Origin of the sequence: Corallococcus interemptor (assembly GCF_003668875.1) — a bacterium.
GTDB lineage: Bacteria > Myxococcota > Myxococcia > Myxococcales > Myxococcaceae > Corallococcus > Corallococcus interemptor.
The window spans coordinates 1-49,261 of record NZ_RAWM01000061.1 but is presented as its reverse complement, the minus strand read 5'-3'; the positions used below and the strand labels follow the sequence as shown (position 1 = coordinate 49,261).

At 70.2% G+C, this 49,261-nt stretch carries 42 protein-coding genes and 2 pseudogenes; 26 read left to right on the top strand and 18 right to left on the bottom strand.

From position 1 onward, the window contains the following. The 4 genes and pseudogenes from D7X96_RS41025 to ligA form a co-directional block, all read right to left on the bottom strand. Window positions 1-826: pseudogene (locus D7X96_RS41025) on the bottom strand (Rne/Rng family ribonuclease); the annotation flags it as partial. Window positions 827-1,400: 574 nt separating this feature from the next. Continuing rightward, a complete protein-coding gene (locus D7X96_RS21750) occupies window positions 1,401-1,844 on the bottom strand; it encodes a DUF3052 family protein (RefSeq protein ID WP_014398919.1) in 444 nt (147 codons plus the stop codon). Beyond that, window positions 1,841-2,131: an acylphosphatase gene (locus D7X96_RS21745; protein WP_120548812.1), complete on the bottom strand. Its 291-nt coding sequence runs from the start codon at window positions 2,129-2,131 to the stop codon at window positions 1,841-1,843. The genes D7X96_RS21750 and D7X96_RS21745 overlap by 4 nt, the downstream gene beginning before the upstream one ends. A 10-nt stretch (window positions 2,132-2,141) precedes the next feature. Then, window positions 2,142-4,166, bottom strand: coding sequence for an NAD-dependent DNA ligase LigA (gene ligA / locus D7X96_RS21740; RefSeq protein ID WP_121770609.1), 2,025 nt, complete (start codon window positions 4,164-4,166; stop codon window positions 2,142-2,144). Window positions 4,167-4,661: 495 nt separating this feature from the next. Between ligA and rho the strand changes: the two genes are divergently transcribed. Then, complete coding sequence (gene rho / locus D7X96_RS21735; RefSeq protein ID WP_120548810.1) at window positions 4,662-6,275, top strand: transcription termination factor Rho; 1,614 nt, start codon at window positions 4,662-4,664, stop codon at window positions 6,273-6,275. A gap of 26 nt (window positions 6,276-6,301) precedes the next feature. Beyond that, a complete protein-coding gene (locus D7X96_RS21730) occupies window positions 6,302-6,622 on the top strand; it encodes a hypothetical protein (RefSeq protein WP_120548809.1) in 321 nt (106 codons plus the stop codon). A gap of 21 nt (window positions 6,623-6,643) precedes the next feature. Here the strand turns inward: D7X96_RS21730 and D7X96_RS21725 are convergent, their stop codons facing one another. The 5 genes from D7X96_RS21725 to D7X96_RS21705 all read right to left on the bottom strand — a co-directional run bounded on the left by D7X96_RS21725 (window position 6,644) and on the right by D7X96_RS21705 (window position 12,800). Then, window positions 6,644-9,205 carry an ATP-binding protein gene (locus D7X96_RS21725; protein ID WP_121770608.1) on the bottom strand — a complete coding sequence of 854 codons (2,562 nt, stop codon included), beginning with the start codon at window positions 9,203-9,205 and terminating at the stop codon, window positions 6,644-6,646. 119 nt (window positions 9,206-9,324) lie between these two features. Then, window positions 9,325-10,542, bottom strand: coding sequence for an AI-2E family transporter (locus D7X96_RS21720; RefSeq protein WP_121770607.1), 1,218 nt, complete (start codon window positions 10,540-10,542; stop codon window positions 9,325-9,327). Window positions 10,543-10,664: 122 nt separating this feature from the next. Next, on the bottom strand, window positions 10,665-11,126 hold the full coding sequence (locus tag D7X96_RS21715) for a hypothetical protein (RefSeq protein ID WP_121725681.1): 462 nt from the start codon (window positions 11,124-11,126) through the stop codon (window positions 10,665-10,667). Between the two features lie 3 nt (window positions 11,127-11,129). Continuing rightward, the gene (locus D7X96_RS21710; RefSeq protein WP_121770606.1) at window positions 11,130-11,963 is read right to left on the bottom strand and encodes an esterase/lipase family protein; all 834 of its coding nucleotides are present in this window, start codon (window positions 11,961-11,963) and stop codon (window positions 11,130-11,132) included. 78 nt (window positions 11,964-12,041) lie between these two features. Further along, window positions 12,042-12,800: a glutamine amidotransferase gene (locus tag D7X96_RS21705; RefSeq protein WP_208647353.1), complete on the bottom strand. Its 759-nt coding sequence runs from the start codon at window positions 12,798-12,800 to the stop codon at window positions 12,042-12,044. Between the two features lie 88 nt (window positions 12,801-12,888). On the opposite strand from D7X96_RS21705, the gene D7X96_RS21700 reads away from it, so the two are divergent. The 4 genes from D7X96_RS21700 (at window position 12,889) to D7X96_RS21685 (ending at window position 17,686) form a co-directional block, all read left to right on the top strand. Further along, window positions 12,889-14,376, top strand: a complete 1,488-nt coding sequence (locus D7X96_RS21700; protein WP_120548804.1) for an aldehyde dehydrogenase family protein — start codon at window positions 12,889-12,891, stop codon at window positions 14,374-14,376. 63 nt (window positions 14,377-14,439) lie between these two features. Continuing rightward, a complete protein-coding gene (locus tag D7X96_RS21695; RefSeq protein ID WP_208647352.1) occupies window positions 14,440-15,903 on the top strand; it encodes a glutamine synthetase family protein in 1,464 nt (487 codons plus the stop codon). A 20-nt stretch (window positions 15,904-15,923) separates the two neighbouring features. Then, window positions 15,924-17,108: an iron-containing alcohol dehydrogenase gene (locus tag D7X96_RS21690; protein ID WP_120548803.1), complete on the top strand. Its 1,185-nt coding sequence runs from the start codon at window positions 15,924-15,926 to the stop codon at window positions 17,106-17,108. A 158-nt stretch (window positions 17,109-17,266) separates the two neighbouring features. Then, complete coding sequence (locus D7X96_RS21685) at window positions 17,267-17,686, top strand: ATP-dependent DNA helicase (protein WP_120548802.1); 420 nt, start codon at window positions 17,267-17,269, stop codon at window positions 17,684-17,686. 77 nt (window positions 17,687-17,763) lie between these two features. On the opposite strand, the gene D7X96_RS21680 is transcribed toward D7X96_RS21685, so the two are convergent. Beyond that, entirely contained in the window at window positions 17,764-18,270 is a 507-nt protein-coding gene (locus D7X96_RS21680; protein ID WP_233609546.1) for a hypothetical protein, read from the bottom strand. Window positions 18,271-18,418: 148 nt separating this feature from the next. Here D7X96_RS21680 and D7X96_RS21675 point away from each other — a divergent pair, with 148 nt between their 5' ends. After that, window positions 18,419-18,832: an ATP-dependent DNA helicase gene (locus tag D7X96_RS21675; protein ID WP_121770605.1), complete on the top strand. Its 414-nt coding sequence runs from the start codon at window positions 18,419-18,421 to the stop codon at window positions 18,830-18,832. Between the two features lie 81 nt (window positions 18,833-18,913). Here D7X96_RS21675 and D7X96_RS21670 read toward each other — a convergent pair whose 3' ends face one another. From D7X96_RS21670 to D7X96_RS21640, 7 genes are all read right to left on the bottom strand, one after another. Next, window positions 18,914-19,480, bottom strand: coding sequence for a hypothetical protein (locus tag D7X96_RS21670; protein WP_120548800.1), 567 nt, complete (start codon window positions 19,478-19,480; stop codon window positions 18,914-18,916). A 152-nt stretch (window positions 19,481-19,632) separates the two neighbouring features. Then, complete coding sequence (locus D7X96_RS21665; protein ID WP_199746848.1) at window positions 19,633-21,483, bottom strand: ArnT family glycosyltransferase; 1,851 nt, start codon at window positions 21,481-21,483, stop codon at window positions 19,633-19,635. Beyond that, window positions 21,480-22,430: a hypothetical protein gene (locus D7X96_RS21660; RefSeq protein WP_121770604.1), complete on the bottom strand. Its 951-nt coding sequence runs from the start codon at window positions 22,428-22,430 to the stop codon at window positions 21,480-21,482. Before D7X96_RS21660 ends, D7X96_RS21665 begins: the two co-directional genes overlap by 4 nt. After that, the gene (locus tag D7X96_RS21655) at window positions 22,417-22,929 is read right to left on the bottom strand and encodes a zinc metalloprotease (RefSeq protein ID WP_120548798.1); all 513 of its coding nucleotides are present in this window, start codon (window positions 22,927-22,929) and stop codon (window positions 22,417-22,419) included. The genes D7X96_RS21660 and D7X96_RS21655 overlap by 14 nt, the downstream gene beginning before the upstream one ends. 94 nt (window positions 22,930-23,023) lie before the next feature. After that, on the bottom strand, window positions 23,024-23,986 hold the full coding sequence (locus D7X96_RS21650; RefSeq protein WP_120548797.1) for a CarD family transcriptional regulator: 963 nt from the start codon (window positions 23,984-23,986) through the stop codon (window positions 23,024-23,026). A 78-nt stretch (window positions 23,987-24,064) separates the two neighbouring features. Beyond that, a complete protein-coding gene (locus D7X96_RS21645; RefSeq protein WP_120548796.1) occupies window positions 24,065-24,280 on the bottom strand; it encodes a hypothetical protein in 216 nt (71 codons plus the stop codon). A gap of 88 nt (window positions 24,281-24,368) precedes the next feature. After that, window positions 24,369-26,591: a serine/threonine-protein kinase gene (locus D7X96_RS21640; RefSeq protein WP_121770603.1), complete on the bottom strand. Its 2,223-nt coding sequence runs from the start codon at window positions 26,589-26,591 to the stop codon at window positions 24,369-24,371. Window positions 26,592-26,825: 234 nt separating this feature from the next. Between D7X96_RS21640 and D7X96_RS21635 the strand changes: the two genes are divergently transcribed. Next, window positions 26,826-27,503 (top strand): hypothetical protein, encoded by a 678-nt coding sequence (locus D7X96_RS21635; RefSeq protein WP_306449835.1) that lies wholly within the window; start codon window positions 26,826-26,828, stop codon window positions 27,501-27,503. A 171-nt stretch (window positions 27,504-27,674) separates the two neighbouring features. Then, the gene (locus D7X96_RS21630; RefSeq protein ID WP_120548793.1) at window positions 27,675-29,483 is read left to right on the top strand and encodes an acyl-CoA dehydrogenase FadE; all 1,809 of its coding nucleotides are present in this window, start codon (window positions 27,675-27,677) and stop codon (window positions 29,481-29,483) included. Window positions 29,484-29,520: 37 nt separating this feature from the next. Here the strand turns inward: D7X96_RS21630 and D7X96_RS21625 are convergent, their stop codons facing one another. Continuing rightward, window positions 29,521-30,231 carry a PilZ domain-containing protein gene (locus D7X96_RS21625; RefSeq protein ID WP_120548792.1) on the bottom strand — a complete coding sequence of 237 codons (711 nt, stop codon included), beginning with the start codon at window positions 30,229-30,231 and terminating at the stop codon, window positions 29,521-29,523. A gap of 239 nt (window positions 30,232-30,470) precedes the next feature. Between D7X96_RS21625 and mraZ the strand changes: the two genes are divergently transcribed. The 17 genes and pseudogenes from mraZ to D7X96_RS21540 form a co-directional block, all read left to right on the top strand. Next, window positions 30,471-30,923 (top strand): division/cell wall cluster transcriptional repressor MraZ, encoded by a 453-nt coding sequence (gene mraZ / locus D7X96_RS21620; protein WP_120548791.1) that lies wholly within the window; start codon window positions 30,471-30,473, stop codon window positions 30,921-30,923. Window positions 30,924-30,973: 50 nt separating this feature from the next. After that, window positions 30,974-31,357: an STAS domain-containing protein gene (locus D7X96_RS21615; RefSeq protein ID WP_120548814.1), complete on the top strand. Its 384-nt coding sequence runs from the start codon at window positions 30,974-30,976 to the stop codon at window positions 31,355-31,357. A gap of 25 nt (window positions 31,358-31,382) precedes the next feature. After that, window positions 31,383-32,288, top strand: coding sequence for a 16S rRNA (cytosine(1402)-N(4))-methyltransferase RsmH (rsmH, locus tag D7X96_RS21610; protein ID WP_120548790.1), 906 nt, complete (start codon window positions 31,383-31,385; stop codon window positions 32,286-32,288). Continuing rightward, window positions 32,285-32,677, top strand: a complete 393-nt coding sequence (ftsL, locus tag D7X96_RS21605) for a cell division protein FtsL (RefSeq protein WP_120548789.1) — start codon at window positions 32,285-32,287, stop codon at window positions 32,675-32,677. The genes rsmH and ftsL overlap by 4 nt, the downstream gene beginning before the upstream one ends. Beyond that, window positions 32,674-34,695, top strand: coding sequence for a PASTA domain-containing penicillin-binding protein (locus D7X96_RS21600; protein WP_120548788.1), 2,022 nt, complete (start codon window positions 32,674-32,676; stop codon window positions 34,693-34,695). Before ftsL ends, D7X96_RS21600 begins: the two co-directional genes overlap by 4 nt. Window positions 34,696-34,744: 49 nt before the next feature. Continuing rightward, a complete protein-coding gene (locus D7X96_RS21595; RefSeq protein ID WP_120548787.1) occupies window positions 34,745-36,283 on the top strand; it encodes a UDP-N-acetylmuramoyl-L-alanyl-D-glutamate--2,6-diaminopimelate ligase in 1,539 nt (512 codons plus the stop codon). 27 nt (window positions 36,284-36,310) lie between these two features. After that, window positions 36,311-37,711 (top strand): UDP-N-acetylmuramoyl-tripeptide--D-alanyl-D-alanine ligase, encoded by a 1,401-nt coding sequence (locus D7X96_RS21590; RefSeq protein ID WP_121770601.1) that lies wholly within the window; start codon window positions 36,311-36,313, stop codon window positions 37,709-37,711. Continuing rightward, the gene (gene mraY, locus D7X96_RS21585) at window positions 37,711-38,889 is read left to right on the top strand and encodes a phospho-N-acetylmuramoyl-pentapeptide-transferase (RefSeq protein WP_120548785.1); all 1,179 of its coding nucleotides are present in this window, start codon (window positions 37,711-37,713) and stop codon (window positions 38,887-38,889) included. Before D7X96_RS21590 ends, mraY begins: the two co-directional genes overlap by 1 nt. A gap of 33 nt (window positions 38,890-38,922) precedes the next feature. Further along, window positions 38,923-40,293, top strand: a complete 1,371-nt coding sequence (murD, locus tag D7X96_RS21580) for a UDP-N-acetylmuramoyl-L-alanine--D-glutamate ligase (protein WP_121770600.1) — start codon at window positions 38,923-38,925, stop codon at window positions 40,291-40,293. A 5-nt stretch (window positions 40,294-40,298) separates the two neighbouring features. Continuing rightward, a complete protein-coding gene (ftsW, locus tag D7X96_RS21575; protein WP_120548783.1) occupies window positions 40,299-41,462 on the top strand; it encodes a putative lipid II flippase FtsW in 1,164 nt (387 codons plus the stop codon). Beyond that, the gene (gene murG, locus D7X96_RS21570; protein ID WP_121770599.1) at window positions 41,459-42,610 is read left to right on the top strand and encodes an undecaprenyldiphospho-muramoylpentapeptide beta-N-acetylglucosaminyltransferase; all 1,152 of its coding nucleotides are present in this window, start codon (window positions 41,459-41,461) and stop codon (window positions 42,608-42,610) included. The genes ftsW and murG overlap by 4 nt, the downstream gene beginning before the upstream one ends. Next, window positions 42,607-44,031 (top strand): UDP-N-acetylmuramate--L-alanine ligase, encoded by a 1,425-nt coding sequence (gene murC, locus D7X96_RS21565; protein WP_120548781.1) that lies wholly within the window; start codon window positions 42,607-42,609, stop codon window positions 44,029-44,031. The genes murG and murC overlap by 4 nt, the downstream gene beginning before the upstream one ends. Before the next feature lie 3 nt (window positions 44,032-44,034). After that, entirely contained in the window at window positions 44,035-44,967 is a 933-nt protein-coding gene (gene murB, locus D7X96_RS21560; protein WP_121770598.1) for a UDP-N-acetylmuramate dehydrogenase, read from the top strand. Next, complete coding sequence (locus D7X96_RS21555) at window positions 44,964-45,920, top strand: D-alanine--D-alanine ligase (RefSeq protein WP_120548779.1); 957 nt, start codon at window positions 44,964-44,966, stop codon at window positions 45,918-45,920. The genes murB and D7X96_RS21555 overlap by 4 nt, the downstream gene beginning before the upstream one ends. Window positions 45,921-46,054: 134 nt before the next feature. Further along, window positions 46,055-46,912 (top strand): cell division protein FtsQ/DivIB, encoded by an 858-nt coding sequence (locus D7X96_RS21550; protein ID WP_120548778.1) that lies wholly within the window; start codon window positions 46,055-46,057, stop codon window positions 46,910-46,912. Between the two features lie 43 nt (window positions 46,913-46,955). After that, complete coding sequence (gene ftsA, locus D7X96_RS21545; RefSeq protein ID WP_014398878.1) at window positions 46,956-48,191, top strand: cell division protein FtsA; 1,236 nt, start codon at window positions 46,956-46,958, stop codon at window positions 48,189-48,191. Between the two features lie 346 nt (window positions 48,192-48,537). Further along, window positions 48,538-49,261: pseudogene (locus D7X96_RS21540) on the top strand (hypothetical protein); the annotation flags it as partial.

Sequence of the window (49,261 nt, the reverse complement as noted above, 5' to 3'; positions counted from 1 at the left end):
AGAGGTGTATAAGAGACAGGGGGATGAGCTCGCCCAGGGCGGCCGCGTGCGGCGGCGGCTCGGCGGCGCTGCCCTCCGTCGCGGGCGCCACGGCGGACTCCGCCAGGGCGGTGGCGGTGGCGCTCTCCGCGGGCGTCTCCGCCACCAGCGCGGCGGCCTCCACCGGCTGCGCGCCGTTCTCCGTCAGCGGCACCGCCACGGCGGCGGTGGACACCTCGACAGGGGCCTCCTGCGTGGCGCCCTCCGCCGGGGTCTGCGCGATGAGCGCGGGCTCGGCCGGCTCGGAAGCAGCAGGAGCCGCCTCCACCGGGGCCGGGGCGGCCTCCACGGCCGGCTTCACCGCTTCAACAGAGGCTTCAACAGAAGCCTCTGGCGCGGCGGCCTGGCCCTGGACGTCCAGGGCCAGCGCGCCGTCGTGGGCCAGCACCGGCTCCGGCGTGGCCGCGGGGGCCTCCGTGCCGGCGGGCAGGGCGTGCGTGGCGTCCGGGACGACGGCGGCCGCGAGCTCCACGGCGTCGGCCTCGGACTCCGTGGGGACCTCCGGGGCGTCCTCGTGCTCGCCCTCGGTCAGCTCGAACTGCGCCCGGGCGAAGTCCGGGTCGTAGACGACGTCGCTGACATACAGGAAGGCGGCCTTCTCCAACCCGATGTCGACAAAAGCCGCCTGCATGCCCGGGAGCACCCGGACGACGCGGCCCTTGTAGATGTTTCCGACGACGCCCTTGTCCTTCTTACGCTCGAGGTAGAACTCCGCGATATGGCCGCCCTCGACGAGGGCCACCCGGGTCTCCCGACCCGCGGCATTGATGACGAGCACACTGCTCATGGATGAATCCTGGAAGCGCGCGCGGTAGGGGGGACCTCACCGGACGGGAGGCGGCGAGACGCCACACCTCCGAGCACGCTGCGAGGGGAGAGGCGGCCAGCGGCCCTCCGGCGTGTGGACGCCTTCCGGAGGACCCGGAGGGAGAACGCATCACCTGGGTGGGGGCCGAGGACATCGCCGCCTGCTCCTCCGAGTTCATGTCGCCCCGCATTGCGACCGGCACCGTGCCGGGCGGGGCTGCTTCTCTTCACGCGCTCGAGGCTTCCACCACGCCCGTGCTGTCCGCCCCCTCTTCCACACCCGGTCGGTGCCCGTCATGTGGGCCACCTTGGGGGGGCGTCTGGGGGCCCCGGAGCAGCAGGGGCATCCGAAGGAAACCGGAAGCGCAACCCGTCGAAATTCCTGCCTGGGCGTGATGTCCCGCCAACGCGGGGCGTCACACAACTGCCCAGAAACACGGAGAGTTTTCCACGCCCCTCCAGGTGTGTAAAGGCCCGATGCGCCCGTTCATCCACTGTCGGGCAGATGGAGGGCGGCCCGCCCGGCGGGTCGCCGGACGCTCGGAAACGGACGTTCAGGCCTGGGCGGGGGCCTGCTTGCGGCCTTCCGGCTTGTCCAGCTTTCCGCGCGGACGGCGCACCAGCCTGAGGCCCGTCCAGGTCTCGTCGATGATGCAGATCTTGTTGTCCACGAGGCCGATGTCGAGCGCCGCCTGGCGCACGAAGTCCTCCGACAGGCGCGTCTTCACGCCCTCGCCGGCGGGCCAGCAGACCCAGATGCCGCCATTCAGGGTGGTGGCGCGCGACAGCGCGGGCAGCCGCTGCACCAGCTCCGTGGCGTCGGAGGTGAAGAAGAGGATGACGTCCAGCCCCGTCTGGGCCGTGACGAGGAACTCCACCCCGTCCGGCAGCGGGTTGAGCTTCTGCACGAAGCCCCGCGGGGGGTTGATGACGGAAACCTTGGTGCCGGACCGGATGCCCAGCATGGCCGGCAGGGAAGCCAGCGCGTAGGGCGTCATGATGTGCGCTCCACGGTGAAGGTGCGGAATTCGCCAGTGGCCTGACCGTCCGTGCGCGCCACGTCCGTGACGCGCGCCAGGCGGGGACCCGTGTGACACCAGCGGATGAAGTCTTCCAGCGCGCCCGGTTCGCCTTCCACCGTGGCCTCCACGGAGCCGTCGCCCCGGTTGCGCACCCAGCCGGACAGGCCAAGGCGCAGCGCCTCCTGGCGGGCGCTCTCCCGGTAGGAGACGCCCTGGACCGTGCCCTGGATGCGCAGGGTCACCCGGTGGCGCTGCGTGTTCATGCCTCTGGCCTCATGCTCTGACGTCCCCTTCTAGCAGCTTCAGGAACGCCTGCTCATCCAGGATTCTTACGCCCAATTCCTGCGCCTTCTTCAGCTTGGTGCCCGCGTCCTCGCCGGCCACGACGAAATCGGTCTTGCGCGAGACACTTCCGGAGACCTTGCCCCCGCGCCGTTCGATTTCCTCCTTGGCCTGCTCGCGCGCAAGCCGCTCCATGGTGCCGGTCAGCACCACCGTCTTGCCCACGAAGGGGCCGCCCGTGGCGACCGCCGGGGGGGCCGGGCGCACACCCGCGTCCAGCAGGGCCTGGATGGCGGCCTGGTTCTGGGGCTCCTGGAAGAAGGTGTGGATGACCTGCGCCATCACCGGGCCCACGTCCTTCACCCGGCTGATGTCCTCCAGGCTGGCCGTGAAGAGCGACTTCACGTCCGGGAAGGCCTCCGCCAGGGCGCGCGCCGTGGAGTCCCCCACGTGGCGGATGCCCAGCGAATACAGGAAGCGGCGCTGGGTGGTGGCCTTGCTGCCCTCGATGGAGGCCAGCAGGTTGTCCGCGCTCTTCTCCCCCATGCGCTCCAGCTTCAGCAGCGAGTCCCGGGTGAGCGCGAACAGGTCCGCGAACGCCCTCACCTGACCGGCCGTCACCAGCTGCGTGGCCAGCTTGTCCCCCAGGCCTTCGATATCCAGGGCGAGGCGGCTGGCGAAGTGGCGCACCTTCTCCACCAGCTGCGCGGGGCAGGACGCGCCCGTGCAGCGGATGATGGCGCCGTCCTCGTCCTTGGCCGCCACCGCGCCGCACACCGGGCAGTGGGTGGGGAAGGTGAAGGGCTGGGAGTCCTCCGGGCGCTTGGACAGCACCACGGAGACGATCTCCGGAATCACGTCGCCCGCGCGGCGCACGAAGACGGTGTCGCCCTTGCGCACGTTCTTTCGGCGCAGCTCGTCCTCGTTGTGCAGCGTGGCGCGCGACACCGTCACGCCGCCCACCTTCACCGGCTTCAGGTGCGCCACCGGCGTGAGCGCGCCCGTGCGGCCCACCTGGATGCCGATGTCCTCCACCGTGGTGGACTCCTCCTCCGGCGGGAACTTGTAGGCCACGGCCCAGCGCGGGCTCTTGGACACCTGGCCCAGGCGGCGGCGCAGGTCCTCGTCGTCCACCTTCACCACCATGCCGTCCACTTCGAAGGGCAGGGCGTGGCGGCCCTTGAGGGACTCGTCGTAGCGCTGGCGCACCCCTTCCGCCCCTTCCGCGGGCTGGTAGCGGTTGATGGGCAGGCCCAGCGTCTTGAGGTACTCCAGCTTCTGCGTGTGCGTCTTGAAGGCGGGCACGCCCTCGCCGGGCACGCATTCGTAGAGGTAGACGGACAGGGGCCGGGCGGCGGTCTCCCTGGGGTCCAGCTGGCGCAGGCTGCCCGCGGCGGCGTTGCGCGGGTTGGCGAAGAGGGATTCGCCGGCCTCCTCGCGCTTCTCGTTGAGCTTGCGGAAGTCCTCCTTGCGGATGAAGACCTCGCCGCGCACCTCCAGCCGCCTGGGCACCTTCACGCCGTCGTTCGGGAAGAGCTCCAGCGGCAGGCTCTTGATGGTGCGCAGGTTGCCCGTGACGTCCTCGCCCGTGGTGCCGTCGCCGCGGGTGGCGCCCTGCACGAAGCGGCCGTCCTCGAAGCGCAGGGAGATGGCCAGGCCGTCCAGCTTGGGCTCGCACACGTAGCCGACCTGCGTGAGGCCCGTCAGCTTGCGGATGCGCTCGTCGAACTCCACGAGCCCGGCGTCATCGAAGATGTTCGCCAGGGACAGCATCTGCGTGGTGTGCACCACCTGCCCGAAGTCCTCCACCGCCGCGCCGCCCACGCGCTGGGTGGGCGAGTCCGGCGTCACCAGCTGGGGGTACTTCTCCTCCAGCCCCTGGAGCTCCCGCATCAGCGTGTCGTATTGCGCGTCGCTGATCTCCGGCGCGTCCAGCACGTAGTAGCGGTGGTTGTGGTGGGCCAGCTCCTGACGGAGCGCTCGGGCACGGGCTTCGGCTTTCGGGAAGGTGTCCACGGGGTGTGTCCTTACCCCAATTCAGGGGCGCGGCCAGTTGCGCACGCCCCGCGTTGGAGGAGCACCACCATACCGGCACCACCTGACAGGGCCGCCTGCCACCTCGGGAAGGGGAACCCGGGGACGCGTGTTCACGCCAAGGAGGCGCATCCGCCACCCCATTAGGCCCGAATTTCAGCTACATAGCGGATTCCCTGTTGGCAATACCCCCGCCCTCCAGTGCAACCCCCTGAAAAACGGGACAGAGCCAGGCACGGATGCCTTGACAGCTCTGGGGGCGGTCAATAGTTTCCAGCGCGATTCCTGGCGCAGGGGTTCCCCCGGCGCCGACTCTTCCCAACCACAGGCCCACGCGCCCTCCGGTCCGTTCCCAGGACTTGGGTGGTGCTGCCCCCTGGAAGGTGCTTCCGAGCGCCGCGCGGACGGACCGCCGTCCCGCGTACAGCCTGCCCGAGCCTTCGGGCGATTCCCCCCACTTCCCGTCAGCAGAGCGTCATGGCCAAAGCCCGTTCCCCCCGAGAGAAGGTAGTCGAGCCCCAGTTCACCGACGAGAAGCCCCGCCGCAAGCGCGCGGCGGCGAAGGAGGTGGAGAAGCCCGCGCCCAAGTCTCGCCGTGCGCCCGCCCGCCGGGAGGAGGCTCCCGTCGAGGAGGCCGAGGCCCCCGAGGCCGCCGCGGAAGCGCCCCGTCCGGTGCTCACGCCCATCTCCCGTCCGGTGCGCGACGACGAGCTCCAGGAGCTGCGCGGCACGGAGGAGGAGGCGCCCGCCGAGGAGGCCGCTCCGGCCGCCCCGCAGGAGTCCACGGAAGGCCCCGCCATCACGGAGGTCGAGCGTGACGGCGCCCCGATGCAGGTCATCAAGCTCAATGACCTGAAGCGGATGAAGATTGTCGACCTGGCGAAGATGGCCCACGACACGGGCATCGAGGGCTACCAGGGGCTGAAGAAGCAGGACCTCATCTTCGCGCTCTTGGGCGGCATCGCCGACAAGCGCTTCGAGGTCCACGCGGAGGGCGTACTGGAGCTCCTGAGCGACGGCTTCGGCTTCCTGCGCAGCGCGGACAGCGACTACCAGCCGTCGCCGGACGACATCTACGTGTCGCCGTCGCAGGTGCGCCGCTTCAACCTGCGGCCCGGCGATACCGTGACGGGCCCCATCCGCCAGCCCCGCGAGGGCGAGCGCTTCTTCGCGCTGCAGAAGGTGGACAAGGTCAACTTCGCGGACCCCATGTCGGACGCGGCGCGCGAGCGCATCCTGTTCGACAACCTCACGCCGCTCTATCCGACGCGCAAGCTCAAGCTGGAGCACGAGTCGTCGGAGATGACCACGCGCATCATCGACATGTTCTGCCCCATCGGCCTGGGCCAGCGCTGCCTCATCGTGGCGCCTCCGAAGGCCGGCAAGACGGTGCTGCTGCAGAACATCGCGCACGCCATCAGCCGCAACCACCCGGACGTCTACCTCATCGTGCTGCTCGTGGACGAGCGCCCGGAGGAAGTGACGGACATGGAGCGCAGCGTGCGCGGCGAGGTGGTGTCCTCCACCTTCGACGAGCCCGCCACGCGCCACGTGCAGGTGGCGGAGATGGTCATCGACAAGGCCAAGCGCCTGGTCGAGCAGAAGTACGACGTCTGCATCCTGCTGGACTCCATCACCCGTCTGGCGCGCGCCTACAACACGGTGGTGCCCGCGTCCGGAAAGATTCTCTCCGGCGGCGTGGACGCCAACGCGCTCCACAAGCCCAAGCGCTTCTTCGGCGCGGCCCGCAACATCGAAGAGGGCGGCAGCCTCACCATCATCGGCACGGCGCTCATCGACACCGGCAGCCGCATGGACGAAGTGATTTTCGAGGAGTTCAAGGGCACGGGTAACTCCGAAATCGTCCTGGACCGGAAGTTGATGGAGAAGCGCATCTTCCCAACGCTCGACATCAACAAATCCGGCACCCGCAAGGAGGAACTGCTCTTGTCTCAGGCGGACCTGGTGCGCATTACGGCGTTGCGCCAGGTGCTCCACCCGTTCACCCCCATCGACGCGATGGAGTTCGTGCTCAAGCACATGCGTCCGACGGCGGCGAACGCGGAGTTCCTGGGCTCGATGAACCGGTAGTCAGCTTCCGGCCCAAGGAGCCCCACATGCGTCGTACCCGCCTCCCGCGTCTTGTCGCCCGCGCTGTCGCGGGCCTCACCCTGGGGTTCCTGGCCGGGTGCGACCTCGGGGTGGAGGACCTGCCCATCGGAGACACCCCACCGGTGCTCTCCGACCAGGTCTGCTACGACGACTCGGACTGCGTCGCGAACGCGTGCTGTGGTGAGGGCACCGCCATCACCCACCGCGACGTGGGGCCCAGCTGCGCTGGCGTGCGGTGCGACGGGAGCTGTCCTCCCAACAGCGTGGACTGCGGCCGGTGCATCCCCACGTGCCGCAACGCGCGCTGCGCCGCCGCCTGCCAGTAGCAGGCGGCTGCTTCCTCCTCTTCAGCTGGCGAGCCCGCCGGCCATGTCCACCGGCGGCTCCCTCAGGGGCAGCGTCACGCGGAAGGTGGTGCCGCCGCCCGGCGTGTCCTCCACGTCGATGCGGCCCTGGTGCGCTTCCACCACCTGACGCGACACCCAGAGCCCCAGGCCCAGGCCGCCGTAGTTGTGCGTGGACACGGCGCGCTCGAAGCGCTCGAAGATGCGCTCGCGGTCCTCCGGCTTGATGCCGATGCCGTGGTCCACCACGGACAGGCGCACGTATTCGCCATCCGGCCGCAGGGTCACGTCCACCGGCCGGCCCCGGCCGAACTTCAGCGCGTTGGCGACCAGGTTGTGCACCACCTGCGAGATGCGTGACGGGTCGAAGGTGCCCATCACCGGGCCCTTCACGTCCACGGTGAGCGGCGTGCCGTCACGGCGTGCCTCTTCCTCCGCGAAGCGCGTCACCTCCACCAGCAGGTCGCCCAGGTCCACGTCCGTGCGCGTGAGCTTCATCCGGCCGCTGGTGATCTGCGACACGTCCATCAGCACGTCCACCAGCGACGCCAGCCGCCGGATGAACGCCCGGGCCTGCTTCAGACGCTCCAGCGCCTTGGCCGGCGCGTCCCGGCCCAGGCCCCGCTCCACCAGTTCCAGGTGCAGCTGGAAGGCGGCCAGCGGCGTGCGCAGTTCGTGCGCCGCCACGGAGAGGAAGTCGTCGCGGGCGCGCAGCGCCTCGGCCAGGCCTTCCGCGCGGGCGCGCTCGTCGGCCATCTCCCCGCGCATGCGCGCGAGCTTCAGGTTGGACGCGATGCGCGCGAGCAGCTCCCCCGCGGAGAAGGGCTTCACCAGGTAGTCATCCGCGCCGGACGTCAGGCCCTGCACCGTGGCCTCTTCACCGGCCTTCGCGGACAGCAGCAGGATGGGCAGCTCGCGCGTGGTGGGCGCGGCGCGCAGGGCCTTCAGGAGGCCCATGCCGTCCAGCTTCGGCATCATCACGTCGGACAGCACCAGGTCCGGCGGCCGGGCCAGCGCGGCCTCCAGCCCCTTCTGGCCGTCCGTCGCCACCTCCACGTCGTACTCGGGGGAGAGCACGCGCTGGATGTAGTCGCGCATGTCCCGGTTGTCGTCCACCAGCAGGATGCGCGCGCGGGGCGCCGGCGCGTGGCCGTCCGCGGCCACGGGGTACGGGTGGTGCGAGGACTGCGTGCGGTCCTTGGGCTTGGAGGTGCTCCACAGCAGCGCCTCCTCGACGTAGGCGGACGTGGCCTCGCGCGCCGCGGAGCGCGGCCGGGCGTTGGTGCGGATGCGCTCCGGCGGCAGGTGCGCGTGGCCCAGCGGCAGCTCCACGGTGAAGACGCTGCCCTCGCCTTCGGTGCTGCGCGCGGACACGGAGCCGCCGTGCAGCCGCGCGAACTCCTGCACCAGCGCGAGCCCGATGCCACTGCCCTCCATCGTGCGCGAGGGCGAGCCCGGCACGCGGTGGAAGCGCTCGAAGAGGCGGGGCAGCTCGTGCGCGGGGATGCCGGAGCCGGTGTCCTCCACCTCCAGCGACACCCGCTGCCCGTTCTCCCTCAGCCGCAGCGTGACGCCGCCCTGGAGCGTGAACTTGAAGGCGTTGGAGACCAGGTTGAGGACGATCTGCTCCCACAGGTCCGGCGCCACGTAGACGGGCTGGGACAAAGGAGGGCAGTCCACCGTGAGCTTGAGCCCCGCGCGCTCCATGGCGGAGCGGAAGCTGGCCGCCGCGTCCGTCGTCAGCGCGGCCAGGTCCGCGGGCACGAAGCGCTCCTCCTGGGGGCCGGCCTCCAGCTTGGACAGGTCCAAGAGCGCGTTCACCAGCTTGAGCAGGCGCCCGGCGTTGCGGTGCACCCGCTCCATCTCCTTGCGGACCTCGTCCGACAGCGGGCCCGCGCGTCCGGCGAGCAGGTCCTCCGTGGGCCCCAGCATCAGCGTCAGCGGCGTGCGGAACTCGTGGCTGACGTTGGCGAAGAACTCGGACTTGAGCCGGTCCAGCTCGCCCAGTTGCTCGTTCGCCACGCGCAGCTGCTGGTTGGCCTCTTGAATCTGCTGGGCGCGCCGGAAGATTTCGCCCTCCATCTCGTCCGCGCGGGCGCGCAGCTCCGCGTGCTGCCGGCTCTGCTCCTCGTCCAGGTGCTTCAGGCGGATGAAGTCGGTGACGTCCTCCACGCGGTGGATGATGTGGCGGACCGCGCCGTCCTCGCCGAACACCGGGGTGTTCAGCGGGCTCCAGTAGCGCGGCTCGAACCCGCCGCCGGCCTCCTCGGGGCGCGGGATGTCGTACTTCTGGACCGCCATCGCGTCCGGGGCGCCCGTCCTCACCGCGCGCTCCAGCGACGCGCGCAGGTTGGCCACCCCGGTGGCCTGCAGGTCCTGGGGGTTGTCCGGGAAGACGTCGAAGAGGTTGCGGCCCAGGATGTCCTCGCGCCGCGTCCGCGTGGCGCGCAGGTACGCGTCCGTCACCGCGACGATGACGAACTCCGGCGTCAACACCAGGTACGGGTTGGGCGCGGCTTCGAACAGGCTCCGGTAGTCCGGGGTGGGTGAGGGGCTCGGGGGCATCACATCCTCGGAGGCAGAGGCGTGCGTGGAATTAGCCACTCCTTCCGGGGATGGCCAGGGGGGAAGGTGGGCACCCACCCCCTGTTTTCAACCGGTGGACGCTTGGAAACGCCGGCCGTTCAGGCGGCGGGGGCGGCGTCCGTGGAGGCGACCGCCTGCTGGGGGGACGCGGCCACCAGCGGGGGCGGCTGCGCCTTGAGGCGGGCGTAGTCGAAGCAGGCCACCGCGATGGAGGCCACCGGCACCGCGAACAGCGCGCCCCAGAGGCCAAAGAGCTTCTCGCCCGCGATGAGGGAGAAGGCCACCACCACGGGGTGGATGCGCGCGGCCTCGCCCATGATTTTCGGGTTGAGGAAGTACGCCTCCAGCGCGTGGATGCCGATGATCCACAGGAGGAGCGCCAGGCCCTTCTGGAAGCCATCCGCCAGCGCGATGAGGACGATGGGCACCGAGCTGATGATGGTGCCGAAGATGGGGATGAGGCTGAAGAGCGTGGCGATGGTGGCCAGCAGGAAGGCGAACTTCACGCCGAACAGCAGCAGGCCCACCAGCGTGAGGCCGCCGTTCACCAGGCAGATGGTCACCTGGCCGCGCACCACGCCGGACAGCGACTTGTCGATGCGCGCCACCAGCGTCTTCGCGTCCGGCAGCAGCTCCGCGGGGATGAGCGTGCCGAAGTAGCGGCGGATGGCCTGCGCGTCGATGGAGAAGAACGCGGCGACCATCAGGATGAAGAACAGCATGAAGACGCCGGTCAGCACCTCCGTGACGATGCGGCGCGACACGTTGACGATGTCCGCCAGGTTCTCCTTCACGAGCAGCGTCGCGCGCGCCACCGCGTCCGTGAGCATCTGCTCCAGGTCCAGCGCCAGGCTGAAGCCGCCGGTGGCGCCCGCCGCGCCCTCCATGGCCCGGTCCGACAGGGCCACGGGGATGCCGTACGTGTTGAGCCATCCTTCCGCCCGCTGCGCGAGCGTCTGCACGTGCTCCGGCGTGAGCGCGCTGGCGAAGCTGGCCATCTCCCGGCTGATGCGCGCCACCTCGCGGTAGAGCTGCGGCACCAGCGCGACGAAGAAGAGGTACACGGCCAGGAAGAACCCCGCGTAGATGAGCAGGATGGCCACCCAGCGCGGCACGTGACGGCCGGCCACGCTCAAGCGGGTGATGCGCGCCACCAGCGGCTGGACGAGGTACGCGATGAGCGCCGCGCCCGCGAAGGGCATCACCACCGAGCGCAGGGCGAAGAGCGTCACCGCGATGGCCACCCACAATCCCACGAGGAGGAGCAGGCGCTTGCGGCGTTCGTCGGGGGCGGTGGCGTCCACGGGCGGCAACATGCACCCGGGCTTAAGGCAGCGGCCTCCCTCTGACAAGCTCCAGGCGGAAAGCTTCTGGCGCACCCCATGCTCCTATGCGCCCCAAGGGTCCAGAACCCCTCCGGGAGGGCAGGCGGCCAGCCTCAGGCCTGGGGCAGGCGGGCCGTGGCGTTCAGCCGGGACTCCACCCGGTCCAGGCAGTCGCGCATCAGGGGGCGCTTGATGCGGCCCTGGGTGGCCTCGCCCAGGCCCAGCATCTGCTCCGTCAGCCAGCGGGTGAGGAAGAGCAGGGGGACGCGGTCGTCCGGGGACAGGCCCCGCTCCAGGTAGCGCTTGTTGCGCACGTAGTCGTCGAAGGCGTCGAACTCGCGCGCGAGGTCCCACTTCGCCAGGCGCAGGGCCTCCGTGTAGACGGCCGGGGCGGGGCGCCGGGTGGCCTCCTGGAACAGCGGGGCGAACTCGCCCAGGGTGGCCGGGTCCAGGTCCTGAACCGGTGGGGGCCAGGACTCCAGGTCCTTGGCGAGCAGCCGCGCCACCTCGTCCAGCAGGTGGTCCACGAGGGCGACGGGCTTGAGGTCGAAGAGGTGGTCCCAGCGCGAGGGCATGTGTCAGGGGCTGGCGGCGGCCGGCAGGGCCACCGGAAGGGGGGGAGGGGGCGGAAGCGCGACGACGGACGCGGGTGCCGGGACGTCAGCATAGCCCAGGGCCAGCTCGCGCTGGATGACCTCCCACACGGCCCGGCGCGTGAGCAGCTCGCCGTGCGGCACCACGCCGGACAGCTCCACGTTGAAGACGTTGGGCTGGCCCTCCACGTCCAGCACGGAGGAGGGGTAGCGCGCGATGACGTCCTCGCGCGAGTAGATGGACACCAGCCGCACGTGGCGCGGGAAGGCGCCCACGTTGAGGTCCTTGATGAAGCGCGACGTGGGCGTGAGCTGCCACATGCTGCGGCTGAACCAGCCCAGCGTCGCGCAGCCCAGGTAGGCCATGCGCGTGCCCTTGTGCGGCGTGCCCAGGGTGATGAGGCTCCTGACGCGCGTGTCCCCGCCCAGCCGCTTCACGTAGTACGTGCCGATGAGCCCGCCCTTCGAGTGCCCGATGATGGTGAGCGGCCCCATGCCCGGGTGGCGCTCGTAGAGCCGGTCCACCTTGCCCTGGACCTTGCGCGCCAGCTCGTCGATGCGGTGCGTGTTGAAGCGGTCCATCGTGCCGCCCAGGTGGATGGACCAGACGCAGTAGCCCTCGCGGCGCAGGCGGTGCTCCAGCACCTCCAGGACGCGGCGCGTGCTGAAGAAGCCGTGCAGGAGGAGCACCGGCCTCTGGCAGTGCTTGAAGTCCGTGCGGCGCACCACCCGGTTGCCGCGTGGATCCAGATCCACGTAGCTGGCCAGGTACTTCAGCTGGCACTTCAGCCTGCGGTACTGCATCACGAACGGATTCATCCCGACGCCCCCGTCCCTCCTGCACGGGAGGAAGCTAGGGAGCGCGTCACCGCGCGGCCTGGATCAGCGCCCGTCCGGTCAGGTGAAGTGTTGGAGAAAGTTCATCAGCACCCGGTGCGCGAACGGGGTCGGCGTGATGCCGGACAGGAGCCTCGGGACGTACTCGCCCTCGGGGACGCCCTTCTCGCGCGCGAGCGCGTCCAGCTTGTCCTCGCGGGCGAGGATGACCGCGCGCATGGCGTCCGTGGGCATCTCCGGGTGGAACTGCACGCCGCGCACGTTGGGGCGGAAGGCCAGCGCCTGGCTCGCGGTGTTGGCGTTGCCCGCGAGCACCGTGGCGCCCTCCGGCAGGCGGGAGACGATGTCCTCGTGGGTGGCCTGCACCGCGAAGCGCTCCGGCAGGCCGGTGAACAGCGGATCCGCGCGCCCTTCGGGTGAGAGCGTCACCTCCACGGTGCCCGTCTCGCGGCCGTTGGGGTTGCGCGTCACCTTGCCGCCGTAGGCCTCCGCGAGGAGTTGTTGGCCAAAGCACACGCCGAGCACGGGGATGCCCTGCTCGCCCGCCTCCACCATGAAGGCGCCCGCGCGCTCCATCCACGGCTCGCGCTGCGTCACCGACAGGGGCGAGCCCGTCATCATCACCGCGTCGTAGCCCTTCGCGTCCTTCGGCAGGGGCGCGCCCTTGTGCACCGGGAGGATGTCGAAGCGCTGCCCGGACAGTCCGATGGTTTGCAGAAACCACCGCTCGTAGTCGCCCACGGAGAGCTGGACGGAGGCCGCCGCGTCGCCGGCTTTCAGCAGGAGGACGTTCTTCATGGGGGCAGGTTGCCGCGTCATGGCGCCATTCCTACCGTGTCGTGCCGTCCGTGTCCGGTGCCCGCCACTTCCAGGTCGCTCGCGCGCCGTGCTCACCCGAGGCCTCGCCATGACCGACGCTCGTTCGCTCACTCCCAAGCTCCCTGTGCTCAAGCTGCTCATCGACGGGCAGCAGGTGGACCCCATTGAAGGGGGCACCTTCGCGGTGGTGAATCCCGCCACCGGCCAGAAGATTGCTGACGTGCCCGCCGCCACCGCCGCGGACGTGGACCGCGCGGTGAAGGCCGCGCGCCGCGCCTTCGAGTCCGGGCCGTGGGGGAAGATGACCGGCCGCGAGCGCGGCAAGCTCATCCGCAAGCTGGCGGACCTGCTCTTCGAGCGGCGCGAGGAGTTCGCGCTCGTCGAGTCCATGAACAACGGCAAGGTGTTCAAGGACGCCATCCGGGGTGACGTGGCGCCGGCCGCCGCGACGCTCGCGAACTTCGCGGACATGGCCAGCACCATCACGGGCGAGGTGCTGCCCGTGGACGGCCCCTTCCACACCTACGCGCTCAAGGAGCCGGTGGGCGTGGTGGGCGCCATCATTCCGTGGAACTACCCCACGTGCATGCTGGGCTGGAAGCTGGGCCCCGCGCTGGCCGCCGGCTGCACGGTGGTGGTGAAGCCCTCCGAGTACACGCCGCTCACCGCGCTGAAGCTGGGCGCGCTGGCGCTGGAGGCGGGCTTCCCGCCCGGCGTCATCAACGTCGTCACCGGCCTGGGTGACCCCGCGGGCGAGGCGATTGCCCGGCACCCGGACGTGGACAAGATTTCCTTCACCGGCTCCGGCCGCACCGCGCGCCGGCTGCTCCAGGCGTCCGCCGCGAGCAACCTGAAGAAGCTGACGCTGGAGCTGGGCGGCAAGAGCCCGCAGATCATCTTCCCGGACGCGGACTTCGACCGCGCGGTGGAGGCGTGCTTCTGGGGCATCTTCGGCAACAAGGGTGAGACGTGCAACGCGGGCAGCCGCGTGCTGGTGCATGAAAAGGCCTACGACGCGTTCGTCGCGAAGCTGGTGGAGAAGGCGCGCACGATGAAGGTGGGCGACCCGCTGGACGCGACCACGGAGATGGGCGCGCTGGTGAGCCAGAAGCAGATGGACGTGGTGCTGGGCTACATCGAGAGCGGCAAGCAGCAGGGCGCGAAGCTGCTCGCGGGCGGCGGCCGCGACACGGAGGGCTTCAAGGCGAAGGGCTGCTTCGTGAAGCCCACCATCTTCGGCGACGTGAAGCCGGACATGAAGATTGCCCAGGAGGAGATTTTCGGCCCGGTGCTCAGCTGCCTGCGCTTCCGCGACGACGCGGAGGCCATCGCGATGGCGAACAGCACGCAGTACGGCCTGGCCGCGTCCATCTGGACCGGTGACGTGGCCAAGGCGCACGCGCTGGCCAGGCAGGTGAAGAGCGGCGTGGTGTGGATCAACTGCTTCAACGAGTTCGACGACGCGGCGCCCTTCGGTGGCTACAAGGAATCCGGCTGGGGCAAGGACCTGGGCCACCACGCGCTGGACGGCTACCTCCAGACGAAGGCCGTGTGGACGAAGCTTCCGTCCCCCTGAGCCATCGCGCGTCCCTCCATTCCACTGCTCCATCGCTTCATGACGAAGAAAAGGAAGGTCCGCATGCCGTCGCGTCCCAAGGCCAAGGTGCTCACCCATCCGGCGATGGCCCGCCGGGCTCGCGCGAAGGAGCGCGGTGAGAGTGGGCCGCGAGCGGTGCCCGGACAGCAGGGGGACATGGACTCCCTGCGCCGGTGGATGGACGAGAAGGGCGTCCGCAAGGTGAAGCTGGGCGCCATCGACGTGGATGGCGTCTTCCGCGGCAAGTACGTGTCGCTGGAGAAGTTCTACAGCGCCGCGAAGAGCAACATGGGCTTCTGCGACGTCGTCTTCGGCTGGGACCTGGGCGACGAGCTGCTGGACAACACCAAGGTGACGGGCTGGCACACGGGCTACCCGGACACGCCCGCGAAGGTGGACCTGTCCACCGCGCGCATCATCCCGTGGGAGCCGGACACCGCGGCGTTCCTGCTGGACTTCGTGAACGCGGACGGCACGCCCTTCGAGGCGAGCCCGCGCCAGCTGCTCCAGAAGATGGGGCAGCGCGCGCGCAAGCTGGGCTTCCTGCCCAAGTTCGGCGCGGAGTACGAGTTCTTCCTCTTCAAGGAGGGCCCGCAGAGCCTGCATGAGAAGGGCTTCAAGGACCTCACGCCGCTGACGCCGGGCATGTTCGGCTACTCGTGGCTGCGCACGTCCATGAACGCGCCGCTGGTGCACGCGCTCATCGACGGGTGCAACGCGTACGGGCTCAACATCGAGGGCTTCCACACGGAGACGGGCCCGGGTGTCTTCGAGGCGGCCATCCGCTACGACACGCTGGAGCTGGCGGCGGACCGCGCGGCGCTCTTCAAGACGGTGGTGAAGGAGATCTGCGCGAAGCACGGCGTGTCCGCGTGCTTCATGGCGAAGGTGGACCCGAAGCTGCCGGGCTGCTCCGGCCACGTGCACCAGTCGCTGTGGAACCTGAAGGACGAGGAGAACCTCTTCCACGACCCGTCGCAGAAGCACGGGATGAGCAAGCTGATGCGTCACTACATCGGCGGGCAGGTGGCGCTGATGCCGGAGCTCACGGCGCTCTACTGGCCCACCATCAACAGCTACAAGCGCAGCGTGGAGAACACCTGGGCGCCCACCAGCGCGACGTGGGGCCTGGAGAACCGCACCTGCGCCATCCGCGTCATCGGCGACAGCGCCAGGTCCATGCGCATCGAGTACCGCCAGCTGGGCGCGGACATGAACGCGTACATCGGCATGGCGGTGAGCCTGGCCGCGGGCCTGTGGGGCATCGAGAACGAAATCGAGCCGCCCGCGCCCGTGCTGTCCAACGCCTACGAGGCGAAGAACACGAAGCCGCTGCCTCGCAACCTGAAGGACGCGGTGGCCCTGCTGAAGAACAGCGAGCGTGCCCGCGAAATCCTGGGCGAGGGCTTCGTGGACCACTTCGTGCGCACCCGCGAGTGGGAGGTGCGCCAGTACGAGCGGGCGGTCACCTCCTGGGAGCTGGAGCGCTACCTGGAGCTCATCTGATTTTTGAAGGAGGACCGTTCATGAAGCCTTTTGACATTCCCTCGGAGCCGCGCGTCACGGAGATGTCGTGGCCCACGCGCATCGTGTTCGGCGCGGGCGCGCTCCAGCGGCTGCCCGCGCACGCGGCGCGGTTGAACATGAAGCGCCCGCTGCTGGTGACGGACGCGGGCGTGGTGAAGGCGGGGCTCGCCACGCGCGTCACGGACGTGCTCAAGGGCGCGGGCATGGAGTGCGCGGTGTTCGACCGCGTGGAGCCCAACCCCACGGAGCGTGACGTGTTCGCGGGCCTGGAGGCGTACCGCGCGCACAAGGCGGACGGCATCGTCGCCCTGGGCGGCGGCAGCGCGCTGGACGCGGGCAAGCTGGTGCAACTGCTCACCACGCATGAGCCGCCGCTCAGCCGCTACGACGACGCGAAGGGCGGCGACCAGTACGTGCGCGACGACCTGCCGCCGCTCATCGCCATTCCGACGACCGCGGGCACGGGCTCGGAGGTGGGGCGCTCCGGCGTGGTGACGCTGGCGGACACGGGCCGCAAGACGGTCATCTTCAGCCCGTACCTGCTGCCGAAGGCGGCCGTGATCGATCCGGAGCTGACGCTGGGCCTGCCTCCGTCCGTCACGGCGGCCACGGGCATGGACGCGCTCACCCACTGCATCGAGGCGTATGTCGCCAATGGCTTCCATCCGCTCGCGGACGCGGTGGCCATTGATGGCGTGATGCGCGTGGGGCGCTCGCTGGTGACGGCGGTGAAGGAGGGCAAGGACCTGGCCGCGCGCACGGACATGATGGTGGCCGCGATGGAGGGCGCCATGGCCTTCCAGAAGGGCCTGGGCGCGAGCCACGCGCTGGCGCACGCGCTGACGCCCATCTCCAACGTGCCGCACGGCCTGGCCAATGCCATCGTCCTGCCCGCGGTGATGGAGTTCAACCGCGCGTCCTGCACGGCGCGGCTCGCGCGCATCTCCATCGCGCTGGGGGACACGTCCAACGCGCGCGAGGAGGTGCTCGCCGCGAACGCCATCGACCGCGTGCGCAAGCTGGCGGCGGCCGTCGGCATCCCGACGCGGCTGCGCGAGGCGGGCGTGAAGGAGCAGGACCTGGAGCACATCGCGCAGAAGGCCTTCCAGGACGCTTCACACCAGGGCAATCCGCGCTCGGTGACGGAGGCGGATCTGCTGGCCATGGCCCGCGAGGCGTACTGAAAAGCGGCTTCACTCCAGCTTGATTTCAGAGTGTTTCAGCGGGGCCTCTTCCGAGGGAAACGGGAGGGGCCTCGTGCCTTTTGAGCGGTGAATCAACCCGTGCCTCCGTCGTCAGAAGGTTCAGAACGCAGCAACAACGCGGCTCACGGAGGCAGGTCATGAAGGCGATGCTCAAGAAGATGGTGGTGGCGGTGGCACTCGTTGCGAGCTCCCCGGTGATGGCGGCGGACTTCCACGGCGCCTCCCCCCTCGTGAGCCGTCAGGACCAGGCCCGCATGGAGCGCGAGCGGATGGAGCGTGAGCGCCTGGGGCGGCTGGAGCGGGAACGGATGGAGCGCGCGCGGCTGGAGCGCGAGCGGCAGGCCCGGCTGGAGCGCGAGCGTCAGGAGCGTGAGCGCCGGGAGCGCGAGCGGCTGGCGAAGCTGGAGCGCGAGCGGATGGAGCGTGAGCGCATGGCCCGCATCGAGCGTGAGCGCCGGGAGCGCGAGCGTCAGGAGCGGATGGAGCGTGAGCGCCGGGAGCGGGCGCGCCTGGCCCGCATGGAGCGCGCGCGCTACAACGGTGGCTGGCGCGGGTAGGCCTGTCGGCACAACATGAAGCAACGCGGAGGCCCGGGGGCGGAGATTCCACCCTCGGGCTTCTTCGCGCCTGGAGGTCAGTGGAGCGTGGAGTCCGCGGTCAGCGCGCGGGCTCCCGCGTCCATGACGGTGTCCACCACCGGCGTGAACTCCAGCGTCTCCATGAAGATGCGCCCTGGCAGCCGCAGGTCCATGGCGGTGATGCGCTCGCGGTCTCGCAGGTCGTAGAGCTGCCGCGCGACCGCGTTCGCCGCCACGCGCTCGTCGGAGAAGACGACGTAGACGCGCACCTTGCCCTCCTGCACCGGCACGCGGAAGCGGGTGTGGGCGACGGGCTCGTTCGCGTCACAGCGGATGGCGCGGTTCTCCCGCGTCAGCGTCAGCTGCCGGATGACGCCCTTCTCCGACATCGTGAAGAGCATGCAGTAGGGGAGCTGTCCCTCGGTGGGGATGACCTCCATCGTCGCGGCGCCGGTCCGCTTCACCAGGGCACGCGCTCTCTTCGCAGGCGGCGTCGCGTCATCGCAGCCCACGAAGGCCGCGCTCAACGCCATCACCGTCAACAAGCCCGTCCAGCGCGTCACGTGGTCTTCCCCAGGAGTGGAATGCCGCAGGCTTCACTCTGGCTTGATTTCGGAGTGTTTCGGAAGGCCGCGGTGGCTGAATCCTGCAGGGCCTCCCCCGTCAGAAGGTTCAGAACGCAGCAACAGCGCGGCTCAACGGAGGCAGGTCATGAAGGCGATGCTCAAGAAGATGGTGGTGGCTGTGGCGCTCGTCGCGAGCTCCCCGGTGATGGCGGCGGACTTCCACGCCGCCACCCCCCTCGTGAGCCGCCAGGACCAGGCCCGCATGGAGCGCGAGCGTCAGGAGCGCGAGCGCCAGGCTCGGCTGGAGCGCGAGCGCCAGGAGCGGGAACGGCAGCAACGCGAGCGCCAGGCCCGGTTGGAGCGCGAGCGGCAGGAGCGGGAACGGCAGGCCCGGCTGGAGCGGGAACGGCAGGAGCGCGAGCGCCAGGCCCGGCTGGAGCGCGAACGGCTGGCGAAGCTGGAGCGCGAGCGGCAGGCGCGGCAGGAGCGGGAACGGCAGGAGCGCGAGCGCCTGGCCCGGCTGGAGCGCAACCGCTACACGGGTGGCTGGGTGAACTAGGCCGCCTCGACGTCACGGCCTGACGCGGTACGGAGGCCCGGGGGCGGAGATTCCACCCTCGGGCTTCTTCACGTCGGGAGCTCAGTTGGCCATCGGCTCCACGGTCAGCGCGCGCGTTCCCGCATCCTCGGCCGTGCCTCCGTCGGACGTCACCACGCCGCCCGCGCCCACGACGACGCCCGTCGCCTCCGGCTCACCCGTCTCCGGCTGGAACTCCAGCGTCTCCACGAAGATGCGCCCCGGCAGCCGCAGGTCCATGGCGGTGACGCGCTCGCGGTCGCGCAGGTCGTAGAGCTGCTGCGCGACGGAGCCCGCGGGCACGCGCTCGTCGGAGAAGAAGATGTAGACGCGCACCTTGCCCTCCTGCACCGGCACCCGGAAGCTGGTGTTGGCGACCGGGCGCCCCGGGTCGCAGCGGATGGAGCGGTTCTCCCGCGTCAGCGTCAGCTGCCGGATGACGCCCTTCTCCGACATCGTGAAGAGCATGCAGTAGGGGAGCTGCCCCTCGGTGGGGATGATCTCCATCGTCGCGGGGCCCGTGCGCTTCACCTGCGCGCGCGCCACCTTCGCGGGCGGCTTCGCGTCGTCGCAACCCGCGAAGCCCGCGCCCAACGCCATCACCGTCAACAAACCCGTCCAGCGCGTCATGTGTCTCTCCCCCGCGAAGAAGGTGGAATGGCCGACACCTGGATCCTACCCTGGCGCCACGCCTTCCCGGCCTCTCTGCTTTTCGTGAAGCCCTGCCAGCCCGCCGAGTGCACGGTCGTGCACATGTCCCCTTGCGTCATCCAGCCCGGGACTCACTCCGGACGCTGGTAGACGATGACCTGCGGCGTCTCGTCCAGGTACAGCCCGGTGACGGGGGTGCGCGTGCCGAAGGCCTGCCATGTGAGGAACTCGTGCTCGCGGAACTCCTGGTGGTACTGGTACGCGACGATGTCCGCGTCGAACGGGCTGTTCACCGCGCGCACGTCCGGACGCAGCATGCCATTGCGCTGGTAGTCCCGGAACGAGAAGCCATTCACCTCGTGCAGGTAGACGCGCGCGCCCGGCTTCGCGTGTTCGTTGATCCACGGCAGCACGCCGGTGACGTGGCTGGACCAGAACTGCCGCTGCATCCCCAGCGTCGCCGCGCCCGGCAGCCCGCCCGCCAGCTCCGAGTACGCCGCCGTGCCGTACGGGAACACCCGCACCAGCCCCAGGAGCGCGGGCGCCAGGAGCAGCGCGAACACCGGCACCGTCACCGCCAGCGGTGACAGGGAAGGGCGCCGCGCCTTCAGCACGTCCCACAGCGCGAAACACCCGCGCGCCACCGCCGCGCCCGCGAGGATGCCCAGGAAGGGCATGGACGGGAACCAGTGCTTCACGCCGCCAAAGTGCGGCACCTGCGGGTGGCTGATGATGAGGATGGACGTCACCGCGTTGACGCCCACCAGCGCCTCCGACGCGGTGGGCATCCGCACCCAGTCCCGCGTGCGGGCACTGACGCTCAACAGCGCGCGGCCCACGAGCGCGACGAAGCCCGTCACCATGGGCACGAAGAGGCTGGTGGGCACCGTCAGCGCCGTCTTCACCACCACGTAGCTGAGCGGGAAGGGCGGCCCGCGCATCAGCGTGCCCAGGTAGAACCAGGCGTAGTGGTTGTGCGTCGCGTGGAAGGCCAGGTACCACGCGGTGCGGTCCACCGGCGCGTGCCAGAGGTAGGGCCAGTGCAGATAGAAGAGGACGGGGCCCAGCACCGCCATCGCCGCCAGCGGCACCAGCGCCCGCGTCACGGGCAGGCTCACCCGCCGCAAGTCCCGCAGCAGCACGACGCAGCCCACCGCGAGCCCCACGAAGAACAGCGTGTGCGGGCTCAGGAGCAGGAACTTCTTCTGGAAGTTGGCGGGCCCGCCCAGGAACACCACCAGCAGGCCGTACAGCACCGCGACCGCCGCGAAGAGCCCCACGAAGCGGCCCAGCCGCGCGCGGGCCTCGGGGTTGCCTTCGCTGGCCTGCCACGCGCGCCACAGCGCGAACGGCGACAGCACGAACGGCAGGAAGAGGGCGTTGTGCTTCGTGGCGATGGCCAGGCCGAACGCCACGCCGCACGCGACGCCCCAGCGGGTGCTCTCCAGCGCGCGCCAGAAGCAGTACACGACCAGCAGCCACATCGCGGCCACCGGCATGTCGAAGCACGCCAGCTCCGCGTTGAAGTACTGGCGGGGCACCAGCAGGAAGGAGAGGGCGGCGAACCACCCCGCGGTGCGGCCATACAGCGCGCTGCCCAGCAGGAAGCACAGCGCGGGCACCAGCGCCGCCATGGCGAACGCGGGCAGCCGGAAGGCCGTCGCGTCGCGCATCACGCCCAGCGTGTCGTGGAAGAGCAGGTGGCTCAACCCGAACAGCGTCTTCATCAGCGCCGGGTGCTCGTGGTTGTAGTCCCACAAGCGCACGATGGCGCTGTCCGTGAACGCCTGCGCGGGCGAGTGGAACAGCAGCCGGAACCACTGCGAATAGCCCTCGGCCGCGGCGAAGTAGACGCTCTCGTCGCGCGTGAAGCCCACGGCCGCTTCCGTCATCCACAGCGCCGCGAAGGCCAGCACCCACAGCGCCAGGGCCGTGAGCTTCTCCTCGCGCGTGGCGGGGCGGCCGGTCAGCTGCAACGTCATGGCTTCACCCCCACCGCGGGCTCCAGCGCCATCACGTCCAGGCAGAGCTGCCGCGACTCCGCGTTGTCCGCCTGCGTCCAGACCTTCACCGTGCGCGGCGGCCCGGGCGGCAGCACCACCTCCGCCTTCTGCACGCCCTCGCGGCCCGGGGGAATGGGCACGTACATCAGCCGCTGGCCCGTGGCCGCGTCATCCACGCCGACGTACGACGTGGACAGGCGCGGGTCCTTGGGGTGCGCGAACTCGAAGATGATGCCGCCCTCCATCCGCAGGCCCATGCCGGCGGGCACGTTGGCGAACTCCGCCACCAGCCGCTGGGGGCCGCCCGGCGCGTGCATCCACAGGCAGTGCCGGGGCTCGTAGAAGATTTCGTGCCACTCCGGCGCCACGTACAGGTGCGGCGGTCCGGGGCAGCGGTGCACGCGCCCGTCGAAGGGGCAGTCCGTGCGGGAGCCGTCCGGCTGCTCCAGGTACACGCGCGCCGTGTTCGCGGACTCGCTCGCCACCCAGTGGCGCGGGCGGTAGCGGCCGTTCTCATAGAGGCGCAGCGACAGCGGGCCCAGGCGGGACTCGGGGCCCAGCGCCTTGCGGCCGGGGAGGAAGGCCGCTTCAAACGCGCCCACGTCGGAGCGGGGCAATTCCGGCTGGCCCAGCACCCAGACGCGCGGGTGCGCGCTCAAGTCCGCGCCGTCGGAGTCCAGCCACCCGTACACGGGGACGGAAGGAGGCACGAAGAGGCGGGCGCGCTCGGTCCACCAGGGGAAGAGCAGCACCGCGTCCCCGGGGCGCGCGTCTCGGGCCAGCACGTCCGCCACGGCGCGCTCGTCCGCGTCCGTGGGCAGCCGGCCCGGGAGCCTCAGCTGGAAGACGAGGCACAGGAGCGCGACGAGCAGCAGGGCCCCCAGCTCCACCAGGGGCAGGGCGCGCAGGGCCTTAGGACTTGGCAAGACGGATCTTCTGCTCGCTCTTTTCGCGGCAGAAGGTGCAGAAGATGTGGTCGCCCTGGTTGAAGGACGGCGTCCAGGGCGGATACATCGAGCAGCGCGGATCCAGGCAGTGGTGCAGCTCCCACAGCGTGCCCAGCTGGTGCAGCGCGTGGCGCGCGATGGGCTTGAAGTCCTTCTCCAGGTCCTTGAACGGCGCGATGGAGAGGATTGCCCGGTCCTTGCCGTACTTCGCGAAGCCCGACGTGGGCGCCTTGCCGCTGGGCAGGTCGCGGTCCTTCAGCTTGCGCGAGGTGAGCAGCAGCACCTTGTCGTCCTTGTAGGCTCGGATGCCCTTCACCTCTTCGAGCAGCTTCTCCGCGTCCAGGGGCTCGGACATGCCCGCGGGAATCTCCGCGGTGCCGCTGTGCTCGCTGCCCACGCCGAAGGCCGTGTAGAGCGTGCGGTTGAACTTGGCGAGCTGCTTGTCGTCGAAGGGGTCCAGCGTCACGACGCGAATCACGGGGCGTCACCTCGGCGGGAAGAAGGCCCTCGCGGTGCCGGGCGTGCGCTGTATCGCGACGCGGGCGGCCGGGAGGGCCGTGGGGTCCTGCGGTTCACTCGTCCTCGGGCGGCTTCGCCTTGGGAGGACGGCCGCGCTTCTTCGGAGCGGCGGGCTCCGCGGGCGCGGCGCCCTCCGGCGGCCTGGCCTTGGGTGGACGGCCGCGCTTCTTCGGGGCGGCGGGTTCGGCACCCTCCACCACCTCCGGCTTGGGCTTGGGCGGACGGCCGCGCTTCTTCGGAGCGGCGGGCTCCGCGCCCTCGGCCGGCTTGGCCTTGGGCGGACGGCCGCGCTTCTTGGGAGCGTCCTCGCCGCCCTCCTCCTCGCCGCCCTCCTCCTCCTCGCCACCTTCCTCGGAGGACTCCTCCTCGGACTCGGACGCGGGCTCCTCGTCCGAGGGCAGGTCCAGCTCTCCGCCCTCCAGACCGATGAGGTCGCCGTCGAGGTCCATGTCGTCCTCGTCGCCAACGGGCCGCGCGAACTCCGCGGCGGTGCGCTTGGGACGCTCCTTCCCGGGCGGGAAGAGGACGATGTCGATGGAGTCCTCGGCGTTGGCCTCGGCGGTGCCCAGCGCGGCGGCGACCTCCGAGACCAGCAGGTGCCGGGCGTTGTCGTAGAGCTCGCGCTCCTTGGTGGGCAACGGCCGCAGCTCACTGAGGACCTGGAGGCCCTTGACGACCTCCGCGAGCCCCAGGATGCCGCCCTGGGTCATGCGGTCCAGGTTGGTGCGAGCGCGTTGCTTCCAGTCCAGGTCCGCCTTGTCGCTGTCCGAGCGGAGGAACGCGTAGATCTCCTCCACGTCCGCGGGACTGGCGACCTTGCGCACGCCGATGGAGATGATTTTTCCCTGCGGCACCATCACGACCGCGCCGTCTTCCTCCCGGCGCATGGTGACGAAGGTGAGGCTCTGACCCGCCACCTCCTTCACGTCGATGGCGGCGACGCGGCAGACCCCCTGGTTGGGGTAGACGACCCGGTCTCCAACCTGGAGCTGGAGTGCAGCGGACCCTTCTGGCATGGCCCCCTCGTGGGCGGGTGGGATGAGCACCGAAGCGAGCGCCGGTCGTAGCACCGTGCCCCGCCGGATGCCACGAGATTACCGGGGAAGCTGTGTCATCCGGTTGGCATTGCGCTGCGCTTCCAACAGCTTGGCCATGACCTCGTGCGCCCGCGAGTCCAGGACGGCGTCGATCTGGGCGTCGGTCGGCCCCTCGTCCACCGTGCTTCCGGGCCGCGCGTCCACGCGAGAGGAAAGTCCCACCGTCGCCATCACCGCGAATCCCAGGGCCAGCACCGCCAGCAGCTTCTTCATTGAGCGTCCTCCGAGGCGGCCCAGGGTAGGGGGGACGCCCGGATGATCAATTTTTCGGCTACAGGCTGGCGGCGCCCTGTAGCAGTGGCTACTGGTGCAGCGGCGCCACCGGCGTCACCTCCAGCGTGAGGCCGCCGGAGTTGTCGTTGACGTCGTCGTCCGGGAACGCGAGCCGCAGCCAGGCCGCGCCGCGCAGCACCGTGGGCTGGTTGACCTCCAGGAGCTCCAGCGTGCCCGGGGCCATGGCCGGGGACGCCCCCGCGCCGTGCAGCGCCAGCACCCCGCCCACCTCTCCGCCAGCGAAGCCGCGCGTGCGCGCCGGCTCCCGCGCCGAGCGCACGACGACGCGGTAGGTGGTGGAGGGCTCCAGCTCCCGGAGCGTGAAGCCGTCGTGGGGGGACAGCGAGACGGCGTGGCGGCGCGCGTCCAGCAGCAGGGTGGTGATGGCGCCGCTCGCCTGTTCGCGCACGTGCACCTGGAGGGCGCCGCGGTTGTCGTCCGGGCGGTCGTCCCAGAGGAACACGTAGAGGACGGAGGCGTCGCGCACCAGCACCTCGTCGGTGCCCACCAGGCCGAAGCTGTCGCGCGCGGACAGGGCCGTGCCGCCCTCCAGGAAGTACACGGCCTGGGTCACCGGCAGGGGGCCGCCCACCGACACGCGGCCCTCCACGCGCAGGCCATAGGCGCGGGACGGATCCAACCGCATGCGGGCCGCCTGGGACGGGGGCACGCGCAGGGCATGCGCGAGCGCGCTGAGCGCGAACGGGCCTCCGGAGGAGTAGCGCGCGAAGGCGGGCGTGTCTTCCGGTCCCGCGCGGGGCAGGGCCCTGGGCGCGGCCGGGTGCTTCGGCGCGAGCCGCGCGTGGACCGCCAGCGTGGTGCCGCGCTCGGCCTGCACGCGCTGGCTGAAGGGCACCATGCCCGGCAGCAGCACCTCCAGGACGTGCTCGCGGTCCGACGGCAGCTGGGTGACGAGCGTGGGCGTCGTCTCCGTCAGCGTCCGCCCGTCCACGCGGATGGTGGCGCCCGGAGGGGACGAGCTGAGCTCCACCGCGAACGAATTGGACCCGCCCATCACCAGGCCCAGCCACGTGGCCACGAGCGCGGCCACCACCACCGGCGCGCCGCGCACCGCCCAGCCCTTCAGGGTGCGGTGCCACGCGGGCGGCGGCTCGGGCGGCATCGCCTGCGGGGGCAGGGGCTGCGTCGTCAAATCCCCCCGGGGCTCGCCTCGTGGCTCTCTTCCGGGCTCGGAGACGTAATGGGGCATCTCCGGCGGCGTGGGGATGGGCGGCGGTTCCGCGACGCCGCTCCAGCGGCCCACCCGGGCAATGAACTCGCGCGGCAGCTGCACCGGGCGGCCGGCCTCCACGAGCTCCGGCTCGAAGAGGTAGCCCATGAAGTGGCCCAGGTCGCTGGTGGACACGTCCGGCGCGGTGACGTGGAGCTGCCGCGCCAGCGCCTCCGCGAAGGCCTGCGCGGTGGGGTAGCGCTGCTCCGGGCTGGTGGCCATCGCGGTGAGCAGGATGCGCTCCAGCGCGGCGGGGATGTTCGGCGTCCACTCGCGCGGGCGGGGGAAGTCGCCCTGCGAGATTTTCCGCAGCACGTCCTGGAGCGAGCCCTCGAAGGGGCGCCGTCCGCAGAGCATCTCGTAGAGGACCGTGCCCGCGGCGAACACGTCCGTGCGCGCGTCCAGCGCCTCGCCGCGCGCCTGCTCCGGCGCGAAGTAGACGTACTTGCCCTTCGCGGGGTCCGCCTTCGTGTCGGAGCGCCCGGCGAGCCGCGCCCGCGCGATGCCGAAGTCCACCAGCTTCACCTGCCCCTCGAAGGAGAGGAGCACGTTCTGGGGACTCACGTCCCGGTGGACGATGTGCAGCGGACGGCCGTTGTCGTCCAGCCGCGTGTGCGCGTACGCAAGCCCGCGCAGCATGTCGATGGCCACCAGCACCGCCAGCGGTGGCGGCAGCGCGGGCAGCCCCTTCTCCCGCGCCCGGCGCAGCACGTGCGAGAGCGGATGGCCGTCCACCCACTCCATCGCGAGGAAGTACTCGCCCTCCACCTCACCGAAGTCGAAGATCTGCGCGATGTTGCCGTGCGACAGCCCCAGCGCGATGCGCGCCTCGTTGATGAACATGGACACGAACGCGCTGTCGTCCGCGTAGCCGGGGAGGATCTTCTTGATGACCACCGGCTTCGTCACGCCCGCCACCGCCGTCATCCGGGCGCGGTAGATCTCCGCCATGCCGCCCGTCGCGATGCGCTCGAGCAGCTTGTACTTTCCGAACTGGAAGCCAGCGGAAGGCTGCGGCACGTTCGAGTCGGCTCCGGTGGAGGGGAGTCCTTCGCAAAACCGCGAGAAGCTATCATGAGGCCATTCAGACGCCCCGGGTGGAATATTCCGCTACGCTCGCCAGCCTGTTCCCGTAACCCTGCATTCTTCCTCTTGGTGTGGAGCACCCTCACATGGGGTGGCTGCCGGGAGTCACCGCCCGCTGAACCTGCACGCCCGGTGTCTCCCGTTTCTGCACTCGCAGTGGATGCAGGCGTGCCCGGGGACGCCGGCGGGTGGGCGGACGCGAACGTCACGCTGCTGCCCGCGCCCGTCTTTGGCGAGCCCCTCCCGGACGACCTCCTCCGCCTGGAGCTGTCCGGAGACCAGGTGCGGCTGGGCGCGGAGCGCTTCACGCCGTCGCGCGCGCAGGACGCGGGCCGGCTCGCGGAGCGGGTGAAGGGCCGGGACGTGCTTGTCGCCGTCGCGGACGAGGACACGTTCCTCGCGCAGGCGTCCGACGCGCTGGCGGTGCTTCGTGCGCAGGCGGCGGAGGTGTGGCTTCAGCATCCGGACGCGCCGGTGGCCTACCGGCTGGTGCTGCGCGACGAGCAGGGCTTCCGGGCGTGGCTGGAGGAGGTGGCGCCCGGCAAGCTGCGCATCATCCAGCGCGCGGACGGCTTCGAGTTGACCTCCAGCGTGGGGAAGCTGCCGGGGCCGGACCGCAACGGCCCCTCCGTGCCGGTGCGCGGCGGACGCCAGGACATCGCGACGCTGCGGCGGGAGCTGGCCCGGCTGAAGACGCGCTTCACCACGTCGGACGACCTGTGCATCGTCCCTTCGTTCGGTACGGAGGTCGTGCAGGTGGCGCGGGCGCTCGGCGGCACGTACGTCGCGCCGGAGGAGGGGCTCTTCGACACGCTCTGCCTCGTGTACCCCACGCCCCGGCCTTGACGGACGCGGGGGCTGCCTGGCGGCCAGGCACGCACCCCGAGTGGACTCCATGTCGCATTGAGGCGGCGGGGGCGCGCCGCTACTACCCCCAGCGGTCCGCGCGCCCTAATGTGCCGCGCGCCTTTTTCCAGAAGGCTTCGGAGGGCAATGCTCCCTCCCCGGAGGTCGTTGATGGTCGCCGCAACCGAGCCCGCTCCCCGCCCCCAGGACGTCCTCTCCGGGGGCGCCTTCCTCTTCCAGGAGGTGGGCTCCACCCGCATCCTCACGCCGGAGACGTTCTCCGAGGAGCAGCGGCTCTTCTTCAAGACGGCGCTCCAGTTCTGCCGTGAGCAGGTGCTGCCCCAGGCCGAGCGCATCGAGGGCAAGGACAACGCGCTGCTGCGCGACCTCTTGCGCCGCGCGGGCGAGCTGGGCCTCTTGAGCGTGGACATCGCGGAGACGTACGGCGGCACGGGCCTGGACAAGACGACGTCGCTCTTGCTCGCGGAGGCCATGAGCCTGTTGGGCTCCTGGTCGGTGACGTCCAGCGCGCACACCGGCATCGGGTCGCTGCCCATCGTGTGGTTCGGCAACGAGGCGCAGAAGGCGAAGTACCTGCCGAAGCTGGCCTCGGGTGAGTGGGTGGCGGCGTACGCGCTGACGGAGCAGGGCAGCGGCAGCGACGCGCGCGGGGCCAAGACGAAGGCGGTGAAGTCGCAGGACGGCAAGCACTACGTGCTCAACGGCTCCAAGCTCTACATCACCAACGCGGCCTTCGCGGACGTGTTCGTCGTCTTCGCGCAGGTGGACGGCGACAAGTTCACCGGCTTCATCGTGGAGAAGGACACCCCGGGCCTCACCGTGGGCCCGGAGGAGCACAAGATGGGCATCCGTGGCTCGTCCACGTGCCCGCTCTACTTCGAGGACGCGCAGGTTCCCGTGGAGAACCTGCTGGGAGAGCTGGGCAAGGGCCACCGCATCGCCTTCAACATCCTCAACTACGGCCGGCTGAAGCTGGGCGCGGGCGTCATCGGCAGCATGAAGCTGCAGCTGCAGAACGCGCTCAAGTTCGCGCAGGAGCGCAAGCAGTTCAAGGCGCCCATCGCCACGTTCCCGCTCATCCGCGAGAAGCTCGCGCGCATGGCCACGCTCGTCTACGCGGTGGAGAGCATGACCTACCGCACGGCGGGCCTGGTGGACGGGCGCCTCGCGTCGAAGGAGCGCTCGGACAAGGACTACGACGCGCACGTCATCGCCGCGATGGAGGAGTTCGCCTGCGAGGCCTCCATCATGAAGGTCTTCGGCTCGGAGGCCATCGGCTTCCTGGTGGACGACGCGGTCCAGGTGCACGGCGGCGCCGGCTACATCGAGGAGTACCCGGTGGAGCGCGCCTACCGCGACGCGCGCATCAACCGCATCTTCGAGGGCACCAACGAAATCAACCGGATGCTCATCACCGGCATGCTGCTCAAGCGCGCCGTGAAGGGCGACCTGCCGCTGTTCGCGCAGGCGCGCTCCGTGGCGGAGGAGCTGGGCCGCGGCGAGCGGCCCCGCGCGGGCCGCCAGGACGCGCTGGCCCAGGAGGAGATCGCCGCCGAGTGCGCCAAGCACCTGGCCATCCACGGCATGCGCCTGGCCGCGGAGACCTTCGGCACGGAGCTGGACAAGCACCAGGAGGTCATGGCCGCGCTGGCGGACGTGGTGATGGACGCGTACGCGCTGGACTCCATGGTGACGCGCACCCGGCAGGCCGCCACCAGCGGCGTGCAGGACCCCGTGCGCGTGGCCCTGGTGCGGCTGTACGCGATGGAGTCCACCACGCGCGCCTTCGAGCGCACCCGCCGCGCCCTCTGCGCCACCCTCAAGGGGGACGCGCTCTCACTGGAGTTGAGGCGCCTGTCCGCGCTGGACGCCTTCACGGCGTACGACCCGGCGGAGCTGCGGGAGACCATCGTCACCGGCCTGGAGGAGGCCGGCGGCTACCCGTACAACCCGCTGTAACCGGCAAGGCCCTCGCGGGTGCCCTGGCCAGGCGGCTTCAGGGCATCCGCGACACGGCATCCAGGCCGAAGCTGACCCGGGCCCGCCAGGGCGCGGGCGGCAGGTGCTCCAGCGACATCAGGTCCTCCAGGCGCTGGACCATGTCCGGACGCAGCCGGCCGAAGGTCGCGCCGAAGCCCGGCGTCACCGCCTGGGCCACGCCCTTGCGCGGCACCGTGGACGTCCACGCCACCTCGCCGTGGAGCAGCAGCGGCCCCTCCTTCATGTCCATCTCCATGAAGAAGGGCGTGCCCACCTGCACCTCGCGGGGCAGGGCGGGGGCGTCCACCTCCAGGCCCACGCCGCCCCGGGAGATGTCGCGCACGTAGAAGAACGGCGCCCGGGGGTCGCTCTCCCTCGCGCGCAGGTGCAGCGGGATGCGCGGGAAGCGGCGCAGGCCGTTCTGCTCCTCCTGGGCGAAGATGAACTGGAGCACCGCGTCCAGCGCGCTGCGATCCTCCGCGCCGTCGTAGCGCACGGTCAGCAGGAAGCGCTCGCCGGGGCGGGGCTCCACCCGGACCACCTCCCCCAGCACCTCCACCGGACGCGGCATGCCGCCCGCGTGCAGCTCGAAGGTGAACCGGGTGCCCAGCGGCAGGGCCCTTCGCGTCTCCAGGGTGACGCCGCCAAGACCCACGCTGCGGGTGTACTCGCCGACCAGTGATTGCGGCGTCTTGTAGGCCACCTTCAGTCGAACGTTCGTGTTCACGTGACTGCCAGTCTCAGCCTGGGAGCGGAAGAACTCAAGTTTACCCCATCCTCAAAGGTAGGCCGCGCGGCGTGTGCCCTGGCGGATGTCCGCCGCCGTGCTCGCGGTGTTTCAGCCTGTTGCGCGGTTTCTTGACCCCCCTGGGGGGGGCGCGTATGTATGCCGGCCGTTAGAGGGGTAAGAAGTGGGAAGGAGTGGTGGTCCGTCCCGTGCTGGGCTGAAAAGGTGGATCGTCCCGCGTGTTCCGAGGCGTCTATGAGCACCAGATCGACGCGAAGGGGCGCACCAGCCTCCCGGCCAAGCTGCGGGAGACGCTGGTGGGCGCCTACGACGAGCGGCTCATCGTCACCACGGCCCTGGACCCCTGCCTCCACGCCTATCCGGTGCGGGAGTGGGAGGCGTTGGAGACCGCGCTCGCCCGGCGCAACCCCATGGAGCCGGGGGTCAAGACGTTGATGCGGCTGTACGTGGCCAGCGCGCAGGAGTGCCCGCTGGACAAGCTGGGACGGTTGCTGATTCCGCCGTCGCTCAGGGCGTACGCGAAGCTGGAGAAGGACGTGGTGTGGGCGGGGATGGTGAAGGTGATTGAGCTTTGGAGCCAGGAAGGCTGGGCGAAGGCGCAGGAGGACGCGCGCCAGGAAGCCACCTCCCCGGACGTGTTGCGGGTGCTGGGCGAGCTGCGCCAGCCGTAGCCAGGAAGTCGACAGCTTCAGGTTTCGCAAAGAGAAGGGTGGGCAGGCGCATGGACCAGGTGCAGGAGGTTCGTCGGAACAGGGCGGTGGTGGCGGCGTCCGAGCGCGTGGAGACGCTGATGCTGGAGGGCGAGCTGGAGGAGGCGGACCTCGTCAAGCTGTGCGAGGACCTGATGCACCGGCTGCACCGGGGCACGCGCCAGGTCGTCCTCGACTTCGCGGACGTCTCCCACCTGAACTACCGGGGCGTGCGCCCGCTGATGGCCCGCGCGGACGCGTTCCGCCGCGCTGGCGGCGACGTGAAGCTGTCCGGGCTGTCGCCGTACCTGGCCGCCATCTTCCGCGCGGCCGGCGCCCATGACGCCTTCGAGCTGTACCCGCACATGAACGATGCCCGGGCCGCCTTCCAGCTCGCGCGCGCTCCCTTCGTCTGACCCTTCGCACCCAAGGCCCCCGCCCGTGGACTTCCAGCACCAGACCGTCCTGCTCCACGAGACGGTGGAGCTGCTGAACCCGGCGGAGGGGAAGATCATCCTCGACGGGACGCTCGGCGGCGGAGGCCACACCCAGGCGCTGCTCGCCCGGGGCGCCACGGTGGTGGGCGTGGACCGGGACCCCGTGGCGCTGGCCGCCGCCACCGCGCGCATGGGGGGCAACCCGCGCTTCCAGGCCCGGCAGGGCAACTTCGCGGACCTCTCCCATGTCGCGCAGGACCTGCTCCCCGTGGACGGCGTGCTGGTGGACCTGGGCGTGTCCTCGCCGCAGCTGGACGTGGCCGAGCGCGGCTTCTCCTTCATGAAGGACGGCCCGCTGGACATGCGCATGGGCGACAGCGGCCTCACCGCCGCGGAGCTCATCGCCGAAACGGACGAGCGCGACCTGGCGAAGCTGCTCAAGGATTTTGGAGAAGAGCCCTTCGCCCGGCCCATCGCGCGGGAGCTGAAGAAGGCGCTGCCCCAGCGCACGCTGGAGGCCGCGGAGGTGGTGAAGCGCGCCGTGCCCCGCAAGGCGTGGCCGGACCGCATCCACGTGGCCACCCGCACCTTCCAGGCGCTGCGCATGGCGGTGAACGGGGAGCTGGAGGCGCTGGACGCGCTGCTCGCCGCGCTGCCCTCGCTGCTGAAGGTGGGCGGCCGCGCCGCGGTCATCGCCTTCCACTCCCTGGAGGACCGGAAGGTGAAGGAAGCCTTCCGCGCCCTGGTGGGCGGATGCACCTGTCCGCCGGGCTTCCCGGTGTGCGTGTGCAACAGCCAGGGTGACTTCGCCCTCGTGTCCAAGAAGGCCGTCGCGGCTTCCGAAGCGGAAGTCGAGGCCAACCCCCGCTCTCGCAGCGCGCACCTGCGCGTGGTGGAGAAAATCCGATGAGCAAGGCCCTCTCGCGTCCCTCCGTGTCCGTGGCCGGCGTGCTGCTGCACCTGTTGCCCGCCGTCATGCTCTTCACCCTGTTCGCTGGCGTGGGCATCCTCCATGTGACGAGCCGCGTGCTGGTGGTGGACATGGGCTACCGCCTGTCCAACGCGGAGGGCGAGAGCCGCTCGCTCACCCGGGAGAACGACCGGCTCAAGCTGGAGCTGGCCACGCTCAAGGCCCCGGCGCGGCTGGAGCGCGTGGCCCGTGAGCAGCTGGGCATGGCCATGCCCAAGGGCAGCGCGGTGGTGTCCCTCGCGGATGAGCGCGTGAAGGGCTCCGGCACCGCGCAGGCCCGTTCGGCGGCCCCGGCCGTCCGCGTGGCGGAGCGGGGGACCGGGCGGTGAGGGACCTCAAGAGCGCGCGGATTCCAGAGTCGAACACGAAGGGGCTCCGGCTGCGGGTCCAGCTCCTGTTCGGGCTGTTCCTGGTGCTCTTGGGCACGGCGTTCGGCCGCGCGGTCTACCTCCAGGTCTTCCAGCAGGAGAAGCTGCGGGGCCTGGCGCAGGACCAGTACGTCCGGCAGATCGACATCCCCGCCCGGCGCGGTGACATCTTCGACCGTCGCGGCACGCCGCTGGCGCAGAGCGTGGAGGTGGACTCCATCTGGGTGGACCCGTCCCTGCTCCCCGACGTGCCGCAGGCGGCCCGGCAGCTCGCCCGCGCCGTGCACATGGACAGCGGTGACCTGGCCGCGCGCCTGTCCCGCGCCAAGCGCTTCGCGTGGGTGAAGCGCCAGGCGAAGCCCCAGGAGGTGGAGGCGGTGAAGGCGCTGGGCCTGCCCGGCCTGGGCTTCACCAAGGAGCCCAAGCGCTTCTATCCCCAGCGCGAGCTGGGCGCGCACATCGTGGGCATGGTGGGCACCGACGGCCACGGCCTGGAGGGCCTGGAGCTGGCCTTCGAGGACGAGCTGTCCGGGCAGAACTCGCGCACCTCCGGCTTCCGGGACGCCAAGGGCCGCAAGCTGATGGTCCAGGGCGCCATGGATCCGCTGGAGCGCCAGGGCGCCGCCGTCACGCTCACGCTGGACCGCCACCTCCAGTACGTCGCGGAGAAGGCGCTGGCCAAGGCGGTGGACGACGCCAAGGCGACGGCGGGCATGGCGGTGGTGCTGGACCCGCGCACCGGAGAGATTCTGGCACTGGCCAACAACCCGCGCTTCAACCCCAACACGCCGGAAGACGGCGTGAAGAACGCCATCCGCAACCGCGCCGCGCTGGACGCCTTCGAGCCCGGCTCCACGATGAAGGCCTTCGTGGTGGCCGCCGCGCTGGAAGAGAAGGCCATCACCGCGGACCAGCTGTTCTTCTGTGAGAACGGCGCCATGCGCATTGGCCGGCACACCATCCGGGACACCCACCCGCACGGCTGGCTCAACGCCCAGGGCATCCTCCAGGTGTCCTCCAACATCTGCGCCGCGAAGGTCGCCGAGGCCCTGGGCCGCGAGAAGTTCGTCGCCGCCTACCACGCCTTCGGCTTCGCGGAGCGCACCGGCCTGGCGCTCACCGGCGAGAGCCGGGGCGTCATCCCGTTTCCGAAATCGGACATCTCCCTGGCCACCCAATCCTTCGGCCAGGGCATGACCTCCACCGCCGTCCAGCTGACGGCGGCCTACGGGGCGTTGGCCAACGACGGCGTCCTGATGCGCCCGTACCTGGTCTCCAAGGTCGTGGACCCGGACGGCGTGGTGCTGCTGGAGAACCAGCCCACGGAGCTGCGCCGGGTCGTTTCCCAGAGGGTGGCGCGGCAGGTCGTGGGCATGCTCGAGAGCGTGGTGGTCAAGGGAGGGACCGCGCCCAAGGCCGCCATGGACGACTACCGGGTGGCCGGAAAGACGGGTACGGCCCAGAAGGCGGACCCCGTGGCACGGGGGTATTCCGACAAACGCATCGCGTCGTTCGCGGGCATGGTGCCAGCCGAGGCCCCGCGCGCCGTGATTCTCGTGGTGGTGGACGAACCCAAGACAGACGTATACGGGGGGAACGTGGCTGCCCCTGCCTTCAAGGAAATCGCTACCGCCGCCATGGCCCACCTGGCCGTGCCCCCGTCCCGCACGGTGGCACCCGCCGAGGTGGCCGCGGCCGCCGTGCCCGTGATGCCCCCTCCGGCATCGAAGGCGCTGGCGAAGGCCGTGCCCGCACGGGCCGGCCTGGAGGATGCGGTGACCGAGACCCCGGAGCCCGGCACGGTGCGTGTGCCGGACGTCCAGGGTCAGGCAGGACGCGAGGCCGTGGTGAAGATGCTCGCCGCGGCGCTGGAGCCACAACTGCAGGGTAGTGGACGAGTCGTATCTCAGACCCCCCCCGCCGGTGCGCTGGTGGAGAAGGGGGCACGGGTGACGCTGGAACTGGCGACGCGGCAATGAGGCCGTGTCCTTTCCAGGCCCCGCAAGCAATGCGTGTGAAGGGGAAGAGATGAAGCTGACGGATGTCCTCGCAGGGTGTGGAGCCGAGCAGACCTCGGGCGGCCGTTCCGCGGTCGACGTCACGGGAGTGACGCAGGATTCGCGGCGCGTGAAGCCGGGGGATCTCTTCATCGCCGTGCCGGGCCTGAAGGAAGACGGGGCCCAGTTCATTGGTGAAGCCGTGTCGCGCGGCGCGGTCGCCGTGGTTTCGGAGAAGCAGGGGCAGTCCTCGCAGGTGCCGTTCTTCAAGGTGAGCAGCGCGCGCAAGGCGCTGGCCCTCATCGCGGCCAACTTCCACGGCCGTCCCGCGGACAAGTTGACGCTGCTGGGCGTCACCGGCACCAACGGGAAGACGACCACCACGTACCTCCTGGAGGCCATCCTCGCCACGGCCGCCATGTACACCGGCTCTCCGGCGCCGGGCGTCATCGGGACGCTGGGCTACAAGTTCGGCGGCAAGACGACGGAGCTGGCCAACACCACGCCGGACCCGCTGGAGCTGCACCGCATCTTCCGCGAGATGGTGGACGCGGGCGTGGAGACGGTGGTGATGGAGGTCTCCAGCCACGCGCTCGCGCAGGAGCGCGTGCACGGGCTCACCTTCAAGGCCGCGGGCTTCAGCAACCTGTCGCGCGACCACCTAGACTACCACAAGGACCTGGAGGAGTACTTCCAGGTGAAGCGCAAGCTCTTCGTGGAGAACCTGGGCGCCTCCGGCACCGCCGTGGTGAATGGCGACGACACCTTCGCCAGCCGCATCTACACGGAGCTGCGCAACCAGAAGCGCATGGCGTGGAAGTTCAGCCGCACGGGCGCGGGTGAAATCTCCGCCGCGGACGCCAGCTACTCGCTCAAGGGCATCGAGGCCACCCTGAAGACGCCCGCGGGCGACATCAAGGTCAAGAGCAAGCTCTTGGGGCCCCACAACCTGGAGAACATCATGCTCGCCGCCGGCATCGCGCTGGGCGCGGGCATCAGCCGCTCGGACGTGAAGAGCGGCATCGAGCTCGTCACCGGCGTGGCCGGCCGCATGGACCGTGCGGAGAACCACCGCGGCGGCCCGGCTCCGGCCGTGCTGGTGGACTACGCGCACACGGATGACGCGCTCAAGCGCTCCATCGAGGCGGCGCGCGCGCTGGCCAAGGGCCGCGTCATCGTCGTCTTCGGCTGCGGTGGCGACCGCGACAAGGGCAAGCGCCCGCTGATGGGCACCGTGGCCGCGGAAGGCGCGGACCTGGTGATGGTCACCAGCGACAACCCGCGCACGGAGGACCCGGAGACCATCATCTCCGAGGTCACGCCGGGCCTGGAGAAGGGCGGCCTGCGCCGCATCTCCGAGGGCAAGGCGAAGAACGGGGAGAAGGGCTACCTGGTGGACGCGGACCGCCGCGCCGCCATCGAGCAGGTCATCAACCTGGCCAAGGACGACGACGTCGTCCTCATCGCCGGCAAGGGCCACGAGACCTACCAGACGGTGGGCACCGAGAAGCTCAAGTTCGACGACCGCGAGGTCGCCGCGCGCGCGCTGGCCAACCGCATCCCGGGCTGAACCGGCCCAAGGCCACACCCCCCCTCCATGGCCGCTCGATTCTCCGATGACGAGGTGGTGCAGGCGACGGGTGCGACCCGTCGCGGGGAGCCCGTGGAAGCGGGCTTCCCCGCCGTCTGCACCGACACGCGGTCGCTCACCCCCGGGTGCCTCTTCGTGGCACTGCAAGGTGAGCGCTTCGACGCCCACGACTTCGTGGACGGTGCTCAGCGCCAGGGAGCGGCCGGGGCGGTGGTGAAGCGGGGGAGGGCGCTGCCGGCCCTGCCCCCGGGCTTCGCGCTGTACGAAGTGGAGGACACCCTGGCCGCGCTGGGCGGCCTGGGCGCGCTGCACCGCCGCCGCTTCCGCATCCCGGTCGCGGCGGTGGGGGGCTCCAACGGGAAGACGACCACCAAGGAGATGGTGGGCGCCATCCTGGCCACGCGCGGCCCCGCGCTGAAGACGGAAGGCAACTTCAACAACGAGGTGGGCGTCCCGCTCACGCTCTTCCGGCTGGAGCCGTCCCACGTGGCGGCCGTCATCGAAGTGGGGATGAACCAGCCGGGCGAAATCGAAAGGCTCACCCGCAAGGTGCAGCCGGACGCCGGTGTCATCACCGTCGTCCAGCCGGAGCACCTGGAGGGGCTGGGCAGCCTGGAGGGCGTGGCGGAGGCGGAAGGGGAGATGTTCCGCGAGCTGCTGCCCCAGGCCACCGCGGTCATCAACCTGGACGACGCGCTCATCGTGCGTCAGGCCGCGCGCAGCGGCGCGAAGCAGCTGACGTTCGGCCGGACGGAAGGGGCGGACGTGCGCCTCACGGCGGTCCACACGCTGGGCCGCGACGGCATGGTGGCCACCGTGCGCTACCAGGGGAAGGACTGGCCGGTGCGCCTGCACTTCGTGGGGCCGCACAACGCGCAGAACGCGACGGCGGCGTTCGCGACGGCGCTGGCCCTGGGCTACTCCCCGGAGGAGTGCGTGAAGGGCCTGGAGTCCGCGCGGCCGTACGCGCGAAGGCTCAACATCGTGGACGGCCGCAACGGCGTCACGGTGGTGGACGACTGCTACAACGCCAACCCGGCCTCCATGGAGGCCGCGCTCGTCACGCTGGGCACGCTGGTGCCGGACGGTGGCCGGGCGGTGGCGGTGCTGGGCGACATGCTGGAATTGGGCGCGGGCGAGGCGGAGGAGCATGCCCGGCTGGGTGAGCTCGTCGCGCGGCACGCGAAGCTGGTCGCGTTCTTCGGCCCCCGCTCCGCGGGCGGCCTGGGCAGCGCGGACATGGGAGATTCCGCCGCCCACTTCACCGAAGTGGAGCCATTGGTGGCGTGGTTGACGCCCCGGCTCTCTCCCGGTGACGTGGTGCTGGTGAAGGCCAGTCGCGGCATGCGATTGGAGCGCGTGGTGGCCGCCCTGACCGGCGCCGCACCCCCCGGAGGGAGTCACTAGTGCTGTACCTTCTGTACGAGCTCATCCAGAACACCGAGGCCGGGCGCGTCCTCAACTTCCTGCGCTACCCGACCTTCCGCATCATCGCCGCGGGCGTCTTCGCCCTGCTCCTGGGGATGCTCATTGGCCCGCGCCTCATCGCGCGGCTGCGCCTGAAGCAGCACGGGCAGAGCAACGTGCGCGAGGACACCCCGGACAGCCACCAGAAGAAGAAGGGCACGCCCACCATGGGTGGCGCGCTCATCCTCATCTGCATCGCGGCGGGCACGCTGCTGTTCGCGGACCTGAAGTCGCGCGGCGTCTGGGTGATGATCCTCCTCACCTTCGGCTACGGCTTCATCGGCTTCCTGGATGACTGGCTGAAGCTGTCCAAGCGCAACTCCAAGGGCCTGGCCGGGCGCAAGAAGATGGCGCTGCAGACGCTCTTCTTCCTCGTCGCCATCTTCGGCCTGATGTGCACGTGGACGAAGCCGGACGGCTCCTTCGGGCCCACGCTGCTCATCGACACGCGGTTGACGCTGCCCTTCGTGCCATCCCATTGGTTCAACCCGGACCTGGGCTGGTTCTACGTCGTGTTCGCGTGGATCGTGATTGTGGGCACGTCCAACGCGGTGAACCTCACGGACGGCCTGGACGGCCTGGCCATCGTGCCCACCATCGTGTCGGCGGTGACCTTCTGCGTGCTCTGCTACGTGGCGGGCACCACGCTGCACATCGCGGACACGGAGACGGTGAACGGCGTCGCCAGGCTCACGGCCACGCCGCTGTACCGCTACCTGGGCATCCTCCAGGTGCCGGGCGGCGCGGAATTGGCCGTCTTCTGCGCGAGCATCGTGGGCGCGGGCATCTCCTTCCTCTGGTTCAACACCTACCCGGCGTCCGTGTTCATGGGCGACATCGGCTCGCTGGCCCTGGGCGGTGCGCTGGGCGCGCTGGCGGTGTTCTCCAAGAACGAGGTGGTGTCCGCCATCATCCACGGCATCTTCTTCGCGGAGGCGCTCTCCGTGATGATCCAGGTGGCGTCCTTCAAGATGACGGGCCGGCGCGTCTTCAAGATGGCCCCGGTGCACCACCACTTCGAGCTCAAGGGCATGGCCGAGCCGAAGATCATCGTGCGTTTCTGGATTGTCGCCATCCTCTGTGGTGGCGTGGCCCTGCTGTCCCTGAAACTGCGCTAGTCGCTTTGCCCCATCTCGAGGTCGGCCCGCCCCATGAATCCCTCGCTGTCCGGTCGGAATGTCGCGGTGTTCGGGCTGGCCAAGAGCGGCGTCGCGGCGCTGCGGCTGCTGGTCCAGCACGGCGCGAAGGTGACGGCGCTGGACGCGCGCTCCGAGGACGCGCTCGGTGACGTCGCGAAGGAGCTGCACGCGAAGGGCGTGACGCTCGTCACCGGCGCCACGCCCCCGGGGCTGCTCACCCGCCAGGACCTGGTGGTGGTGAGCCCGGGCGTGCCCTTGTCCCTGCCGGAGCTGGAGGCCGCGCGCACGTCCGGCGTCCCCGTCTGGGGCGAAATCGAACTCGCGGGCCGCTTCCTCACGGGCACGCGCTTCCTGGGCATCACCGGCACCAACGGCAAGAGCACCACCACGGCGCTCACCGGTGAGCTGTACGCGAAGGCGGGCCTGCGCACCTTCGTGGGCGGCAACCTGGGGCGCCCGCTGGCGGAAGCCGCCATGTCCCCCGGGGACTGGGACGCGCTGGTGGTGGAGCTGTCCAGCTTCCAGCTGGAGGGCATCCACCAGCTCAAGCCCACGGGCGCGGCCATCCTCAACCTCACGCCGGACCACCTGGACCGCTACGCCAACCACGCCGAGTACGGCGCGGCCAAGGCGCGCATCTTCATGAACCAGGACGCCGGCAGCGACTTCGCCGTGGTGAACGCGGACGACGCGGCGGTGATGGGGCTGGCGGCCTCCGCGCGCGCGCCCGTGTACGGCTTCTCCATGACGGGCCGTCCGGTGGTGGACGCGCCGAAGCTGGCGGGCCTGGCCATCGCGCGCTCCGGCGGCTTCGAGCTGGAGTTCGCGGGCGAGTCCTACACGCTCACCAACCGCTCGCTGCGCGGCGCGCACAACGCGCAGAACGCGATGGCGGCGGCGCTGCTGGCGCGGCTGGGCGGCGTGGAGCAGGCCGCGGTGCAGGCGGGCCTGGACAGCTACCCGGGCCTGGCGCACCGGCTGGAAAGCGTGCGCGTGCTGGACGGCGTGGAGTGGGTGAACGACTCCAAGGCCACCAACGTGGACTCCGTGCTGGTGGCGCTCAAGGCCTTCGCCGGTGACGTGTGGCTCATCGCGGGCGGCAAGGGCAAGGGCGCGCCGTACGCGCCCATGGTGGAGGCGGGGCAGGGCAAGGTGAAGGGCGTGCTGACCATTGGCCAGGACGCGGACGCGCTGGCGCGGGCGTACGCCAACGACGCGCCGGTGCACGCGTGCGGCACGCTGGCGCAGGCGGTGGCCAAGGCGCGTGAGGTGGCGAGGGCAGGGGACACGGTCCTCTTGTCCCCGGCGTGCGCGTCGTACGACCAGTTCAAGAACTTCGAGGACCGGGGCGACACGTTCAAGCGCCTGGTCGGGGCGCTCTGACCGTGATGAAGACCTCTCCTCCGGCCGCCCCCGTGCGGTTCGATCCGATTCTTCTGTGCGCGGTGCTGGCGCTGGTGTCGCTGGGCCTGGTGATGACGTACTCGGCCAGCGCGGTGCTGGCGCAGGACAAGCTGGGCGACAGCCTCTACTTCCTCAAGCGGCAGCTGTCCGCCGCGGGCCTGGGCCTCGTGGCCATGGCGGTGGCCATGAAGCTGGGGTGGCGGAAGCTGGCGCGGCTGGCGTACCCGCTGCTGCTCGTCGCCATCGTGCTGCTCATCGCGGTCGCCATCCCCGGCATCGGCACCACGGCGGGCGGCGCGCGGCGGTGGATCCGCCTGCCGGGCTTCAGCCTCCAGCCGGCGGAAGTGGCCAAGTTCGCGTGGCTCGTCTACCTGTCCTATTCGCTGGCGAAGAAGCGGGAGAAGGTGGCCACGTTCTCCATTGGCTTCCTGCCGCACCTGGCCCTGTGCGGCATCCTGGTGCTGCTGTGCATGCTCCAGCCGGACTTCGGCAGCAGCGTGCTGCTGGTGTTCATGCTCTTCGTGCTGCTGTTCGCGGCGGGCACGAAGCTGTCGTACCTGGTGGGCTCCATCCTGCTCGCGCTGCCCTTGGCCTTCGTCGCCATCGCGACCAGCCCCTACCGCATGAAGCGCATCCTCGCGTTCCTGGACCCGTGGGCCCACCGGCACGACGTGGGCTACCAGGTGGCGGAGTCGCTGATGTCCATCGGCTCGGGCGGCATCACCGGCCTGGGGCTGGGGGACGGCCGGCAGAAGCTGTTCTTCCTGCCGGAGGCGCACACGGACTTCATCTTCTCCATCCTCGGTGAGGAGCTGGGGCTGATTGGCGTGGGGCTCCTGGTGGTGCTGTACGCCATTGTCCTGTGGCGCGGCATCCGCGCGGCCCTGGCGGCGGGGGAGACCTTCGGCACGTACCTGGGCCTGGGCATCAGCTCCATCATCGCGTTCCAGGCCACGGTGAACATGTGCGTGGCCATGGGCCTGTTGCCCACGAAGGGCCTGACGCTGCCGTTCGTGTCCTACGGCGGCACGTCGCTGGTGGTGCTGATGGGCTCGGCGGGCGTGCTCCTGTCGCTCAGCGCGAACACGCAGGGCGCGACGCGGCCGGTGCGCACGGGCACGACGGACCTGCGGGAGGTGACGGCGTGAAGGTGCTCATCGCGGGCGGCGGCACCGGAGGCCATCTGTTCCCGGGCATCGCGCTGGCGGAGGAGGTCGTCACCCGCCACCCCGCCAACGAAGTGGTGTTCGTGGGCACGGAGAAGGGCCTGGAGGCGCGCGTGGTGCCCAAGGAGGGCTACCCGCTGGAGTTCGTGAAGGTGCAGGGGCTCAAGGGCAAGGGCTTCCTCGGCCTGCTCAAGGGGCTCATCGCGCTGCCCCTGGCGTTCCTCGCGTCGTTCCGCATCCTGTCGCGCCAGAAGCCGGACGTGGTGGTGGGCGTGGGCGGTTACGCGAGCGGGCCGGTGGTGCTGGCCGCGTGGCTGATGGGCATCCCCACCGCCATCCAGGAGCAGAACGCGCTGCCCGGCCTCACCAACAAGGTGCTGGGCCGCATCGTGAAGGTCGTCTTCACCGCCTTCGAGGAAGCGCGCACGTTCTTCCCGGAAGCCAAGGTGCAGATGATTGGCAACCCCATCCGCAAGAAGCTGATGGACAACTACCTGCGCAGCAACACCGCGCACGAGAAGTTCACCGTCCTCATCTTCGGCGGCAGCCTGGGCGCGCGCGGCCTCAACAACCGCGTGCTGGAGGCGCTGGACTCGCTGGGCGACGTGAAGGACCAGCTCTCCATCGTCCACCAGACGGGGAAGCTGGACCTGGAGAACGTGACGAAGGGCTACGCGGACAAGGGCTTCGCGGACGTGGCCCAGGTGGTGGAGTTCATCGACGACATGTCCTCCGCCTACTCCAGGGCGGACCTGGTCATCTGCCGCGCGGGCGCCACGTCCCTGGCGGAGCTGACGGTGTGCAAGAAGCCCAGCATCCTGGTGCCCTTCCCGCACGCCACGGACAACCACCAGGAGGTGAATGCCCGGGCGCTGGTGGACGCGGGCGCGGCCCTCATGTTCCGCGAGTCGGAGCTCACCGGCCTGAAGCTGGCGGCAGAGCTGCGCGGCCTGATGACGGACCCCGCGAAGCTCAAGCAGATGGCGAAGAAGGCGGGCATCCTCGGCCGCCCGGCCGCCGCGAAGGAGCTGGCGGACGTGTGCGTGGACCTGACCACCCAGGCCTGGGGCCCGGGTGGACGCGACCGCGGACCGAAGGACGTGAAGAAGGCACCCGGGAGCAAGGCATGAGCAGCAAGACCGTCAGCAACAAGCCCGGCAGCCTCTTCAAGACGCGCCACGCGGCGCACGTGCACTTCGTGGGCGTGGGCGGCATTGGCATGAGCGGCATCGCGGAGGTGCTGCTCAACCTGGGCTACCGCGTCTCCGGCTCGGACCTGCGCGAGAGCGACATCACCCGCCGCCTGGCGAAGCTGGGCGCCACGCTCTACGAGGGCCACCGCGCCTCCAACCTGGTGCACGCGGACGTGGTCGTCATCTCCTCCGCGGTGCGCAAGGACAACCCGGAGGTGGTGACGGCGCGCCAGCGCAAGATTCCCGTCATCCCTCGCGCGGAGATGCTCGCGGAGTTGATGCGCCTGAAGTACGCGGTCGCCGTCGCCGGCAGCCACGGCAAGACGACGACGACGTCCATGGTGGCCACGGTGCTGTCCGCGGCGGGCCTGGACCCCACGGCGGTGGTGGGCGGCAAGGTGAACGTGCTCGACTCCAACGCCAAGCTGGGCAAGAGCGAGCTGATGGTGGTGGAGGCGGACGAGTCCGACGGCAGCTTCCTCAAGCTGCACCCGTCCATCGCGGTCGTCACCAACATCGACCCGGAGCACATGGACCACTACGGCAACCTGGAGACGCTCCAGTCCGCCTTCGTGGAGTTCTGCAACCGGGTTCCCTTCTACGGCCTCAACGTGCTGTGCCTGGACAACCCCAACGTCCAGGCGCTGCTGCCTCGCATCGAGAAGCGCTTCGTCACCTACGGCAGCTCGCACATGGCGGACTACCGGCTGGAGGGCATCGCGCTGGACGGCTTCACCACCACCTTCCGCGCCTTCCGCCGCGACGAGGACCTGGGCGAGTTCCGCGTGCGCATGGTGGGCGCGCACAACGCCTTCAACGCGCTGGCGGTGGTGGCCATCGCGGAGGAGATGGACATCCCGCTGGAGACGGTGCGCTCCGCGCTGGCCGAGTTCGGCGGCGTGCAACGCCGCTTCACCGTGCGCGGCGAGGTGGGCGGCGTCACCGTGGTGGACGACTACGGGCACCACCCCACGGAGGTCATGGCCACGCTGTCCGGCGCGCGCCGCGCCTTCGGCCGCCGGGTGGTGGCCGCCTTCCAGCCGCACCGCTACACGCGCACGCACGACCTGATGAAGGAGTTCGCCACCGCGTTCAACGACGCGGACGTGCTCTTCGTCACCAGCGTCTACGCGGCGGGCGAGGAGCCCATCCCCGGCGCCACCGGCGACGCGCTGGCGGAGGCCATCCGCGCGCACGGCCACCGCGACGTGACGTTCGTGGAGAAGCGCGCGGACGTGGCGAAGGCGCTCCACGAGCGCGTGCGCGAGGGCGACCTGGTGCTGACGCTGGGCGCGGGCGACATCACCCAGGTGGGGCCGGACCTGCTGAACCTGATGGGCGCGGCGAAGGGCGGGTAGGGGATGCAGGCGGGTGAGGTGACACCGCTCGCGGCGCGCGTGGCGCGGCTGCCGGGCCTGGACGTCAAGCCGGGCGAGCCCCTGGCGCCGCTCATCAGCGTGCGCGTGGGCGGGCCGGCGGAGGCCCTGGTGCGGCCCCGCTCTCCGGACGCGCTGGTGGACCTGCTGCGCCTGGCCCGTGAAGAAGGCATCCCCGTCACGGTGCTGGGCGGCGGGGCCAACACGCTGGTGGGCGACGGCGGCGTGCCGGGGCTCACTGTGAAGCTGCCCCCGGATTTGTTCCCGGAGGCGCTGGACGTGGGCCCGGACGACGGCCGGGTGACGCTGGGCACGGGCGCGGCCATTGCCCGGCTGGTGAACGTCATGCGCGCGCAGGGGCTGGTGGGCGCGGAGTTCCTCGCGGGCATCCCCGGCACCCTGGGCGGCGCCGTCACCATGAACGCCGGCACCAAGAACGGCGAGTGCTTCCGCGTGGTGGAGGCGATTGAGGTCGCCACCGCGGACGGGGTGGGGTGGCTGGACAAAGCGCAGGTGCCCCACACCTACCGTCACGCCACGCTGCCCGCTGGAGGTATCGTCACCCGCGTGCGCTTCCATCTTCCCAAGGGCGATGTCGTGGCCAGCAAGGCGGCCATGGACGCGGACCTGGGCTACAGGAAGCGCACGCAGCCCTTGAGTCAGCCCAACTTCGGCAGCGTGTTCACCAACCCGCCGGGCGACCACGCCGGGCGGCTGATTGAACTCGTGGGCCTGAAGGGGCACACCCTGGGGCGCGCGCAGGTGTCCACCCTGCACGCCAATTGGATCGTCAACCTGGGCGGCGCCGCCGCTCGCGACGTGCGGGGCCTCATCACCCTGATGCAAGAGCGGGTGAAGGAAGCCACCGGCGTCGTCATGCACCCCGAAGTCAAGTTCGTCGGAGTCTTCCTGCCATGAACATCGGTCCCCGAGGCTTCACCCCCGCTGAGTTGAAGGCCAAGCGCGTCGGCGTGCTGTATGGCGGCCTCTCCAGTGAGCGCGAGGTGTCGCTGCGCACGGGCGCCGCGGTGTCGGGGGCCCTCAAGGGCCTGGGCTACGACGTGGTGGAAATCGACGTGGGCAAGGACCTGCCCGCGCGCCTCATCGCGGAGAAGGTGGACGTGGCGTGGCTCGCGCTGCACGGCCGCTTCGGCGAGGACGGCTGCATCCAGGGCCTGCTGGAGGCCATGTTCATCCCCTACACCGGCAGCGGCGTGATGGCGTCCGCCGTGGGCATGGACAAGGTGTACGCGAAGGAGATCTTCGTCGCGCGCGGCATCCCCACGCCGCCCTACCGCGCCTTCACCACGGCGGAGGCGGCGCTCGCGGAGGCGGACCGGCTGCCGTTCCCCTTCCCGGTGGTGGTGAAGCCCAGCCGCGAGGGCAGCAGCGTGGGCGTGCACATCTGCAAGACGCGCGAGGACTACACCGCCGCCGTCCAGGACGCGGCGAAGCACGCGGGCACGCTCCTGGTGGAGCAGTTCATCAAGGGCCGGGAAGTGCAGGGCGGCGTGCTGGACAACGAGGCCCTGGGCGTCATCGAAGTGAAGGCCGCCCGCGAGTTCTACGACTACGAAGCCAAGTACCAGGCCGGCAGCGGTACTCAGTATCTCTTCCCCGCGCCGCTGCCCCCGGACCTGTACGCGCGCGTCAATGAAGTCTCCCTGGGCGCCCACAAGGCGCTGGGGTGCTCCGGCGGGTCGCGCTCGGACGTCATCGTCACGGAGAGTGGCGACGTGTTCCTGCTGGAAATCAACACGCTGCCCGGAATGACGGCCTCCAGCCTCCTGCCCAAAATCGCGGCGGGGCGGGGCATCGACTTCCCGGCCCTCTGTGAGCGGCTGCTCCAGGGCGCTTCGCTCAAGGCCTGAGCCGCTGCGCGTTCTTTCCTGGAGTTCCGGCCTCTTGTGAGGCCGGCGTGTCCCCCCGTGCCGCTACAGCGACGTGCCTGTAGCCAAAAACTGGCGTGGTTCGACGTCCGCACGCAGCATGCGCCTCCCTAGTCATGGCCTTCGGAAAATCCAAGAACCGCCGCCGCCTGGACGCCGCACCGCGCAATGACGCGGTGAAGGGCGCGGTCCGTTCGCACGGGCCGTCGGTGGCGAAGGCGCTGGGACTGGCGGTGGCGACGGCGGGGCTCATCTGGGGCTCCATGGAGCTGCGCGCCTGGGCGGTGGTGTCGCCCCGCTTCGCGCTGGAGCAGGTGAACTTCACCGGCCTGGAGCGCGCGTCGCGCCCGGAGCTCTTGAAGCTGTCCGGCCTGACGGCGGGGCAGAACCTGTGGACGCTGGACACGGCCGCGCTGGCGCGGGCCATGGGGCAGCACCCGTGGATTCGCACGGTGGAGGTGACGCGGCGGTTTCCGCGCGGGGTGTCCGTGGAGGTGACGGAGCACGCACCCGCGGCGCTGGCGGTGCTGGGCGACCTCTACGTCCTGGACGAGGAGGGCGAGCCCTTCAAGCGCGTCACCCCGGGGGACGGGCTGGACTTGCCGCTCGTCACCGGCATGGAGCGCGATGCGTACGTGGCGGACCCGGACGCGGTGCGTTCGAAGTTCCGCGAGGCGCTGGATGTAACCCGTGCTTATGCGCGGCTGTTGCCGGGACGATCCGAGCGGCTTTCTGAAGTGCGCCTGGAGAACACCGGGCTTGCGCTGGTGACGGCGACGGGGCAGGAGGTGCGCCTCGGTGCTGGCGATACGGAAGTCAAGCTCCAGCGGCTGGCGCGCGTTCGACGCGAGCTCAGCACAAGGGGGCTTGCAGCCGCGATCATTCGCCTGGATAACCGTGCCCGACCGGGTTGGGTGGCGGTGAGGCTTTCGAGTGGGTCCGACTCCGTGCGGAGCGGGGACTCGACGCAGTGAGGATGCTTCCTTCACGAAAGTGAGGGAGCCTGGGAGGAGTCACATGGCGAAGCAGAAGTCGGGGGAGATCATCGTCGGCCTCGACATCGGCACGACGAAGATCTGCGCCATCGTCGGCGAGCTGACCGATAGCGGTATCGACATCATCGGTATCGGCACGCATCCGTCGAAGGGATTGCGCAAGGGCGTCGTGGTCAATATCGAGGCCACGGTGTCGTCCATCCGGCGCGCCGTGGAGGAAGCCGAGCTGATGGCCGGGGCGGAGATCTCCCACGTCTACACGGGGATCGCCGGCGGCCACATCAAGGGCTTCAACTCCCAGGGCATCGTCGCGGTGAAGGACAAGGAGGTCCGCGACGCGGACATCGCGCGCGTCATCGACGCGGCGAAGGCGGTGGCCATCCCGCTGGACCGGGAGGTCATCCACGTCCTGCCGCAGGAGTTCATCATCGACGACCAGGGCGGCATCAAGGAGCCCCTGGGCATGGCCGGCGTGCGCCTGGAGGCCAAGGTGCACATCGTCACGGGCGCCGTCTCCAGCGCGCAGAACATCGTCAAGTGCGCCAACCGCACGGGCCTGAACGTCTCCGACATCGTGCTCCAGCCGCTGGCCTCCGCCGAAGCCGTGCTGAGCGAGGACGAGAAGGAGCTGGGCGTGTGCCTCGTCGACATCGGCGGCGGCACCACGGACATCGCCATCTTCTCTGGCGGCTCCATCGTCCACACGGCGGTCATCGCCCTGGGCGGCAACAACCTGACGAGCGACATCGCCATCGGCCTGCGCACCCCCGCGCACGAGGCCGAGCGCATCAAGCAGAAGTACGGCTGCGCGCTCGCGTCCATGATCAACAAGGACGAGACGATTGAAGTGCCCAGCGTGGGCGGCCGTCAGCCGCGCGTGCTTGGCCGGCAGATCCTCTCCGAGATCCTGGAGCCGCGCGTGGAGGAGATCTTCCAGCTCGTGCACCGCGAGATCCAGAAGTGCGGCTACGAGGACCTGCTCGCGTCCGGCATCGTGATTACGGGCGGCTCCACGCTGCTCGCGGGCATGCCGGAGCTGGCGGAAGAGGTGCTGGGCCTGCCGGTGCGCCGGGGCATGCCGCGCGGCATTGGCGGTCTGGTGGACGTGGTGAAGAGCCCCATGTACGCCACGGGCGTGGGCCTGGTCGTCTACGGCGCCAAGCACATGGACCGCCGCATGTTCCGCATCCGCGAGGACGGCAACGTCTACAAGAAGGTGAAGGGCCGGATGCGCGAGTGGCTGGAAGAGATCTTCTAGTCCGGCTTCCGGAAGCGTAACGCGCTGAGCCAGGGGCTCCCTTCGGGGGGCCTTTTCGCGTTTCTGGAGGCCGCGTGTCCGGGCCCTGGATTGACGCGTCAGAGAGGACGCTGACGCGTCAGTCCAGGACGCGGAGTGTTTTCCAGATTCCAGAATGTGGATCCGGGTTCCGGACGGCCGCCCTAAGCACGGGCAACCAGCCGTGCAAGTTCCAGGATTTGGACGGACAGTGAATCCGACAGAGGATGGCGCCGGGCTTGCTTAGGGAGCCCGCTGGCTCTCGGACCGGATTCCTCCGTGTTCCTGGTGAGCCTCTGAACCTATGACTCCACACAAGATTTCGCGGTTGCTGACGCCCCTACAGGGAGTACGCGGCTCCGCCGCGGCGCTGTTGGCCCTGCTGTGCGCCGTATTCGCGGCGCCACCCGCGTTCGCGGATCCGGACAACTTCGGCAACGGTAACGGACACAACGGCGCGCTGACGGTGACCACGGCGAACCGGGTCATCAACACGTACACGCGGCTGACGGCCAATGCCAACGCAGGCGCCACCACCGTCTCGGTGAACTCCATCACGGGATTCGCCGTGGGCGACCTGATCATGGTCTTCCAGTCCACCGGCTACACGGGGACTGTGGTGACTGGAGCTCAGGCGCCGTTCGACGCCGCAGCGACCCCGGTGGGAAACTGGAACTTCGCGCGTGTGACGGCGCGAGCCGGGACAACCCTGACGTTCGCTCCTGCGCTGACGTCGAACTTCACCGGAAGCCCTCCGGACAACGACATCACCCTTCGTAGCTCTGCGCAGGTCATCCGGGTTCCTGAATACACAGACGTGACCATCAATGCTGGGGCCAGCCTCAGCGCGAGGGCCTGGTCCAGTGATGCCGAGTTCCGGGACACCGTGGGTGGCCTCGTGGTGTTCTTCGCGACGGGAACGGTGACAAACAACGGCACCATCTCTGCGGCTGGCGCTGGTTTCCGAGGCGGCGAGAAGTTCAACGGCTCAGGAGACAGCTGCACCCAGCTCGACGAGGAGTGGGAGGGCGGGGCGATGACTGTCTCTTATA

Excerpts from the sequence above, each read along its gene's own strand:
- D7X96_RS21750 (WP_014398919.1), bottom strand. The coding sequence starts at position 1,844 with ATGACGCCCTACGCGCTGGCTTCCCTGCCGGCCATGCTGGGCATCCGG.
- D7X96_RS21745 (WP_120548812.1), bottom strand. The coding sequence starts at position 2,131 with ATGAACACGCAGCGCCACCGGGTGACCCTGCGCATCCAGGGCACGGTC.
- rho (WP_120548810.1), top strand. The coding sequence starts at position 4,662 with ATGGCCAAAGCCCGTTCCCCCCGAGAGAAGGTAGTCGAGCCCCAGTTC.
- D7X96_RS21730 (WP_120548809.1), top strand. The coding sequence starts at position 6,302 with ATGCGTCGTACCCGCCTCCCGCGTCTTGTCGCCCGCGCTGTCGCGGGC.
- D7X96_RS21725 (WP_121770608.1), bottom strand. The coding sequence starts at position 9,205 with ATGCCCCCGAGCCCCTCACCCACCCCGGACTACCGGAGCCTGTTCGAA.
- D7X96_RS21720 (WP_121770607.1), bottom strand. The coding sequence starts at position 10,542 with ATGTTGCCGCCCGTGGACGCCACCGCCCCCGACGAACGCCGCAAGCGC.
- D7X96_RS21715 (WP_121725681.1), bottom strand. The coding sequence starts at position 11,126 with ATGCCCTCGCGCTGGGACCACCTCTTCGACCTCAAGCCCGTCGCCCTC.
- D7X96_RS21710 (WP_121770606.1), bottom strand. The coding sequence starts at position 11,963 with ATGAATCCGTTCGTGATGCAGTACCGCAGGCTGAAGTGCCAGCTGAAG.
- D7X96_RS21705 (WP_208647353.1), bottom strand. The coding sequence starts at position 12,800 with ATGACGCGGCAACCTGCCCCCATGAAGAACGTCCTCCTGCTGAAAGCC.
- D7X96_RS21700 (WP_120548804.1), top strand. The coding sequence starts at position 12,889 with ATGACCGACGCTCGTTCGCTCACTCCCAAGCTCCCTGTGCTCAAGCTG.
- D7X96_RS21695 (WP_208647352.1), top strand. The coding sequence starts at position 14,440 with ATGCCGTCGCGTCCCAAGGCCAAGGTGCTCACCCATCCGGCGATGGCC.
- D7X96_RS21690 (WP_120548803.1), top strand. The coding sequence starts at position 15,924 with ATGAAGCCTTTTGACATTCCCTCGGAGCCGCGCGTCACGGAGATGTCG.
- D7X96_RS21685 (WP_120548802.1), top strand. The coding sequence starts at position 17,267 with ATGAAGGCGATGCTCAAGAAGATGGTGGTGGCGGTGGCACTCGTTGCG.
- D7X96_RS21675 (WP_121770605.1), top strand. The coding sequence starts at position 18,419 with ATGAAGGCGATGCTCAAGAAGATGGTGGTGGCTGTGGCGCTCGTCGCG.
- D7X96_RS21670 (WP_120548800.1), bottom strand. The coding sequence starts at position 19,480 with ATGACGCGCTGGACGGGTTTGTTGACGGTGATGGCGTTGGGCGCGGGC.
- D7X96_RS21665 (WP_199746848.1), bottom strand. The coding sequence starts at position 21,483 with ATGACGTTGCAGCTGACCGGCCGCCCCGCCACGCGCGAGGAGAAGCTC.
- D7X96_RS21650 (WP_120548797.1), bottom strand. The coding sequence starts at position 23,986 with ATGCCAGAAGGGTCCGCTGCACTCCAGCTCCAGGTTGGAGACCGGGTC.
- D7X96_RS21645 (WP_120548796.1), bottom strand. The coding sequence starts at position 24,280 with ATGAAGAAGCTGCTGGCGGTGCTGGCCCTGGGATTCGCGGTGATGGCG.
- D7X96_RS21630 (WP_120548793.1), top strand. The coding sequence starts at position 27,675 with ATGGTCGCCGCAACCGAGCCCGCTCCCCGCCCCCAGGACGTCCTCTCC.
- D7X96_RS21615 (WP_120548814.1), top strand. The coding sequence starts at position 30,974 with ATGGACCAGGTGCAGGAGGTTCGTCGGAACAGGGCGGTGGTGGCGGCG.
- ftsL (WP_120548789.1), top strand. The coding sequence starts at position 32,285 with ATGAGCAAGGCCCTCTCGCGTCCCTCCGTGTCCGTGGCCGGCGTGCTG.
- D7X96_RS21595 (WP_120548787.1), top strand. The coding sequence starts at position 34,745 with ATGAAGCTGACGGATGTCCTCGCAGGGTGTGGAGCCGAGCAGACCTCG.
- D7X96_RS21590 (WP_121770601.1), top strand. The coding sequence starts at position 36,311 with ATGGCCGCTCGATTCTCCGATGACGAGGTGGTGCAGGCGACGGGTGCG.
- murD (WP_121770600.1), top strand. The coding sequence starts at position 38,923 with ATGAATCCCTCGCTGTCCGGTCGGAATGTCGCGGTGTTCGGGCTGGCC.
- ftsW (WP_120548783.1), top strand. The coding sequence starts at position 40,299 with ATGAAGACCTCTCCTCCGGCCGCCCCCGTGCGGTTCGATCCGATTCTT.
- murC (WP_120548781.1), top strand. The coding sequence starts at position 42,607 with ATGAGCAGCAAGACCGTCAGCAACAAGCCCGGCAGCCTCTTCAAGACG.
- murB (WP_121770598.1), top strand. The coding sequence starts at position 44,035 with ATGCAGGCGGGTGAGGTGACACCGCTCGCGGCGCGCGTGGCGCGGCTG.
- D7X96_RS21555 (WP_120548779.1), top strand. The coding sequence starts at position 44,964 with ATGAACATCGGTCCCCGAGGCTTCACCCCCGCTGAGTTGAAGGCCAAG.
- D7X96_RS21550 (WP_120548778.1), top strand. The coding sequence starts at position 46,055 with ATGGCCTTCGGAAAATCCAAGAACCGCCGCCGCCTGGACGCCGCACCG.
- ftsA (WP_014398878.1), top strand. The coding sequence starts at position 46,956 with ATGGCGAAGCAGAAGTCGGGGGAGATCATCGTCGGCCTCGACATCGGC.